The organism is Streptomyces sp. NPDC002754, assembly GCF_053592315.1.
The window spans coordinates 1-56,543 of the sequence record NZ_JBSFVM010000033.1 but is presented as its reverse complement, the minus strand read 5'-3'; the positions used below and the strand labels follow the sequence as shown (position 1 = coordinate 56,543).

Sequence of the window (56,543 nt, the reverse complement as noted above, 5' to 3'; positions counted from 1 at the left end):
GGCTGCGGGCGACCGTCCTGGCCAAGGTCGAGTACTTCAACCCCGGCGGCAGTGTGAAGGACCGCATCGCGCTGCGCATGATCGAGGCGGCCGAGCGGAGCGGGGCGCTGGAGCCCGGCGGCACCATCGTCGAGCCGACCAGCGGCAACACCGGCGTCGGCCTCGCCATGGTGGCCCAGCAGAAGGGCTACAAGTGCATCTTCGTCTGCCCGGACAAGGTCTCCACGGACAAGATCAATGTGCTGCGCGCGTACGGCGCCGAGGTGGTGGTCTGCCCGACGGCGGTGGATCCCGAGCACCCGGACTCGTACTACAACGTCTCGGACCGTCTCGTCCGTGAGACGCCCGGCGCCTGGAAGCCGGACCAGTACTCCAACCCTGACAACCCGCGCTCGCACTACGAGAGCACGGGCCCCGAGCTGTGGGACCAGACGGACGGGCGGATCACCCATTTCGTCGCGGGCGTCGGTACCGGCGGCACGATCTCCGGGACCGGCCGCTATCTGAAGGACGTCAGCGAGGGCCGGGTGAAGGTCATCGGCGCCGACCCCGAGGGGTCCGTCTACTCCGGAGGCTCCGGGCGCCCGTATCTCGTCGAGGGCGTCGGCGAGGACTTCTGGCCGACCGCCTACGACCGGGAGGTCGCCGACGAGATCATCGCGGTGTCCGACAAGGACTCCTTCCAGATGACACGACGGCTCGCCAAGGAGGAGGGCCTCCTCGTGGGCGGCTCCTGCGGCATGGCCGTGATGGCGGCACTGCGCGTCGCGGAGGGCCTCGGCCCCGACGACATCGTGGTCGTGCTGCTGCCGGACAGCGGGCGCGGGTACCTCAGCAAGATCTTCAACGACGAGTGGCTGTCCTCGTACGGGTTCTTGGAGGAGCCGACGGAGGTGGGCCGGGTTCTCGACGTGCTCAGCCAGAAGAAGGGCGCGCTTCCCGGCTTCATCCACATGCACCCGGAGGAGACGGTCGGCGAGGCCATCGATGTGCTGCGCGAGTACGGGGTCTCCCAGATGCCCGTTCTGAAGCGTTCCGCCGGTCACCCGGACGTGATGGCCGCCGAGATCGTCGGTTCCGTGGCGGAGCGGGAACTCCTCGACGCGCTGTTCACCCAACGGGCCACGCTCGGGGACCCGTTGGAGAAGCACATGTCGGCGCCGCTGCCACAGGTCGGCTCCGGGGAGCCGCTCACGGACCTGATGAACGTGCTGGGTTCGGCGGACGCCGCGATCGTGCTCGTCGAGGGCAAGCCGACAGGCGTGGTGAGTCGGCAGGACCTTCTGGCGTACATGGCACACGAGGGCAAGTGACCCGGTGACCTTCCGTGCGGCCCCAAGGACTTCGGTGATGAGGGGCCGCACGGAACGGCTACCGTGCGGATGTCTGCTTCGGGACCACCTGCAACAGGTCCGGGTCGAACGGGGCGCGCCGCGACGTCCCGGGCGGCAGTGGCAGGACGACAACGGAGTCGATCACGTCGGCGATGGCCGCGCGGCGTTCATGCAGGCTCATGGTGGGCCAGGCGTCAGGGTCCCGGGGTAGTGAGTGCGGATAGCTGGAGGCCAGGTACGAGGAGCGCGTCTCTTCGAGGCCGGAGATCCTTTCTGACAGGTCTGCGACCACGTCGGCGTGTTCCAGCGAACCGCCTGCCTGTGTGAGCACGTGGCGCTCCTGGACCAATTGGAACAACAGTGGCTCTCCCTCCCAACGGGGGCGAGGCGCATCGAGGGGTGTGCCGCGCTCCGAGAGGAGCCGGGCGACGACACCCGACAGGTGAGCGTCCACCGCATGGGCGCTGCGGGCCGTGCCTCCGCAGTCCATCGAGGCGCAGACGTACACCACGTTGTCGGGGTTCTGGGCGGTCGGTCTGGCGCAGCCGCCCATGCGTGAGCGGCAGGGCGTGCCGTGCTTGTCGGCGCCGCAGCGGAGGAAGCCGCTGAAGAGGTATTTCCGTAGCTGAGTGGGCGGTTCGGCGGGCGGTCGGCTGCCGTTGGTGAGTCGGGTGCCGCGTTGTGCGCCGTTCTGCTGGGAGATGTCCACAAGGGCGCGCCACTCCGCCGGAGTGGCGACCGTGTCCCACTTTCCGATGACGGGCAGGCCCGTGGCGGGGTCGGTGACCAACTCGCCGTTCATGAAGCGGTATCCGCACATCACGGGGTTGGTGAGCGCCTGCCGAACGGTCGCCCCGCTCCAGGTCTTTCCCGAGGCCGTGGGTACGCCGCGGTGGTTCAGGTCCCTGGCGATCGAGTTCCAGCCGTGTCCCGCCAGTGCGGCGTCGATCATTTCGCGGAGGACCGGCCACTCCCCGGGGTCCTTCCGCATGTTCATCTTGCGGCCCGATGCGCTCACTGGTCCGACGTACCTCGTCGACGCCCGTCGTGCTCGACGCCGAGCTGTCCGACGCCCGAACGTTGAAGATCGCTCCACGTTCGATGAAGAGACCTTCCTCGGTGACGGTCAGGGCCCGGCGCAGCCGGTCGAAGTCGGCGGGCAGCCGCCACACCCGCTCGTGCTCCGTGGCGACGAGCGCACGGACGGGGAATCCTTCGGGGGTGCGTCGGCAGTGCAGTGCGTGCACGGTCTGGTCGAACGACGGTCTCGCGATGCCTGGGTCGGTCGCCTTGATCCCGTTGTCCTCATGGAACTTGACGATGGCCACGCCGAACTCGTCGGCCGTCTCGCCGTTCTCCTCGTGCTGATGCCTGACTCCTGTGCCCGGAGCGCGTCCGCGGGCGAGGACGGACGACCGGGTGCTCTGGTCGGAGGTGATGCGTGCGTAGTCGATACCAGGGACCCTGCCGTCGAGCCATTGCTCAAAGGTCCGGCCTTCTTCGAGTGCTCTGACGAGCAGAGGGTTGAGGAAACTTCGCGACCATCCGGACGCGCTGGAATCCTTGCGATCGGCGTTGCTCGGCAGAGCCGACTGTGCCAATCGGGGCCTACGCGCGTAGGTGGATGGTTGACTGGACCACGCGAACGGGTGACCGGGGGAGCTCGGGTGCGGAAGGCGAAAGTCGCTGAACTGGTACGAGCACGTCACGTGCGCGCAGCACCGGCTTAACACGGGTCCGGCACATTGGTGGATGTCGGGACGGAGGGGGAGCGGCTCCCCTCTCCGGCCGGCACTGAGCGGCGTCAGGAACTCCGGAGCGGCTCCCGGACCTCCAAGGACGCCCTGGGTGTGACACCGGGCCTGACCCGGTGCGCGCCCTTCGCGGGGACCGCCGTCGTCCCGCCCCCCGTTCACGGGGGTGCGGCGGTCCCCGCGCAACTCTCTTTTCCCATAGGGGTGTTACTCGACGAAGAGGCCGCGTTCCGCCGCCCGTACGTCGAATTCCTCGAGGCGTGCCTGTGCCTGCGGCAGCCCGTCGCACATCGCCTCCAGGAGTACCCGCCCGAGCAGCATCGGCGAGCACGCCGTGTCGAAGGCGAGGCCCGTGCCGACGGCCGCGGGCAGCAGCAGGTCGGAGTGGCGGGCGACGGGGGCGAAGGCGGAGTCGGCGACGGTGACGACGGTCAGGCCCGCCTCCTTCGCGTACGCGAGGGTGTCGACGACCTCGCGCGGGTGGCGGGGGAGCGCGAAGCAGAGCAGGGTCGTGGCGCCCGCGCGGACGGCCGCGTCGATGCGGTCGGCGAGCATGGTGCCGCCCTCGTCGAGGAGGCGTACGTCGGGGTGGACCTTCGCGGCGAAGTACGCGAAGCCGAAGGCCTGGGACGCGGCCGCGCGCAGCCCGAGGACGAGCAGCGTCGGTGAGGCGGCGAGGATCCGGCCCGCACGCTCGACCGGTTCCGGGTCGGCGAGCAGTTCGGCGAGGTGTCGGAGGTTGGCGATCTCGGCTTCGACGGCCTGCTGGTACTCGTTGGCCTTGGTGGCGGAGGCCGGTTCGGCGGGGGCCGTCTCGCGCAGGTGTTTGCGCAGCGCCGGGTAGCCGTCGAAGCCGAGCGCCACCGCGAACCGGGTCACGGAGGGCTGGCTCACGCCGGCGAGCTCGGCCAGCTCGACGGACGACAGGAACGGCACCTCGGCCGCGCGCCGCACCATGCAGTGCGCGATGCGGCGCTGGGTGGGCGTGAGGCGGTGCCCCTCGAAGAGGCTCTGGAGGCGGGCGGAGGGGCCCTGTGCGCCCGCGTCGTGGTCCGTCCCGCTCCGTGTGCTGTCCGTGCGCTCGCTCATGTCTCCCGCCGGTTCATTCAACGGTCCCATTTCGTGCATGATTCTATTCAGGACGGTGCCGGGGGCGCCAGACCTCCCGGCCGATGCGGCGCCCGCGGCGCCCTGCCGTCGCGCCCGCCGTCACTGCTCCGCGAATCGCCCCAGCAGGGTCGCCGCCCGTTGTACGTCCGCCGTCAGGGGTCGGTCCGTCACGTCGTCGGGAAGCTCCTGCGATGCCAGCGCGAAGGCCCGCCCCACCGGAAGCTCCGTGTCCGGGCGCAGGTCGCGCAGCCGCAACGCCCGGACCGCCGCGACCAGTTCGCAGCCCACGACCTGGCGGAACGCCGCGCACACGCGCAGGGTCTGACGGGCCGCCAGGGAGGCGAAGCTGGCCTGCTCCTCGACGCCGCGCGAGAGCACGGCGTGGCCGAGGGACGCGGGCGCGGAGAAGGCGCGCAGGTCGGCGAGGGCGCCACCGGCCGCGTACTCCAGGATCATCACGCCGGACGACGCCGGTTCGCCGTCCGCGAGGAACGGGCGCAGGCGGGTGAAGCCCGGTTCGTTGAGGGTGGAGAGGCGGGAGGTGGAGAGCCGGGCCACCTGGCTGATGGCGAGGCGGAAGTGGTCGAGCGCCAGGGCGAGTTGGGCCATGTAGAAGCCGCCGTGGTGGTAGGCCGCCATCTCCGTGTACGAGATCAGGGGGTTCTCCGCCGCCGCGTTGATCTCGACGGTGAGGACGTCCTCCAGGGCGTCCGCCGCGTCCTGCGCCGGTCCGTGGATCTGCGGTACGCAGCGGAAGCCGTACGGGTCCTGGATCCGGCCGAGCGGGGGTGTGGGGTGGTCGTCGGCGCCGAGGATCCCGCGCATCCGGGCCGCGACGTCGAAGCTGCCCCGGTGGCGGCGCGACTCGTGGACGGGCAGGGCGTACGCCTCGTAGGAGCCGTCGACCGCGAGCAGGCTCAGGGCCGCCACCAGGTCCGTCGCCGCTAGCAGGTCGCGCAGTTCGTGCAGGGCGAGGGCGGCCTGGCCGAGGGTGAGCGCGTTGGAGGAGATCAGGGCCAGGGCGTCGTTGTTGTCGAGGGGCTGCGGCTTGGGCGGGGTGCCCTTGCCGCGCCACGGGTGTTCGCCGGCGAGGGCGAGGCCCATCTGGGACAGGGGTGCGATGTCGCCGGTGCCGACGGAGCCGTGCTCGTTGACCGCCGGGTACGCGCCCGCGTCCAGGGCCTCGCAGAGCGCCGTGACGACCGTGGGGCGCAGGCCCGCGCCGCCGGCCAGGAGCTGGTTCGCGCGGACCGCGAGCATCGCCCGCACCTCGCGCTCGGGCAGCTCGTCGCCGATCGCGCCCGCGTGGCTGCGCAGCAGGCGAAGGCCGTGGTCGGCGGCGGCCTCGGTGGGCACGTCCTCGCTGCGGTTGGCGCCGACGCCGGTGGAGCGGCCGTAGACCCTGCCCCACGCGGCGATCTCCCGCGCCGCGTTCCAGGACCGCTCCACGCGCTTCATGGCGTCGGTGCCGGGGACGGGGCGGGCGCTCGCGTGGGCGAGGCGGACCACGTCGGCGACGGGGAGGCCGTGGCCGTCGAGCACGACGACCGGGTGGGCCGAGCGGTCCGCGTGCGCCGAGCGGTCCTGGTGGGACATCACGGTCTGTTCCTCCTCGAAGAGTGGCAACGGTCTCCTATGCCCCAAAAGGGCGTCCGCGTCTCATAATCCGGTCCCGTCAAGGGGATTTACCGATGATTTACACGGAGGCATTGACAAATTATTCACGCACCGAGAACTCTGCATGACGATATGCAGGACGGGCAAGAGGACTCCAGAGGCGCTCCATGATCCAGTTCGAAGCGGTCCACAAGCGATTCCCGAACGGCACGACAGCGGTGCACGACCTCTCGCTCGACATGCCGGAGGGGGGCGTGACCGTCTTCGTCGGGTCGTCGGGCTGCGGCAAGACGACCAGCCTCCGGATGATCAACCGTATGGTCGAGCCCTCCTCGGGCACGATCCGGGTCGGTGGGCGCGATGTGCTGGAGCAGGACGCCGCTGAGCTGCGGCGCTCGATCGGGTACGTGATCCAGCAGGCGGGTCTTTTTCCGCACCGGACGGTTCTCGACAACGTCGCGACCGTGCCGCTGCTGCTCGGCTGGGGGCGGAAGAAGGCGCGGGTCGCGGCCGGTGAGCTGCTCGAGCGGGTGGGGCTCTCCGCGGAGATGGGCAAGCGGTATCCGCATCAGCTGTCCGGTGGTCAGCAGCAGCGGGTGGGGGTGGCGAGGGCGCTGGCCGCGGATCCGCCTGTGCTGTTGATGGACGAGCCGTTCGGGGCGGTCGACCCGGTCGTTCGTACGCAGCTTCAGGATGAACTGCTGCGGCTCCAGACGGAGTTGAGCAAGACGATTGTGTTCGTTACGCACGACATCGATGAGGCGGTGCGGCTCGGGGACCGGATCGCGGTGTTCCGGGAGGGTGGGCACCTCGTGCAGTGTGCTCCGCCGGAGGAGTTGTTGGCGCGGCCGGTGGACGAGTTCGTGGCGGACTTCCTCGGGGCTGAGCGGGGGCTCAAGTTGTTGTCGCTCTCGACGTTGGGGGATGTGGCGCAAGCTGCTGCGCCCGAGGGTGGGGCGTGGGAGCTGGTGCTGGACGGGGCGCGTCGGCCGGTCGCTTGGCGCGAGCGGGTTGGCGGGGCCGAAGCCCCTGTGCGGGCGCTCCGTGACGGGGACTCGTTGCTGTCCGCGTTGAACGAGTCGGTGGCGTCGCCCTCCGGGCTGGTGGTCCGCGTCGATGCGGATGGGGTGTTCACGGGTGTGTCGTCCCGGGACGACGTTCATGAGCGGTCCGGTCGAGCGCACAGTGACGCCCAGTCCGGCGCAACGCCTCGGGGCTCCGCCCCGGACCCCGCTGCTCAATCGCCGCAGGGGCTTGATTTGGCCGCACCGGTGCCTGATGGCGCCGAGAAGGCTGATGGCGCCGAGGTGGCTGATGGCGCCGCGAAGGCCGATGGCGCCGCGAAGGTCGACGGCGCCGCGAAGGCCGATGGCGCCGCGAAGGCCGATGGCGCCGCGAAGGTCGACGGCGCCGCGAAGGCCGATGGCGCCGCGAAGGTCGACGGCGCCGCGAAGGTCGATGGCGCTGAGAAGGTCGACGGTGTCGAGAAGGCCGACGAGGCTGGCGGGGCTGGTGGCGCGGAGGCGTCCGAGGGTGCTGAGGGGGTCGCGTGACCATCGACTGGTCCTGGATCGGGGAACATCAGTCCGATCTCGCCACACTCACCCTTTCTCACCTTCAAGCCGCGCTCAGTGCCGTGTTGTTCGGGCTCGTCATATCCCTGCCGCTCGCCGTGGTGGCGCATCGGGTGCGGGCGCTCCGGGGGTTTCTGCTCGGGATGTCGAACGTGCTGTTCACCATTCCGTCCATCGCCGTCTTCGTGCTGCTGCTGCCCGTCTCCGGGCTCACCCGCACCACGACCGTCATCGGGCTGACGATCTACACCCTCGTCGTCCTGCTGCGGAACACCGTCGAGGGCCTCGACTCCGTGCCCGCGAAGACCAAGGAGGCCGCGAAGGCCATGGGGACGCGGCCGATGCGGGCCCTGCTCACCGTCGAGCTGCCGCTCGCGCTGCCCGTGATCATGGCGGGCGTACGGATCGCCACCGTGATGGCCATCTCGCTCGTGTCCGTGGCGACGTACATCGGGGACGGCGGGCTCGGCCAGCTGTTCACGGACGGGTTCCAGCGGAACTTTCCGACCCCGGTCATCGTCGGCGTCGTCCTGACGCTGCTGCTCGCGCTCGTCGCGGACGCGCTGCTCGTCGGCGTCCAGCGGCTGCTCACCCCGTGGACCCGGACCCGGAAGGCCTGAACCCGCCATGTTCGAACTCTTCAAGAACCTCGGGGCCTGGCTGGTCAGCGGGGAGCAGTGGGCGGGGAGCGACGGCATCGCGACGCGCGTCGCCGAGCACCTCCAGTACTCGCTGCTCGCCACGCTCGTCGCCGCCGCCATCGCTCTGCCGGTCGGGCTGCTCATCGGTCACACCGGACGTGGCGCCTTCGTCGCCATCAACCTGTCGTCCTTCGGGCGGGCGCTGCCGACGGTCGGGCTCGTCGTGCTCGTGTTTCTCGCGAGCGGGCTCTCCATGTGGCCGGTCTATATCGCGCTCGTCGCGCTTGCCGTGCCGTCGATCGTCACCAATACGTACGCGGGCATGACCGCCGTCGATCCCGAGGTGCGGGATGCCGCGCGCGGGCAGGGCATGCGGGCCCACCAGGTGCTGTTCCAGGTCGAGTTGCCGCTCGCGCTGCCGCTGATCATGACGGGGCTGAGGCTCGCGCTCATCCAGGTCGTCGCCACCGCCACCATCGCCGCGTACGTGTCCTTCGGCGGGCTCGGCCGCTACGTCTTCGACGGGCTCGCCCAGCGGGACCTGGTGCAGGTGCTCGGCGGGGCCGTGCTCGTCGCGGTCGTCGCCATCGTCCTCGACCTGGCGCTGTCCGGCCTTCAGCGGCTCCTCTTCCGTCACCGCCCCACCACTCTCAAGTCCGCCTAGGAGCACGCCAGATGAGCAAGATGAACCGACGTACCCTCCTCGGCGGCCTGGCCGCCGCGGCTTCCGTCCCCGCGCTCGCCGCCTGCTCCAGCGGCATCACGTCGCTCGACGAGCAGGGCGGCTCGGTCTCGGGCGGCGGCTCCAGCAAGAAGGGTGTCACCATCGGCACCGCCAACTTCACCGAGAACCAGGTGCTCGGGTACTTGTACGCCGCCGCGCTCGAAGCGGAGGGCGTGAAGACGAGCGTGCGGCCCAACCTCGGCACCCGCGAGATCCTCATCCCCGCCCTCAAGAGCGGCGACATCGACCTGCTGCCCGAGTACCAGGGCGCCCTCCTGCACTACCTCGACACCAAGTCGAAGGCCACCGAGGAGGGCGAGATGCAGAACGCCCTCGCCATGGTGCTCCCGGCGGGCCTGCAGATCCTGCCGTACGGGCTCGCCGAGGACTCGGACGCGTTCGCGGTGACCCGCGAGACCGCGAAGAAGTACAAGCTCACGTCCCTCGCCGATCTCGCGAAGCACAACGGGGAGCTCGTCATCGGCGCCGCCCCGGAAGTGAAGAAGCGTCAGGTCGGCGCGGTCGGGCTCAAGGACGTGTACGGCGTCGAGTTCAAGGAGTTCAAGTCCCTTGATTCCTCAGGTCCTTTGGTGAAGGGCGCACTGAAGAAGGGCGATGTGGATGTCGCGAATCTGTTCACGACCGACACCGACATCGCCGCCAACGACTGGGTCGTCCTCACCGACCCCAAGAACCTGGTCCCCGGTCAGCACATCGTCCCGCTGATCGCCGACCGCAAGGCCGACTCGACCGTCCGCAAGGCACTGGCCCGGTTGGGCAACGTGCTGACGACCGAGGACCTCACCGAGCTCAACCGGCTCGTGGACAAGGACAAGAAGGACCCCGAGGACGTCGCGGACGACTACGCGCGCCGCCACGGGATCAGCAAGAAGTAGGGAGGCCATCGGATGGCAGCGGTAGTGGAGAAGCACTCCATCGACGTCGTGCCGGACAGCGAACGGCACGGCACGGCGTTCAACCAGTTCACCCTCTGGCTCGGCGCGAACCTCCACATCACGGCCGTCGTCACCGGCGGCCTCGCCGTCGTCTTCGGCGGCGACGTGGTCTGGTCGCTGGTCGGGCTCGTGCTCGGCAATCTGCTCGGCGGCGCCGTCATGGCACTGCACTCGGCGCAGGGGCCGAAGCTCGGGCTGCCCCAGATGATCCAGTCCAGGGCCCAGTTCGGGGTGAAGGGGGCCGTGATCCCGCTGCTCCTCGTCATCCTGATGTACATCGGATTCTTCGCGAGCGGCACCGTGCTCGCAGGTCAGGCCACCGCGCAGCTGACCCACACCAATGACACGACGGGCATCATCGTCTTCGCGCTCGTCACGGGAATCGTGGCGACGGTCGGCTACCGCGTCATCCACGTCCTCGGGCGGTTGGCGAGCGTGGTGTGCGCGCTCGCCTTCGTCTACCTGGGCATCCGGCTCTTCGACCAGACCGACGTCGGCGCGCTGCTGTCCGACGCGCACTTCTCGATGCCGATGTTCCTGCTCGCCGTCTCCCTGTCGGCCTCGTGGCAGCTCGCCTTCGGCCCGTACGTCGCCGACTACTCGCGCTATCTGCCGCGTACGACGAGCGGCAAGTCCACGTTCTGGTGGACGCTCGCGGGGTCCGCGCTGGGCTCGCAGTGGTCCATGGCGTTCGGTGTGCTGGTCGCGGCGAGCGCGGGCGAGAAGTTCATCGACAACCAGGTCGGCTACGTCGTGTCGCTCGGCGGCGCGGGCCTCGTGGCGTCCTTCTTCTACTTCGTGATCGCGCTCGGCAAGCTCACCGTCAACGTGCTCAACACGTACGGCGGCTTCATGTCGATGGTCACCGGCATCAGCGGATTCCGCGGGCAGCGGACCCTCTCGCAGGGCGCCCGGGCGCTCTACATCGGGATCATCATGGTCGCGGGCACGGTGGTCGCGCTGGTCGGCAAGGACAGCTTCCTGACCTCGTTCAAGGACTTCCTGCTGTTCCTGCTGACGTTCTTCACGCCGTGGTCGGCGATCAACCTGGTCGACTACTACCTGATCTCCCGCGAGCGCTACGACCTCCCGGCCCTCTCCGACCCGAACGGCCGCTACGGCGGCTGGCGCTGGGACGCGCTCGTGGTCTACGGCATCGGGCTGCTCGCCCAGCTGCCGTTCCTGGCCACCGCCTTCTACACGGGCCCGCTCGTCGATCCGCTGGGCGGGGCGGACGTGTCGTGGATCGTGGGGCTCGTCGTCCCGGCCGTCCTGTACTGGCTGCTCGCCCGGGGCCGGGCGGGGGACTGGCCCACTGAGAAGACGGGGGACAGCCCTACTGCGGTGGGCGCCTCGGCTCCGTAACGTCGGACGGCATGGAAGCCCGCGAACACGCACGCGACGCCGAACTCAAGAAGGAACTCGACGCCACCCTGCACGCACGCAGGGAACTGGGCGACGAGTACGAGCCGGCGCTCGTCGACTCGTTCCTCGACAAGGTCGAGCAGCGGCTCGACTCCGTCGTCGACCGCAGGGTGCGACGACAGCTGGCCGAGAACCGGATCACCGTGGCCCGTGGGGCCCGCGACTCCGGCGCCGAGAACTGGGGCGAGCGCTTCGGCTTCGCCGTGGTCTCCCTCGTCCTCGCCATCCCGCTGTCCGCGATCGCCGTGGTCAACGCCGACCTGCCCGGGCTCTTCGTGGCCTGGGGCGGGATCGTCGGCGTGAACGCGCTGCACGCGGTGCGGTGGGGACCCGTCCGCAGGCGGGAGCGCCGTGACCGCGAGGAGTCCGACTGGGAGGGCTAGTCGTGCAGGCGCCGCGCTTCATGGAGTGCGGCGCCTGCTCACGTGCTCAGACCTCCAGCTCGGCCTCGATCTTCTTCAGCTGGTGGCGGGCCATCGCCAGGTTCGCGCGGGACCTGTCCAGCACCAGGTACAGGAACAGTCCGTTGCCGCCGTGGCCCTGGAGCAGGCGGATCAGGTGGTACTGGGAGCCGAGGGTGATGAGGATGTCCTCGATGCCGTCCTTGAGTCCCAGCTGCTCCATGGTGCGCAGCTTGGAGCGGACCACGTCGGTGTTGCCGGCCGCCGCGACCTCCAGGTCGAAGCTCTTGGAGCCGCCGATGGTGCCGAGGGCCATGCCGCTCGTGTAGTCCACGAGGGCCGCGGCGGAGGCGCCCTCTATGGAGGCGAGGGCGTCCTTGAGTGCGGTGTCGATGTTGGCCATGGTGCTGGTCCTTTCGTGCTTTCTGTGGGCGTGCTTTCTGTAGGTGTGCCGGTGGTCAACGCGTGGGCTGCGGCGGCACGTTGGTGGTCGGCCGGACAGGGAGTCCGGTCTCCGTCGTCGTGGTGGGAGCCGTGCGGGCGCGGGACCGGCCGCGGGTGCGGGGGGCCGGTTCGGGCGGCGCTTCCTCCTCGGAGGGAGTGGTGAGGTCCCCGATGCGGGCGCCGGAGCGGCGCCCTTCGAGATGCAGGCGGCCGACGTTGACCCGGTCATCGGCGAGGAGCGTGAGGACGGCGGTGTCCCCGGCCGCGTAGGTCGCGATGTAGCCGTCGGCGCCGCGCACCAGGAGCTCGCGGAAGGCGCCCTGCGCGGTGGCGTCGGCTAGGCGCTGGGCGACGCCGAGCGCGGTGGCGGTGAGCGCGGCGACGCCCTCTGGTTCGACGCCCGGGGTGTCCTGGGCGAGGACCAGGCCGTCGACGCTGGCGGCGAGCGCGCCGGTGACCTGGGGCACGCGGACTCTCAACCGTTGCAGTTCGGCGAGGAGTTCGCCCTGGTCGACCGTGGGAGGTCCCATCGGAGGTCTCCTTTCGGGGGTGCGCGAGATACGCAGCAGGCGTCTCACAGGGCCTCCAGACCGGCGCGCAGCCGCCGCAGCAGGGCCACGTCCGGGTCCTCGACGACGCCGAGCCCGAGCCACTCGGGCGGAGCCGGAGCCGGGGCGGGGGCCGTGGTCACCAGGCCGCACGCGGCGAGGCGCCGCAGGTCGACGAGGGTGTGGAAGGCGGGCCTGCCCAGGGTGAGCGCGATTTGGGAGGCCGTCCGCTCGCCGTCGACCAGGTCGAGGACGCTGCGTCTGCGCGGTGGCACGCCCACCTCGCCGTGCCGGACGATCCGGGTGAGCGGCGCCGTGTCCGTGTCCGGCTCCGGCCAGATCCGCTGGAGCAGTTCGCGGCGGCGCAGCGTCTCCCGCTCGACGGCCGCCACCGGCACGGGCCGCACCTTCCCGAACCAGTGGGAGACGCCGTAGCGGAACCGGGTGGGGCCGCTGCTGGGGGCGAGCGTGAAATACGAGGCGTCGAACAGGGCGCCCAGGTGGCACAGTTCGAGCGCCCCGTCGGAGAGCCTGCCCTGCTCGACGAGGAAGCGGCCGACCCGCCGGAGCGCGCCCGCCCGGTCCACGGCCTCCGACCACCCCTCGGCCTGCACCGCACCGCCGGTGGTGAGCAGTACGTCCATGCCGGGCGTCGCGGGCGACTCCGCGTGCACGACCCGGCCGCTTTCGAGGTAGAGGGTGCCGTGCTCCCGGATCAGGGCGCCGGTGGCCTGCTCGTCGGCGAGGCGGGTCAGCATCGGCGAGACACCGGCGGCGGTCTCGGTGCTCATCCCAGGACCAGCCGGTCGGCTATGTCGGTGAGCCGCAGCCGGGCGAGCGCGAGGTTGCCCTCGGTCCGGTCCAGCCACAGATGTACGAAGACGCTGCTGTCGAAGGTGGTCCGCACGAAGCGCAGCAGGTGGTACCCGTCGCGGTTGGTGACGATGACGTCCTCCACGGGCGGCGCCTTGTCGGCAGCGCTGCCCGGGGCCCAGTCGCTGCCGGCGGCCGGGGCGAAGGCCGTGTGTTCGGCGGCGAGCCGGGCCAGTTCGGCGGTCTCGGCGGCGCTCTCCTCATGGTCCCCGTTGCGTGAGTCGCCGACCGCGCCCAGGGCGAGCCCGCTGGTCCAGTCGACGACAGAGGCACCGCGTGCTCCGGGAAGCCGCATGACCTCCAGGAGACACTCGTCGATTCCGGGCACGCCTCGAACTCCCCACCTGATCGTCGTGCATGTGTCACTGGTGCAGCTGTGACGACGAGGCTACGGACGGTGCGGAGGCCAGGTGAGGCTTATGGCATTTTCCAGTGGAACATGCGCTGGAGGACTAAAATCCGCCAACCATCCGCAGAAGGTGGCGGATTGATGTGGATCTGGCCCGGATCGTGAACGGCGGCCACGGTACGCCGATGACCACCTATTGACTAGTCCTATTCAGGGAGTCAGGATGTGAATAGAAGACTGAACAGCTGATGGATACGCACACCAGGAGGCCGCCGATGTCAGGACCCCGCCCCGTACGAGCCCCGCGCGGCACCGAGCTCAACACCCTCGGGTGGCAGCAGGAGGGCGCCCTGCGGATGCTCATGAACAACCTGGACGGCGAGGTGGCGGAGCACCCCGACAAGCTCGTCGTCTACGGCGGCACGGGCAAGGCGGCCCGGTCCTGGGAGGCGTACGACGCGATCGTGCGCACGCTGAAGACGCTGAAGTCGGACGAGACCCTCCTCGTCCAGTCCGGCAAGCCGGTCGGCGTGCTGCGCACCAGCGAGTGGGCGCCGCGCGTGCTGCTCGCCAACTCCAACCTGGTCGGCGACTGGGCCAACTGGGAGGAGTTCCGCAAGCTGGAGGCCGAGGGCCTCATGATGTACGGCCAGATGACGGCCGGCTCGTGGATCTACATCGGCTCGCAGGGCATCGTCCAGGGCACGTACGAGACCTTCGGCGCGGTCGCCCGCAAGAAGTTCGACGGCACGCTCGCCGGGACCATCACGCTCACCGCCGGTGTCGGCGGCATGGGCGGCGCCCAGCCGCTGGCCATCTCGATGAACGAGGGCGTCGCGCTCTGCGTCGACGTCGACGAGACGCGCATCGACCGCCGCATCGGCACCCGCTACCTCGACGTCAAGGCCGACAACCTCGACCATGCGCTTGAGCTGGCGGTCCAGGCCCGCGACGAGCGCCGCGCCCTGTCCATCGGCGTCGTCGGCAACGCCGCGGAGGTCTTCCCGGAGCTGCTGCGCCGCGGCGCCCCGATCGACATCGTCACCGACCAGACCTCGGCCCACGACCCGCTCGCCTACCTGCCCGTCGGCGTCTCGGTCGAGGACTGGGACAAGGAGCGCGAGGCGGACCCGGCCGGCTTCACGGAGAAGGCGCGCCAGTCGATGCGCCTGCACGTCGAGGCCATGGTCGGCTTCCTGGACGCGGGCGCCGAGGTCTTCGACTACGGCAACTCGATCCGCGACGAGGCCCGCAAGGCGGGCTACGACCGCGCCTTCGACTTCCCCGGCTTCGTCCCGGCGCACATCCGCCCGCTGTTCGAGGAGGGCCTCGGCCCGTTCCGCTGGGCGGCACTGTCCGGCGACCCCGAGGACATCGCCAAGACGGACAAGGCCATCAAGGAACTCTTCCCCGAGAACAAGCACCTGCACCGCTGGCTGGACATGGCCGCCGACCGCATCGCCTTCGAGGGTCTCCCGGCGCGCATCTGCTGGCTCGGCTACGGCGAACGCCACCTGGCGGGTCTCAAGTTCAACGAGATGGTGGCGTCCGGCGAGCTCTCCGCCCCCGTCGCGATCGGCCGCGACCACCTCGACTCGGGCTCGGTCGCGTCCCCGTACCGCGAGACCGAGTCCATGAAGGACGGCTCCGACGCGATCGCCGACTGGCCGCTCCTGAACGCCCTGGTCAACACGTCGTCCGGCGCGACCTGGGTCTCCCTTCACCACGGCGGCGGCGTCGGCATGGGCCGCTCCATCCACGCGGGCCAGGTCTGCGTCGCGGACGGCACTCCGCTCGCCGCGGAGAAGATCGAGCGCGTCCTCACGAACGACCCGGCGATGGGCGTCATCCGCCACGTCGACGCGGGCTACGACCACGCGATCGACGTCGCGGCCGAGCGCGGCGTCCGCGTCCCGATGCGGGAGGGCGAGTGACGAATCAAGCCGGTCCCGCCACTCAAGCCCCTGCGGCGTTTGAGCAGGACCGTCCGGCAGGACTTTCGGGAAGGGGCGGGGTGGGGAATCCTCCGAGCTTCCTGGAGATGTGGCGCGAGCTGCACCCCATCGGCCGCAACCCCGACTCCGGCGGCTACAGGCGCTACGCCTGGACGGCGGCCGACACCGACTGCCGCGCCTGGTTCAAGGCCCAGGCCGAATCCCGCGGCCTGACCTACGAACTGGACCGCAACGGCAACCAGTGGGCCTGGCAAGGCGACCCACAGGCCGGCGACGCCATCGTCACGGGCTCCCACCTGGACTCCGTCCCGGACGGCGGCGCCTTCGACGGCCCCCTCGGCGTCGTCTCCTCCTTCGCCGCCCTGGACGAACTCCACCGCAGGGGAGCGGAGTTCACCAAGCCCCTCGCGATCACCAACTTCGGCGACGAGGAGGGCGCCCGCTTCGGCCTCGCCTGCGTCGGCTCCCGCCTCACGTCCGGTGTCCTCACCCGCGAGGCGGCCCACCAGCTCACGGACGCCGACGGGATCACCCTCCCGCAGGCGATGGAGCGGGCGGGCCACGACCCGGACGCGATCGGCGCCGACCGCGAACGCCTGGACCGTATCGGCGCGTTCATCGAACTCCACGTGGAGCAGGGCCGCGCCCTCGACCTGTCCGGCGACGCCGTCGGCATCGCCAGCTCCATCTGGCCGCACGGCCGCTGGCGCTTCGACTTCCGCGGCGAGGCCAACCACGCGGGCACGACCCGCCTGGTCGACCGCCGCGACCCGATGCTGTCCTACGCGGAGACGGTCCTGGCTGCCCGTCGCGAAGCCCAACTGGCAGGCGCAGTAGCGACATTCGGCAAGATCTCGGTCGAGCCGAACGGCGTCAACGCGATCCCCTCCCTCGTACGCGGCTGGCTCGACTCGCGCGCCGCCGACCAGCAGTCCCTGGACGCGACGGTCACGGGGATCGAGAGGGCGGCCCGCGAATACGCCGACGCGCACGGCATCGACGTATCGCTGACCCGTGAGTCGTTCACGCCGATCGTCGAGTTCGACAACGCGCTGCGCGACGAGCTCGCCCGCATCCTGGGCACATCCGACGCCCTGCGGGTCCCCGTCCTCGGAACGGGAGCGGGACACGACGCGGGAATCCTCGCCCAGTCGATCCCCACCGCCATGCTGTTCGTACGCAACCCGACGGGCGTCTCGCACTCCCCGGCCGAGAACGCGGCCGAGGACGACTGCCTGGAAGGGGTACGCGCACTGGCCGACGTACTGGAAGGACTGGCCTGCACGTGACGCAGACGACGACGTACTGGTTGGAACACGCCTGGCTCGGCACGCATGTCGAGCCGGGCGTGGCGGTGGACGTGTCCGAGCAAGACGGGGTGGGCCGCTTCACGGCGGTCCGCACGGGGGTCGGCGCACCCACGCCCGGCGCGACCGCGCTGCGCGGCCTCACCCTCCCCGGCCTCGCCAATGCCCACAGCCACGCCTTCCACCGGGCGCTCCGATCGACCGTGCAGGTCGGCTCGGGGACGTTCTGGACGTGGCGCGAGGTCATGTACTCGGTGGCGGACCGCCTGACGCCGGACACGTACCACGCGCTGGCGCGGGCGGTCTACGCGGAGATGGCACTGGCAGGGATCACGGCGGTGGGGGAGTTCCACTATCTCCACCACGCCCCCGGCGGCACGGCGTACGCCGACCCGAACGCGATGGGCGAGGCGCTGATCGCGGCGGCCGAGGAAGCCGGCATCCGCATCACCCTCCTCGACACGGCGTACGTCTCCTCCGGCTTCGGCAAGGAACCGGACCACCACCAGCGGCGCTTCAGCGACGGCACGGCGCAGGCGTGGGCGGAGCGCGCGTCGCTGCTCAAGGACCGCGCGCACGCCCGGATCGGAGCTGCCGTCCACTCGGTACGAGCGGTCCCCGCCGCACAGCTCTCGACGGTCGCGGAATGGGCGTCGGCCCGCCGGGCCCCCCTCCACGTACACCTCTCCGAGCAGACGGCGGAGAACGACGCGTGCGAGGCGGCCCACGGCTGCACCCCCACCCAACTCCTCTCGGACAACGGCGTATTGGGCCCCCGCACGACGGGCGTCCACAACACCCACCTCACGGACGCGGACATCGCGCTGCTCGGCGGCTCGTCCACGGGCACCTGCATGTGCCCGACGACGGAACGCGACCTGGCGGACGGCATCGGCCCGGCGGTGGCACTGGAGCGGGCGGGTTCGCCCCTCTCCCTCGGCTCCGACAGCCACGCGGTGATCGACCTCTTCGAAGAGGCGCGCGCCATGGAGCTGAACGAACGCCTCCGTACCCGTACGCGCGGCCACTGGACGGCAGCGGCCCTCCTCCGCGCGGCCTCGGCCGCCGGCCACGCGTCCCTCGGCTGGGACGACGCGGGCGCGATCGAGCCGGGCGCGATCGCCGACCTGGTCACGATCCGCCTCGACTCCGTCCGCACGGCGGGCCCCGAGCCCCGCTTCGGCGCGGAGACGGCGGTGTTCGCGGCGAGCGCGGAAGACGTCTCCGACGTGGTGGTGGGCGGCCGGGTGGTGGTCCGCGACGGCACCCACGCCCGCCTCGGCAACGTCGCCGAAGCCCTGACGTCGACAATCGCAGCGCTGCACGCCTAACGCCTCGGGGCTCCGCCCCGGACCCCGCTGCTCAATCGCCGCAGGGGCTGAAAGATCGCCTCAATCGCCGGCGGGGCTTGATTATCAAGCCCCTGCGGCGATTGAGCAGGCCCGTCCGGCAGGACTTTCGGGCAGGCCCGCCTACCCACCCAGCCCGCCCGGCAGGACTTTCGGGCAGGCCCGCCCACCCAGCCCGCCCGGCGATTGAGGGCTTTCGGGAAGGGGCGGGGCGGGGAGGAGAACCCCGGCCACCACGGAGAGGAACCATGACCACCACCACGGCCATCACCAACATCGGCACCCTGGTCACGAACGACCCGACCCTCGGCGAGGGCCCCCTCGGCCAACTCCACAACGCCGCCATCGTCATCGAGAACGGCAAAATCGCCTGGACCGGCCCAACAACCAAGGCCCCCGCAGCCGACACCACCCACGACGCGGCCGGCCGCGCCGTGATCCCCGGCTTCGTCGACTCCCACTCCCACCTCGTCTTCGCCGGCGACCGCACCGCCGAGTTCAACGCCCGCATGTCGGGCCAGAGCTACTCCGCGGGCGGCATCCGCACCACAGTGGCTGCAACCCGCGCAGCCACGGACGAGTCCCTGGAAGCCAACCTCAAGCACCACCTGGCGGAGGCCCTCCGCCAGGGCACGACAACGTTCGAAACCAAGTCGGGCTACGGCCTCACGGTCCAGGACGAAGAACGCGCCCTGCGCATCGCATCGGCCCACACCGACGAGGTCACCTACCTGGGCGCCCACATCGTCTCCCCGGACTACGCCGACGACCCGGCGGCATACGTGGACCTGGTCACCGGCGACATGCTGGACGCCTGCGCCCCCCACGCCCGCTGGGTCGACGTCTTCTGCGAAAAGGGCGCCTTCGACGGCGACCAGGCCCGCGCGATCCTGGTGGCAGGCAAGGCCAAGGGCCTGCTCCCCCGCATCCACGCGAACCAGCTCAGCTACGGCCCCGGTGTCCAACTCGCAGTAGAGCTCGACGCGGCGAGCGCCGACCACTGCACCCACCTCACGGATGCGGACGTCGACGCCCTCGCGAACGGCAACACGGTGGCCACCCTCCTCCCCGGCGCCGAGTTCTCCACCCGCGCCGAGTGGCCGAACGCCCGCCGCCTCCTGGACGCGGGCGCGACGGTCGCGTTGTCGACGGACTGCAATCCGGGCTCGTCCTACACGTCCTCCGTCCCCTTCTGTATCGCCCTCGCCGTACGGGACATGGGCATGACCCCCGACGAGGCCCTCTGGTCGGCCACGGCGGGCGGCGCGAAGGCCCTCCGCCGCACGGACGTCGGCCACCTCTCCCCGGGCGCCCGCGCCGACCTGACCTTCCTGGACGCCCCGAGCCACGTCCACTTCGCGTACCGCCCGGGCGTCCCGCTGGTCTCGGAGGTGTGGCGAGCCGGAGCGCGGGCCGCCTGAGCCGCACCGCTCGCGGGCCGGAGGCATCTACTGGGCCGGCCTCAGCCATGTGGCCCGCATCCGCGATCCGGGATCATGTCCTTGGACGTCGTTGCTCAGGCGCTGGAGGAAGCCGTGACCGCTGAACGCCCCGACTGGATGATCCCGCCGAGGCCGAGTGGCTGGGAGGCGGACGACCTCGATCACCTTCCCCAGGCGCCGCGGCACACCGAACTCCTCGACGGATCCTTGATCTTCAGGATGTCGCCGCAGCGGTCCTGGCACTCCCGGCTGGTGGAGAACCTGACCTTCACCCTTCGGCAGGCCGCTCCGGCGGGGTTCGACACCGAGCGTGAGATGACCGTCCGGTTGGACAGGAAGAGCCGCCCCGAGCCCGACATCCTGGTGACCACCGCCGCGTACGACCCGGACCGTACCTGGTACGCGCCCGCGGACGTGGTGCTGGTCATCGAGGTCGTCTCGGAGGAGTCGGCCGACCGGGACCGGTCCCTGAAGCCCTTCAAGTACGCGCAGGCCCGGATCCCCCACTTCTGGCGCATCGAGGACGAGGCGGGCGCCCCCGCCGTCCACACCTACGAACTCGACACCATGACGCACACGTACGTCGCCACCGGCATCCACCGCGATCGCCTGAAGACGGCCGTCCCCTTCCCCGTCGACATCGGGCTCAGGAGCCTGGTGCCCTGACGCACGCGAGGAGGATCACCGGTCCTCCTCGCCACGCATCCGCAGCAACACGTCGGACAACGTGGATGGGGCGCCCGTCCGAGCGGGCAGCGGCTGCCAGTCGCCGAGTCCGCGAGCCGACGCCGCGTTGTCCGGATCGACGGTCCCCGTACGAACCAGGTCCTCCAGGACCCGCCGCTCGGGGATGGCGCGCGTGTGGTCATGGCCTCACGCTACGAGCACGATGCGGCGCTTGCCGAAAACGTGCGGCATCGTCACCCGGCCGAGCTCGGCGGTGTGGTCGCCAACTCCGGCCCCACCCCGGCCATTTCGGTGGACAGGTGGACGGCTTTCGTAAACTTCGCCGCAAAGTCCGCGCTACAGTAATCGCGTCATCACGCTCCGTGTGTAAACGCGGGGCGGCCCCCAGCGGTGCAGCAACACCGATCTGAGGGCCTTCACCGGCGAATGGATCAGAGGTCCACCGCGATGCTCAAGCATGCTATCCCGCCTGCCCGTTTCTTCTCTCAGGTTCCGAACGAGATCATCCGGAATCCGCGTCTGAACGGCACGGCCGTACGCCTCCTCCTCTGGGCCCTGTCCCTCCCCGAGGGCTCCCGGGAAACCGTCCAGTCCCTCGGCGAGAAGATGCCGGAAGGCCGTCTGGCCGTACGCAAGGCCAGGCGGCAGCTGGAGGAGGAGGGCTACCTCCACACCCGGCGCACGCAGGACCCGGAGACCGGTCGCTGGACCACCCAAGTCGTCGCTTCCAACGTGCCGTTGACCTCCCCCGAGGAGGTCGCCGTCGCCTTCGGGCCGAGTGTCCAGGACCCGCCCGTCGGTGACGCGACGGGGCAGGCCGTCGGCGCATGCCCCTTGGGTGAAACACCGATGGACAACACCCCCAACCGTGGGGCGGCGTTCCTGGAACGCCTCGCCGACCGCGAACCGGCGCTGCGCCTGGGCGCTCGTGACGTCGAAAGCCTCGCGCCGCTCATCGACGCCGCACTGGCGACCGGCGCCACCGAAACCGACCTCCGCCGCTGCCTGACCACGGACCTGCCACGCGCACTCCGCTCCGCTGCCGCCCTCGTCAGGTACCGCCTGGAGAACCGGCCGCCTACGGCTGCCCCGACAACTGCCGTCCAGCGCACGCAAGTTGTACCGCTCGGTGAGTGCGCCGAGTGCCGCGACCCGCTGCCGCGCGGAGTCGGGAAGGGGATCTGCCGCAGCTGCGCCGGGCTGGAGGCGAAGTCGTCGACGGTTCCGGCGGCCGCCCCCGGCCAGGGCCTGCGCGACGTGATCGCCCTCGCGAGGGCCGCGCTGCGCCCCGTCGACTAGCGATTACAGGCTCTTGCCCGCCCGCCAGCGCTGCTCGTCCCCGCCGTGGAACTTCCGTTGGCCCACCCGGAACGTGCCGTCGTCGAGCGGGGTGAGGGCTGTCGCACGGTCGGTGGCGGGGCGGATCGAGCCGTCGCCGTGGATCGAGAAGGCGAGGTTCTCGGGGTTGGCGCCGTCGGCCGCCGCGCAGCGCCAGAGGCCGATCGTGCGGTCGGTGTCGCCGCGGTTGTCCAGGCAGAAGTCGGGGTTGGCGGCGGACTGGATGACGTCGCGGGCCGCGTCCACGCGCCACTGCTGGCTGCCCGTGCGGTCGCACTTCGCGGCCACGACGTCGTCGCCGTCAGCCATGGGCGTGCGGGAGACGTCGAGGCACAGGCCGGAGGCGACGTCGATCACCTCCGCGTAGTCCTCGCCGGGCGGGAGGAAGCGCGGAGGCTTCGGCTCGTGGGTGGACGAGGACGGCTTCGGGGTCGGCTCGGCCCGCGAGGGCGGCGGCACCGTGACCGTCTCCGTGCTCCGCGCGGTCGTCGTCGCCGTGGCGGTCGTCGTGGTTGTGGTGGTGGCCGTCGTCGTCGCCGTGACCGTCACCCGGACCGGGGGTGGTGTCGAGGGCGTGGCGCCCATGCCCTGGCCCACCGCCGAGAGGTCCGGGCGGCCCTCCGTCAGCGTCAGGATCAGCAGCGGTACGAGCGCCACGCCGACCGCGGCCGAGGCGAGCGCGAAGCCCATCGGTGTCGCGCGGACGGCCGTGTGGTTCCGGGCTGCCCTTCGGCGGGCGCGGCGGGCCGGGCGGCGGTCCGCCCGCGTCGGCGGCTTCGCGCGGTGGCGGCGCGGGGCCGCTGCCGGGGGCGCGGGGGCCTCGGTCAGTAGGTAGTCCGTGCCGCCCCACGGCAGCAGGCCCTCCGCGAGGGCGCGGCGCGGGTCGTCACGGAGAGCCGTCAGTGCCAGGTACGCGGCGGTGCAGCTCGGGCAGCGGGCGAGGTGCGAGTCGAGGTCGGCGGTGCCGCGCGGCCGGCCCGGTCTGGTCGCCTCCTCGATGAGGCGCCCGTAACCGCGGCAGTGCGTGCCCTGCGCGCGGGCGACGCGCGCCGCGAGGCAGGCGTCGCGCAGTGCGTCGAGCGCCGCACCGCGCGCCTGCGCCACGTCCCGCGCGGGCACGGCGATGGCGATACCCGTGGCGGCGTCGGAATCCCCGTCCACCACGGAGTGCCACAGCAGCGTCTGGGCGTGCGGCGCCAGCGTATGGAAGGCGGAGAGCAGCGCGGGCGCCCGGTGGGCGTCGGGTCGGCCGAGGGCGCCCAGCAGGCCGGGAGCGAGGAGGGCGCGGCGCTCGTCGGCGGCCCACTCGGCCGCGGTGCGGTGGACGAGCAGCAGCGCGTGGTGCCGCCAGGAGCCGCGCGGTTCGACGCCGCGCGCGACCTCGCGTGCGGCGCGCGCGAAGGCCTGCGCGCCCAACTGCCGTGCGGAGTCCGGGTCGTTGGCGCACACCCGCGCGTAGGCGAGGAGCGCGTGCCGGTGCCTGCCGCGCAGCTCGCCGAGCGCCTGGTACGCGGCCGGTGCGTCGGCCCGCAGCAGGGCGACGAGCCGGTGGTCGGGCGCCGTGGCATGGACGCCACCGTTCGCAGACACCGTGTCTTCTCCTGTCGACGAGGCCCAGAGCCGAGGCCTGGATGGGTGCTCATAGTGGTGCAGGAGAGGTGGTACGGGTAGGTGTTCCCCGCGGTAACCGGGCGTTGATCGGCGGGAGTTGGCGCAAAAAACACCGAGGGGGCCGACCGTGGTGACGGTCGACCCCCTCGGCGTGACAGGGCGTTACAGGTGTCGCAGGTGGTGCAAGTGGTGCAAGTGGTGCAGGTGGTGCAAGTACTGCGGGGTCGAGCGATTATTCCTCGAGCGTCAGACCCTTGCGCAGGCGCACCAGCGTCCGCGACAGCAGCCGCGATACGTGCATCTGCGAGATGCCCAGTTCCTCACCGATCTCGGACTGCGTCATGTTGGCGACGAAGCGCAGCGAGAGGATCTTGCGGTCGCGCGGCGGGAGGTCGGCGATCAGCGGCTTCAGGGACTCGACGTACTCGATGCCTTCGAGTCCGTGGTCCTCGTAGCCGATGCGGTCCGCGAGCGCGCCCTCGGAGTCGTCCTCCTCCGGCTGGGCGTCGAGCGAGCTGGCGGTGTAGGCGTTGGACGCCGCCATGCCCTCGACGACCTCTTCCTTCGACAGGCCCAGGCGTTCGGCGAGCTCGCCCACCGTGGGGGCGCGATCGAGCTGCTGGGCGAGTTCGTCGCCCGCCTTGGCGAGGTCGAGACGGAGTTCCTGGAGGCGCCGGGGAACCCGCACCGACCAGGACGTGTCGCGGAAGAAGCGCTTGATCTCGCCGACGATGGTCGGCATCGCGAAGGTCGGGAACTCGACGCCGCGGCTCAGCTCGAACCGGTCGATCGCCTTGATCAGGCCGATGGTGCCGACCTGGATGATGTCCTCCATCGGTTCGCTGCGGGAGCGGAACCGGGAGGCCGCGAACTTGACCAGAGCCAGGTTCAGCTCGACCAGTGTGTTGCGGACGTACGAAAATTCGTGAGTGCCTTCTTCGAGGGACTCGAGGCGCTCGAAGAGGGTCTTGGAGAGGGCTCGGGCGTCGAGCGGCCCCACCTCGTCGAACGGAGGGATCTCCGGGAGACCTTCGAGGCCCTCAAGGGTCTCGGTCTCGACGTCGATGTGCGTTTCCGGGGGGAGTGTCGACGTCGCCAGGTCAGTACGCGATTCGTCGAGCCGGGCTGACATGATGTCCTCCATGCGTTCTCGGCATATGGCTGCCGATGCCAATGCGTGCACTGCTTCTTAGTGCGGCGCCTCCAAAGCCGGTCGTGGTCGAAAGTTGTCCTTACTAGGCCTACCCGTTTTCCACACCCGGTCGCAAGTGCGCTCTGTGCTGAAATGTCCGAATTCTAGAGGTTGTTCGGGTGCCGATGCGCAGTCGGAGGGCGTAGTGTTCGAGGGCGTCAATCGGCACGTCGAAGGCAGCGAGAGAGAGACGTCATGGACCGCGGGACAGTCGGCAGTGCGCATCGGGGCCGGCTTCTGGTCGAGGTGCGGCAAGAGGGCTCCAGTGCCGTCGTGACACCGGCCGGTGAGTTGGATCACCATACGGCCGATCTGCTGCGCGACCCCCTGGATGAATGCCTCAACAATGGACATTCCCGGCTGGTGATCGACTGTTCACGCCTCGAATTCTGCGATTCGACGGGGTTGAACGTGCTGCTCGGGGCCCGTCTCAAGGCCGAGGCGGCCGGTGGCGGAGTGCACCTCGCGGGCATGCTCCCGGTGGTTGCCAGGGTGTTCGAGATCACTGGCGCGGAGGCCGTCTTTACGGTGCACGCGTCACTCGACGACGCCCTCGCGCCGGACCCCTCCGGCGACTGACCGGAACCGGGCGACTGCGTGCTGTGGTCGACCGCAGAAGTTACGCTCCAGTTGTCGCTACGTGATCGCGGCGTTACCAGCGTCACAGGAGCCGTTCTCAACAAGTGGGTGTTTCCGTCGTTCCGTCGGGCAGGAGACCCCCGAACACGACTCCGACCCTGCGACTTCGATGACCCTCCGACCCCGATCCTCGACCCGGACTTCTTGGCCGGGCAGTGGGCACTCGGACCCTGAACCTGAATCCTGAAGCTGAATTGGTGAATCGGTGAGGTGAAGTGCTGATGAGCACCACCCGGCCTTACTCGCCGGGCGACCACGGCCCCGAGTCCGGTGAAGTGCCGGTCTTCGCGGGTCCGCGGGTCCGCAGGCTGAGCCTCAGCGGCGCGAGTGGCATCGTGCCGCTCGCCCGCGACTTCACCCGCGAGGCGCTGCATGCCTGGGGCTGGCTGCCGGCGGCGACCGCGGACCGCCGGGCCGCGGCGGAGGACGTGCTGCTCGTCGTCTCCGAACTCGTCACGAACGCGTGCCTGCACGCCGAGGGGCCCGACGAGATCATCCTGTACTTCGGCGACTCCCCGGCCAACAAGGTGCTGCGCATCGAGGTCGCGGACCGCGGGGCGGGCCAGCCGGCGCCGCGCACCCCGCACCGGGTCGGCCGGCCCGGCGGGCACGGCATGTTCATCGTCCAACGCCTCTGCCTCGACTGGGGAGTTGTCCGCACCCCGGGCGTCACGGGCAAGGTCGTGTGGGCGGAGGTCGGCGCCCCCGCGTAGCCCCCTTTCGTACGGTTTGAAGAGCACGCCGGATCGACTTCGATCCGGCGTGCTCTTTGTCTTCCCTCGACAAGGCCCCCGGCGTACCTTGAGCCACCCAGATCTGATGAACCGTCAGTAACCTTCGGTCTGAAGGGACTTCGAGGTGTCGTACCGGACGTACCAGAAACGAACCGCCGCGTTCGCGCTCAGCGCGGCTTTGGCAGGCTCGGCGGTGCTGATGGCCGCCCCCACCGCCTCGGCCACGGTGCAGAACGTCAACTACCAGTGCAAGACGCCGATCGGGAACAAGGGAGCCGTCTCCCCGATCGACATGAAGAGCGCCAAGAGCGGCAGCGGCTACAAGATCACGATGTCCTTCCAGAAGGGCGTCTCCTCCAGCCCCGTCGAGCTCGGCAAGGGTGCGATGCATCCGAGCGCGGTCATCAAGGTGGGCGGCGCCGACAGTGGCCAGTTCACGGCGACCGGGCCCGCGAACGACAAGGCGATCCCCGCCAACAGTCCGATCAAGATCAGTGACCTGACGGGGACGTACACCCCCAAGAAGAGCGGCAACGTGAACTTCACCGCCGGCGTCCTCACCATCAAGGCGCTCGGTACGAACACCACCTGTACGCCGTCCAACAGTCCCAAGCCGTCGCTCGAGATGGACGTGAAGGGGGCCGCGGGTGGCGGTGGTGCCGCGGACTCCGGGTCCTCGGCGTCCGCGCCGTCCGGGGGTGGGGAGTTGCCGCAGACCGGGCCGGAGGATTCGGCGATTGCGCTGGGGACGTTGGGTGGAACGGTGCTTCTGGCCGGGGCGGCGGGAGTGTTGTGGTTGACCCGGCGGAATCAGGCGGCGTCCCGTTAAGGGGGCGTGAGTCGTCGAGATGACGTTGCGCTCGTCGATGGGTGGTGGGGTCCCGCGGGGTTGCGGCCGCGGGGCTCTGCCCCGGACCCCGCGCCTCAATCGCCGGCGGGGCTTGAAAGGCCTGCTCAATCGCCGCAGGGGCTTGGAAGGCCTGCTCAATCGCCGCAGGGGCTTGAAATGGGGCTTCAGCCTCGTTCCCACCTTGCTCTGCGCCGTGGCGCTTGCCTTGGGCGGCCTCTCCGCTCCGGCCATCGCGGCCGGACCCGGTTGGACCGTCGCACCCTCCTCCGCCGGTGGTACGCGGCCCGCTGATGGGGATGGGCGGGCGTATGTCTATGCGGAGGGGGCGGCCGGGGCCGTGTTGGAGGACGAGGTGGCGGTCACGAATGAGAGTGGCAAGTCGCTGGAGGTCTCGTTGCGCGGGGCCGACGGCGAGGGTCGGGGTGATCGGAAGAAGGCCAAGGACACCGGGGCGTGGATTCGGTTCGCCGAGGAGTCCGTGAAGATCCCGGCGCGCACCCGCGCCGAGGTCCCCTTCACGGTCTCCGTACCCGCGGGCGCCACCCCCGGCGACCACCCGGGCGCGGTCGTGGCACGGGTCGCCGGGCGCGACGCCGCGGTCGGCGTCCACCTGCGGGTCAGCGGCCCCACGCTGTCCGCCCTCACGGTCGAGAACGTACGGGTGGACAAGGGCGCCATCGCCTACGACGTGGTCAACCGCGGCAACACGACGCTCGCGCCGCGCCTCGCGGTACGGGCCGACGGGATGCTCGGCGCCACCCTCGACAGGAGCCGGGCCCTGCCGGTGCAACTGCCGCCGGGCCGCAGGGTCAGCCTCACCGAACCATGGAAGAACGCCCCGGCGCTCGACGCCGTCGACGTGAAGGTGACGGTCACCGCGGGCGGCGGGGCGGCGGACTCGGCCACGGCGAGCGCCCGGTTCGTGCCGTGGCCGGTGGTCGGCGGGATCCTCGCCGTTCTCGCGGGCGCGGGCTGCGCCGTCTACTGGTACCTGCGCCGCAGGCGGCCCACCTGGCCCGTACCGCCGCACCTGCTCCGACTGCTCCGCCGACAAGGGAACGTAAGGAGTGCGCCATGAATCGCCGCCGCCGTAGCGCCTCGCGGCTGCTGACCGTCCTTGCCCTCCTGGGTGCCCTGCTCGCGGGGACCGCGCCCTGGGCAGGCTCCGCCTCCGCCGCCGACAAGCCGTCCGTGAGCCTCTCCAAGTCCCAGGCGGGGGCCGGGGGTTCGATCACCGTGAAGGGTGCGGACTGGCGGCCCGACACGCTGCTGATGATGCTGATCTGCGGGCAGTCGAGCCCGTCGCGCGGTGTCATCGGCGGCACCAACTCCTGTGCCAACGCCGAGGGCCGCGCGGTCACCACCGATGCCAAGGGAGCGTTCAGCAAGTCGCTTCCGGTCGCCGAGCCGCCGCAGTCGTGCCCGTGCGTCGTCCATGTCGCCACGGTGACCGGGCAGAAGGCGCAGGCGGACGCGGTGTTCCAGGTGGCGGGGCACCCCGTGAAGGCGCTGCCGAAGACGTCCGGCAGCGGGCAGCTGACCATGGTGGCCGACACCCGGCTCGAAGGCTCGGGCGGCCTGCTGACGTGGTTCGGCGCACCGCCGTCGCGGTCCTTCTCCTTCACCGTGGGCAACGTCGGTTCGAGCCCGGTCAAGAACCCCGTCTTCCAAGTCGGCACCTCCCACGGCGTGTTCGCGCCGCAATGGGAGGACCAGCAGTGGCGCGGCACGATCAAGCCGGGGCAGAAGGAGCGGATCAAGCTGCCCGTCGAGCTGTCGGCCGGCGCGCACGGCGACTATCTCGTCTCGCTCAAGTACGGCGGGAAGGTGCTGGCCGAACAGCCCTGGGGCGTGGGCCGTCCCTGGGGCGTCACCCTCTTCTGGATCCTGCTCTGCGTCGTCGTGCCGGCGGCCGTCTTCCGGATCGGCATGGCGGTCGTGGACCGCGTACGACCGCGTGATCGCCGGTCGAGGTCCAAGGGGCCGCGGTCCGGAGGTGGCGCGGGCGGGCGCACCGTACGGCTTCCGAAGGTGCGGCTGCCGCAGCAGAAACCGAAGCGGCCCGCGCCCGCCGACGCGCCCACCGCGCCGGCCGGCGCCGGCACGACACAGACCACGACTCTGCCCTGGTTCACCCCGGACACCGGTCCCTCCGGTCCGGAGCGGTCCGCGGCCGGTCAACTCTCCGCACCGTCAGAGAACAGTCCGACGACGAAAGGGAATACGTGAGCATCCAACGGAGAGTGAGCGCGGCGGGTGTCGCCCTGATGCTCGGCGGGGCGGGCCTGCTGTTCATGGGGGCGTCCCCCGCGCAGGCCGCCGACATCTCGTACAAGACGGAGTGCATACCGCCCTCGATCTCCGGGCTCGACCCGGTGCAGGGCACCACGATCACGCAGATCGCGGCGCCCGCCACGGCGAAGGTCGGCGACACGGTCAATGTGACCTGGAAGTTCATCCAGGGCGCGTCGAAGAACCCGGACGTCCTCGACCTCAGCGAGAACACCGTCCAGCCCACCGGCACGCTGAAGGCGGCCGGGGCGCAGACCGGTGACATCGACATGCAGGGGCCGCGCGAGAACCCGGCGATCCCCAAGAACAGTGCGATGAAGCTGTCCACGATGACGGGCAAGCTGAAGCTGGAGAAGGCGGGGGAGGTGAAGCTGGCCCCGGACAAGTACAACATCAACGTCAGCAAGCCGGTGTCGACGGACACCAAGTGCTCTCCGAAGGAGAGCGTGGATCCGGGCGCGGTCATCAAGGTCCTTGAGGGGGCCGCGAGTTCGGGCGGTTCGAGCAGCTCCGGTGGCGCCATCGGCGGTCTGCCGGGCACGTCGACGGGTGGCTCGTCGAGCTCCGGCGGCGACTCGGGCGGCTCCGGGGACTCCGGCGGCTCCGGCGATTCCGGTGGCTCCACGAGCGGCGGCGACGACAGCGGCGGCAAGAGCGACTTCACCGGCAAGGAGGTCAGCGTCCCCTACTCCTGCAAGACGCCCATCGGCGACAAGAGCGCCACGTCTCCGGTGCAGATCGACGCCAAGAAGGACGGCGGGAACTTCGGCATCACGGTGAAGTTCAAGAAGTCCGTGATGGACAGCCCCGCCGACATCCCGGCCGACTCGGTGAAACCGTCGATGGCGGTGAAGCTGGGCGGCTCCGACAAGGGCACGGTCCCCGTCGAGGGCCCGACCAACAAGAAGGCGTTCAAGTCCGGTGACCCGATCGAGATCCCGGACATGACCGGCACGTACAAGCCGGGCGCCGACGGCAAGTCGACGCTGTCGCCGGGCGTCCTCACGGTGAAGGCGCTGGGCACGACCACCACCTGCACGCCGAGCAAGGCTCCGGTCTCCCTGGAGCTCGACACGTCGAAGCAGGCGGGCGGCGCGGCCGGCGGCACGGGTTCGGCGGGCGGTTCGGCCGGCGGCTCGGCGGCGGGCGGCTCCGCGGCAACCGGCGGCGGCCTCGCCGAAACCGGCTCCTCCAACGACGGCGCCCTCCGCGCCCTCGGCCTGGCGGCCGGCACGGTGATCCTCCTGGGCGGCGCGGTCTTCACGTTCCTGCCGCGGGCGAGGAGGGTGGTCCGGCGGTAGCACGCGAAGGGGCCGCCGCACCGAACCGGTGCGGCGGCCCCTCAGTCGTGAACGGTCACGAGTAGTGATAGCGGGCCTTGAGGATCTTCACTTCCTTGTCGTCGGCCCGGTACACGAGCCGGTGTTCGTCATCGATGCGACGCGACCAGTAGCCCGACAGATCGCCCTTGAAGGGTTCGGGCTTGCCGATGCCCTCGAACGGGGTGCGCTGGATCTCCGCGATCAGGCGGGTGATCCGCCGCGCGGTCTTGCGGTCCGCCGACAGCCACCAGCTGAAGTCCTCCCAGGCGGCGGTGTCGAAGTGGACACTCCTCACTCCTCGCCCCCCGCGAGGTCGCGCAACTCGTCCAGCGACTTCTCGGCACCGGGATGGCCCGCGCGGTCCCGCGCCACGGCCTCCATCAGGCGCTGGGCGTTGGCGGGGGAGCGCAGCAGGTAGACCGTCTCCTGCCAGGCGTCGTAGTCGTCGGCGGACATCAGGACCGCGTCCCCGCCCCGCGACGTGATCCGTACGGGCTCGTGGTCGTCGTTGACACGCTCTATCAGCGGGAACAGGGTGGCGCGGGCCTCGCTGGCGCTGATGGACATGTCCGCTCCCTTGAGGTGGGGCCGTAGAGTCGTACGACTTCACGGTACCTACATTGTACCGAATTTCGGTACCACTGGGTGGGGCGGGACAGCCGCACGGAAAGCGCCGCCGCACCTGTGACGGGTACGGCGGCGCTTTCTCTGCGGCTGCTGCGGAGCGGAAGCGTGTTAGTTGACGCTGCCCATGAGCCCCTTGACCTTCTTGCGGTACATCCAGAACGCGATGCCCGCGAGGATCGCGAGGCCGGCCTCGGCGACGACCGCGCCCGAGGTGTTCAGGTCGACCCCGGCGGTCGAGAGCAGACCGGTGACGGAGTCGCCCGCGGTGACCGCGAGGAACCAGACACCCATCATCTGCGAGCCGTACTTCGCCGGAGCCATCTTGGTCGTGACCGAGAGGCCGACCGGGGAGAGGCAGAGCTCACCGATGGTCTGGATGAAGTAGATCGCCACCAGCCACATCGGGGAGACACGACCACCGTTGTTGGCGGTGTCGATCAGCGGCATGAGGAAGACGACGAAGGAGATGCCGATCAGGACCAGGCCCGAACCGAACTTGACCGCGGTGCTCGGCTCCTTGCCGCGCTTGTTCAGCCACAGCCAGGCGGAGGCGACCAGCGGGGCGAACGCCATGATGAAGATCGGGTTCAGCGACTGGTACCAGGAGGTCGGGAAGTCGAAGCCCAGCAGGTGGTTCGTCGTCGAGTTCTCGCCGAAGATCGAAAGCGTCGAACCGTTCTGGTCGTAGATCATCCAGAAGATGGCCGCGACGACGAAGAACCAGATGTAGCCGGAGAGCTTGGACTGCTCGTCGTTCGACAGCTCCTTGTCGCGCTTCATCTTGACCAGGACGGCGACCGGGATGATCAGGCCGATCAGCGTCAGCGGCACGAGCACCCAGTTGAGGGTGTAGGTGCCGGTCGCGACCACGATCACGTAGAAGACGGCGGCGACAACGGCCCAGATCAGCGACGTGCGCAGCGACTTGGCCTTCTCCTGCGCGCTGGCGGGCTTGACGACGACGTCGCTCTCGCTGCTCAGGTGACGCGTGCCGAACATGAACTGGGCCAGACCCAGGGCCATGCCGATCGCGGCGAGCCCGAAGCCGAAGTGCCAGCTGACGTTCTCACCGACGGTGCCGATGGTCAGCGGCGCCAGGAAGGCACCCAGGTTGATGCCGATGTAGAAGATGGTGAAGCCACTGTCGCGGCGCGGGTCCTGCGGGCCGTCGTAGAGGTGGCCGACCATCGTGGAGATGTTGGCCTTCAGCAGACCCGAGCCGAGCGCCACGAGCGCCAGGCCGACGAAGAACGTGCCCGAACCGGGCAGCGCCAGCGTGATGTGGCCGAGGATCACGATGCTCGCGCCGTAGGCCACCGTCTTGCGGGGGCCCCAGAAACGGTCTGCGAACCAGCCGCCGGGCTGGGCGAGCAGGTAGACCATGGACATGTAGACCGAGTAGATCGCCGTGGCGGTGGCGGGGTTCATGTGAAGCCCGCCGGGAGCGATCAGGTACAGCGGGAGCAGTGCCTTCATGCCGTAGAAGCTGAAACGCTCCCACATCTCGGTCATGAAGAGTGTGGCCAGTCCGCGGGGGTGGCCGAAGAAGGTCTTCTGCGAGCCGGGGGTACCGGCCGAGTCCTTCGTCAGGCTGGACGCCATGGTCGATCCTTGTGGGGTGTCGGGACGCGCCGCGGTGAAGCGGATACGCGCCCGGTGGGGCGGCCGGCACCGGAGTCCTGCCGCCCTTCCCACGCCCAGAGGGATGTGCCCGACGAGGTCTTCGTGCGGGACGAGGCACGGCGGACCCGAGATCCACACCCCGGCGCTTCATTACACGCGGGGCCCGGCCACAGGTCATTCCTAAAAACACTGACGGAAGTCAGCTCACACAAGAAAGGGACCTTGGGTGCGCAGTGCGCTCCAAAGGTCCCCCAGTAGTGCATCAGGCGTTGAATCACCTTACGAACGACTCAACGCCATATGGAAGGACTTGAGAGATGGATCACAGGCCTTCACGGAACCCCCCGCACTGTTTCAAAGGTCATCCCCACGATGACACCCGGACACCGCAGGGCGCGAACCCGGAAGCAAAAATTCCGTTCGCCGCGCGAGGCCGCTGTATCCGATCACCCCACGGGCGTCGTCCGCCGCGGACTACCATCACCCCATGACCCGTGTACTGCTCGCCGAGGACGACGCGTCCATCTCGGAGCCGCTGGCCCGTGCCCTGCGCCGCGAGGGTTACGAGGTGGAAGTGCGCGAGGACGGTCCCACCGCCCTCGACGCCGGACTGCAGGGAAGCATCGACCTCGTCGTGCTCGACCTCGGACTGCCGGGGATGGACGGCCTCGAGGTGGCCCGCAGAATGCGCGCCGAGGGGCACACGGTGCCGGTGCTCATCCTCACCGCCCGCGCGGACGAGGTGGACACGGTCGTCGGCCTCGACGCCGGCGCCGACGACTACGTGACCAAGCCCTTCCGCCTCGCCGAGCTCCTCGCCCGCGTCCGGGCCCTGCTCCGCCGCGGCGCCACCGAGCCGGTGCAGGCCCCGGCCACGCACGGCGTCCGTATCGACGTCGAATCGCACCGCGCGTGGATGGGCGAGGAGGAACTCCAGCTCACGGCCAAGGAGTTCGACCTCCTGCGGGTCCTCGTACGGGACGCGGGCCGCGTGGTCACCCGTGACCAGCTGATGCGCGAGGTCTGGGACACGACGTGGTGGTCGTCGACCAAGACCCTCGACATGCACATCTCCTGGCTCCGCAAGAAGCTCGGCGACGACGCGGCGAATCCGCGGTACATCGCGACGGTGCGGGGTGTGGGCTTCAGGTTCGAGAAGAGCTGAGGCCACCCGCCTCGGGGCTCCGCCCCGGACCCCGCGCCTCAAACGCCGGCGGGGCTGTTATTAAGCCCTTGCGGCGATTGAGCAGCGGGGTCCGGGGCGGAGCCCCGTGTCCGTAACCACGTTGCCGCCGACGCATCCGGGACACTAGGACATATGCGTCGCCGACTGATCAACTCCACCCTCGCCGTGGTCCTGGTAGTGATCGCCGTCTTCGGCGTCTCCCTGGTCATCGTGGAGACCCGAACCATCACCAACAGCGCCCAGGAACGCGTGGAGTCGGAGGCCGTCCGCCTCGCCTCCATCGTGGACAGCAGAATCCTCGGCGAGGAACAGATCACCGGCGGCATCCTCCAGGACCAGGTCGCGGGGGACCGCTACGCCGAGATCGACATGCCCGGCCGCCACCCGCTCACCATCGGCACGCAGCCCGTCGGCGACGTCATCTCGTACACGGCCAAGGGCGAGCAGGGCGAGAAGGTCACCGTCGAGGAGGCCCGCTCGGCCGTCACCACGGAGGTCGGCCGCACGCTCCTGATCATCGCGGGCGTGGCCCTGCTCGCGATCGTCGCCGCCGTCCTGCTCGCCGTACGCCAGGCGAACCGCCTCGCCTCCCCGCTCACCGACCTCGCCTCCACGGCGGAGCGCCTCGGCTCCGGCGACCCGCGGCCCCGGCACAAGCGCTACGGCGTCCCGGAGCTCGACCGCGTCGCGGACGTCCTCGACGGTTCGGCGGAGCGCATCGCCCGCATGCTGACGGCCGAGCGGCGCCTCGCGGCCGACGCCTCGCACCAGCTGCGTACGCCCCTCACGGCGCTGTCCATGCGCCTGGAGGAGATCACCATGACCGACGACCTGAACGAGGTGAAGGAGGAGGCGACCATCGCGCTCGCGCAGGTCGAGCGGCTCACCGACGTCGTCGAGCGGTTGCTCACCAACTCCCGTGACCCGCGCACCGGATCGGCCGTCCCCTTCGACCTGGACGAGGTGATCAAGCAACAGCTGGAGGAGTGGCGGCCCGCCTACCGCAGCGCCGGACGCGCGATCGTCTCCTCCGGCAAGCGCCACCTCACGGCGGTCGGCACCCCGGGCGCGGTCGCCCAGGTGCTCGCCGCGCTGATCGAGAACTCGCTGATGCACGGCGGCGGCACGGTCGCCCTGCGTACCCGCGTCACCGGCAGCCAGGCCATCGTCGAGGTCACGGACGAGGGTCCCGGCGTCCCGCCGGAGCTGGGCTCGCGGATCTTCGAGCGGACCATCAGCGGCCGCAATTCGACGGGCATCGGCCTCGCCGTCGCCCGCGACCTGGCGGAGGCCGACGGGGGCCGCCTCGAAATGCTCCAGAGCAGCCCGCCGGTCTTCGGCCTGTTCCTCTCCCGTACGCCGCTGAAGAAGACGGCGGACGGGGACGAGGAGCAGATGATCAGGTGACCCGGCCCGCGCCTCAGCGGGTCCGTGCCGCCGGGGCCGATTCGTCGAGGAACGATTCCGCGCTGGCCACGGCCTCCCTCGCGGGCAGCGTCTTGAACACCCATGTCCGGTACGACCAGAACCGGAACAGGGTCGCGAGGCCCATGCCGAGGAACTTGAAGATGTTGCTCTGCAACGAGCTGTTCCAGCCGAACCCGTACGTCGCCGCGTACAGGACACCGTTCTCGATGATCAGGCCCGCCACGCTGAACAGCAGGAACAGCGTGAGTTCCTTGGTGCGGCCGCTCTTGTCGCGGTCGCGGTACGTGAAGTAGCGGAACCCTACGTAGTTGAAGGCAATGGCGACGACCGTCGCGATCACGCTGGCCCGCACCACCTGGAGGTCCGTGCTGTGCCGCATGAGATTGAAGACGGCGAAGTTCACGAGGACGCCCAGGGCGCCGACGACACCGAACTTCGCGACCTCGCGGGCCATGCCCGTGAGCCGCTGTCGCAGTGCGCCGATGCGGCCGGTACGTCCCGTGATGCCCATGATGGTCGCCTCAGCCCCCGTGATGTCCGTCGTGGTGTCCGTCGTGCCTGTCGTCCCCGTCGTGTCGGATCCGGTCGTGACCGACCCAGCCATGCTAACCACGCGCCTTCGTTCTGTGCCTGTGGTCTGTAGGACGCGGTGCGGGTACCGGACACCTGGCCGATACCCTGTGGGTGTGACGTTCCCCGTAGTCGGCATGGTCGGCGGTGGACAGCTCGCTCGTATGACACACGAGGCAGGCATCCCGCTCGGCATCAGGTTCAAGCTCCTCAGTGACACCCCGCAGGATTCCGCGGCGCAGGTCGTCGGCGATGTCGTGGTCGGCGACTATCGCGACCTGGACACGCTGCGCGAGTTCGCGCGGGGCTGCGACGTGATCACCTTCGATCACGAGCACGTCCCGACAGAGCATCTACGGGCCCTGGAGGCGGACGGCATCCCCGTCCGCCCCGGGCCCGACGCGCTGCTGTACGCCCAGGACAAGGGCGAGATGCGCGCGAAGCTCACGTCGCTGGACGTGCCGTGCCCGCGCCACCGCATCGTGACGGACCCGTCCGACGTGGTCGCGTTCGCCGAGGAGGGCGACGGCTTCCCCGTCATCCTCAAGACGGTGCGCGGCGGCTACGACGGCAAGGGCGTGTGGTTCGTACGCTCCGCGGCCGACGCCTCGGACCCGTTCAAGGCGGGCGTTCCGGTCCTCGCCGAGGAGAAGGTCGACTTCGTACGGGAGCTGGCGGCCAACGTCGTCCGCTCCCCGCACGGGCAGGCGGTCGCGTACCCGGTCGTCGAGTCCCAGCAGGTCGACGGCGTCTGCGACACGGTGATCGCCCCGGCCCCCGGGCTCGGCGAGGCCCTGGCGGGCGAGGCGCAGGAGCTGGCGCTGCGCGTCGCGCAGGAGCTCGAGGTGGTCGGCCACCTCGCGGTCGAACTCTTCGAGACCCGCGACGGCCGCATCCTGGTCAACGAGCTGGCGATGCGCCCGCACAACTCCGGCCACTGGACGCAGGACGGGGCGGTCACGTCCCAGTTCGCGAACCACGTCCGTGCGGTCCTCGACCTGCCGCTCGGCGACCCGCGCCCGCGCGCGCCGTGGACGGTCATGTGCAATGTCCTGGGCGGCGACTACCCGGACATGTACAGCGCGTATCTGCACTGCATGGCCCGCGACCCGCAGCTCAAGATCCACATGTACGGCAAGGACGTGAAGCCCGGTCGCAAGATCGGCCACGTCAACACCTACGGCGACGACCTGGACGCCGTCCTTGACCGCGCCCGTCACGCAGCCGGCTACCTCCGAGGAACGATCACCGAATGAGTTCTGCAGTGCGCCCCGTGGTGGGCATCGTCATGGGCTCGGACTCCGACTGGCCCGTCATGGAGGCCGCGGCGAAGGCGCTCGACGAGTTCGAGATTCCCTACGAGGTCGACGTCGTCTCCGCGCACCGGATGCCGCACGAGATGATCTCGTACGGGGAGCAGGCCGCCGAGCGTGGCCTCAAGGCGATCATCGCGGGTGCGGGCGGCGCGGCCCACCTGCCCGGCATGCTGGCGTCGGTGACGCCGCTGCCGGTGGTCGGCGTGCCGGTCCCGCTGAAGTACCTCGACGGTATGGACAGCCTGCTGTCCATCGTGCAGATGCCGGCCGGCGTGCCGGTCGCGACGGTGTCGGTGGGCGGCGCGCGCAACGCGGGCCTGCTCGCGGCGCGCATGCTGGCCGCGCACGACGACGAACTCCTCGGCCGGATGAAGGACTTCCAGCAGGAGCTGAACGACCAGGCGACCGAGAAGGGCAAGCGGCTGCGGGCCAAGGTCGCGGGCGGCGGCGCCGGCTTCGGGTTCGGTTCGGTTTCCGGTTCGGGGAAGTGACGCGCGTGAGTACCTCTGCCGGACTTGAGGAAGCCCGTTCGCTCCTCGCCGAGTTCCCGGTCGTCGACGGTCACAACGACCTGCCGTGGGCGCTGCGCGAGCAGGTCACGTACGACATCGACGCGCGCGACATCGCCACCGACCAGAGCGCCCATCTGCACACGGACCTGGCGCGGTTGAGGGCGGGCGGCGTCGGCGCGCAGTTCTGGTCGGTGTACGTCCGTACGGATCTGTCGGGTGACGCGGCGGTGTCCGCCACCCTCGAACAGATCGACTGCGTCGACCAGTTGATCGCCCGGTACGCGGGTGAGCTGCGCGAGGCGCGGACGGCGGCGGACATGGAGGCGGCGCGGTCGGAAGGCCGCATCGCCTCCCTCAAGGGCGCCGAGGGCGGCCACTCCATCAACAACTCCCTTGCTACGTTGCGGGCGTTGTACGCACTCGGCGTCCGCTACATGACGCTCACGCACAACGACAACATCGCGTGGGCGGACTCGGCGACGGACGAGCCCGGCGTTGGCGGCCTCTCCGCGTTCGGCCGCGAGGTCGTCCGGGAGATGAACCGCGAGGGCATGCTGGTCGACCTCTCGCACGTGGCGGCGACGACGATGCGCGCGGCGCTGGATGTTTCGGTTGCGCCGGTCATCTTCTCCCATTCCTCCTCCCGCGCGGTGTGCGACCACCCGCGCAACATCCCGGACGACGTGCTGGAGCGCCTGCCGGGGAACGGGGGAGTGGCCATGGCCACCTTCGTCCCGAAGTTCGTGCTCCAGGCGGCGGTCGACTGGACCGCGGCCGCGGACGACAACCTGCGTTCGCACGGCTTCCACCACCTGGATACGTCTCCGGAGGCGATGAAGCTGCACCGCGCCTTCGAGGAGGCCCGGCCGCGCCCGATCGCGACGGTCTCGACGGTGGCCGACCACCTCGACCACATGCGCGAGGTCGCCGGCGTCGATCACATCGGCATCGGCGGGGACTACGACGGCACGGCGTTCACGCCGGACGGCCTCTCCGACGTCTCCGGCTACCCGAACCTCATCGCCGAACTGGTCGACCGTGGCTGGTCCCGGTCGGACCTCTCCAAGCTGACGTGGCGCAACACGGTCCGCGTCCTGGGCGACGCGGAATCAACCGCGGCCGACCTCCAGTCGCAGCGCGGCCCGTCGAACGCGACGCTGTCCCAGCTGGACGGTTAGGACGGCACGCCGGGACCGTGGACGGCCAGGCCAAGCCCCCACCCCACCCCTCCCCGAAAGTCCTGCCGGACGGGCCTGCTCAATCGCCGCAGGGGCTCCAAATGGAGCCCCTGCGGCGATTGAGCCCTGGGGCCGGGTGGGCACGTCAGCCTGTGCGGTGATCGAGGGTTCTCGGGGCGCCGGTCCCGGCACATCAAGCCTGTGCGGTGATCGAGGGTTCTCGGGGCGCCGGCCCCGGCACATCAAGCCTGTGCGGTGATCGAGGGTTCTCGGGGCGCCGGCCCCGGCACATCAAGCCTGTGCGGTGATTGACGGTTCTCAGGGCGCCGACCCTGGCATATCAAGCCCCTGCGGCGATTGAGCAGCGGGGTCCGGGGCAGAGCCCCGTGACGTGGGAACGGTCCACCGCAGCGATGTCGACCGGCGCCGCCCCCGGCCCCCCGGCCCCCCGGCCCCCCGGCCCCCCGGCCCCGCGCAACCACACCCCCGCCCACCCGAACGGCACCGCTCGCCGAGACCCCGCCCGCCCCGCATGCCACGGTGGTTCGAACGACTGTCCCCCTGACGTCCGGAGCCCTGCCATGGCAGACCTACAGGACGAGCTCAACGCTCCCGCCGAAGCGGGCGACCTGGAACCCGCCAGGCCCGCCAACGCGGGCACCGCGGCCCCCACACCCGCGCCTCCCACCGCCCCCCACGACCTCCTCGCCCGCCACCCCGTGGCCGACGGCTACTGCGGCCTCCCACAGGTCCTGCGTACCCTCCCCTGGTACGACCTGGAGCTGGGCGAGAGCGCCGTGGAGGCCGACCTGCCGAGGCTGCGCGCGGGTGGCACCGGCGCGCAGCTGTGGGCACCCCACGTAGACCCGGACGCCCCGGTCACCACGACGCTGGAACAGATCGACCTGATCAACGACGTCGTCGCCCGCCACCCGGAGGACCTCCGCCTCGTCCGTTCCGCCTCGGACATGGCCGACGCCCGCGCCCACGGCCGTATCTCCGTGCTCATCGGCCCGGTCCCGGCCACCGCGGCGGCGGACTCACTCGGCACGCTGCGCTCCCTGCACGCCCTCGGCCTGCGCGCCCTCACGCTGAGCGGCACCTCATGGGCGTCGGAGAGCGGCCTGCCCCTGTTCGGCGAAGAGGTCGTACGGGAGATGAACCGGCTCGGCATGCTCATCGACCTCACCGGCGCCTCGGCCGCGACCGCCACCCGCGTCCTCGCCGTGTCCAAGGCCCCGGTCGCCCTGACCCGCTCCGGCGCCCGCGCCCTGAACCACCACCCGGACAACGTGCCGGACGAGCTTCTCGCCGCACTCGGTGAGAGCCGGGGGCTGTGCCTGGTGCCGTGCTCCGCGGACCGCACGGGCCCCGCCCTGCGCGACGTGGCCGATCACCTCGACCACGTGCGCCGTCTCGCGGGCCCCGAGTCGGTGGGCCTGTCGGGCACGTACGACACCGGGGACGCGCACCCCGAGGGCCTCGGCGACGTCGCCGGCTACCCGGCCCTGGTCGCGGAGCTCCAGGCCCGCGACTGGACCGACACCGAACTCGCCCTCCTCACCTGGGGCAACGTCCAACGGGTGCTGCGCAGCACGGAGTTCGTCTCCCGTGCCGCGCAGCGCCGCCGGGACCCCAGCCGCTAGCCGGCGTCCGGACGGATCAAGCAGAACGGATGCCCCGCCGGGTCCGCGTACACCCGGAAGTCGCGGGCGCCGCCCTCGTCGTCCAGGTCGAGCGGCACCGCGCCGAGGGCGAGGATCTTCTCCTGCGCGGCCTCGATGTCCGCCACGTCCAGGTCGAGGTGGAGCTGCTGCGAGTCGTGGTCGGCGGCGGGCCACCGCGGCGGCTTGTGGTCCGGCACGCGCTGGAAGGAGAGCCGCTGGCCGTCCGGCGCGTACAGGTCGTACCAGTCGCCCTTGCCCTGGTAGTTCTCGATCCGCCCGCCGAGCACGGCCGCGTAGAACTCGGCGAGTGCGACGGGGTCGGGGCAGTCGTAGGCGACGGTGCCGATTTTCGCGAAGGCCATGTCGGCTCCCTTGGTCGGAAGGATCAGCAGGCGCAGAGGCAGAACGGGTGCCCCGCGGGGTCCGCGTAAACCCGCCAGCTGCGCGAACGGTCCGCCGCGTCGAGCACCGTGGCCCCCAGCGCGAGCACCTCCTTCTCCGCCGCGTCCAGGTCCTCGGCGGTCAGATCGAGGTGGAACTGCTGGGACGCGTCCGGCGCGGGCCAGGCGGGCGCCACGTGATCCGGCGCCTGCTGGAACGCGAGGCTGTGGCCGCCCGGCGCCGTCACGTCGACCCAGCCGTCCTCCTCGCCGGTGATGCTGCCGCCGAGCACGGCGGCGTAGAACTCCGCCAGTTCACGCGGCCGCGGACAGTCCAGGACGACGACTCCGAGTTGTGCGATGGGCATGATGCCTCCTCGTGTTACCCCTATACGGGGTTAACAGGTAACTTCGGCGTTACTGCATACTGCCGCACTGGGGGTAACGTCGCAACCATGAATGCCCGCCAGACCGCACCCGGTGGCCTCGCCCTGATCGAGGCCCTGGTGAACACGCTGCTCGACATCACGACGGGCGAGGACGCGCTGGAGCGGGCCGAGGTGCGCGAGCGCTTCGGCATCGCGGCGGGCGGGCTCGACGAGGCGCGCGAACTGCGCGAGTCGCTGCGCGCGGCATGCCTGGCCCACGCGGGCCATCCGCCGCACGACGCCGTGACCCCGCTGGGCGAACTGCTCGCGCGGGCACCGCTGCGGGTGGCGGTCGACGAGCGGGACGGCACGGCGAGCCTCGTCCCGGTGCACGGCGGGTCCCTGGCCGGACGCGTGGCGGCCGCCATCGCCGAGGCGCGCGGGGACGGCACCTGGGCGCGGCTCAAGGCCTGCGAGGCCGCCGACTGCCACTGGGCGTATTACGACCGGAGCCCCGCGGGCCGCGGTCGCTGGTGCGACATGGCGGTCTGCGGGGCCCGGGCGAAGATGCGGCGCTACCGCGCCAAGTAGTTATGCGGATCCAAGTAGTTACGTGGATCCAAGTAGTTACGCGGAGGGGCGTCCCATCGCCCGGTACGTCCACCCGGCCGCCCGCCACAGCGCACTGTCCAGCGCGTTGCGCCCGTCCAGGAGCACCGGGTTCGCGGCGACCTTGGCCAGCTCCGCCGGGTCGAGCTCGCGGAACTCGCGCCACTCGGTGAGGTGCAGCACGATGTCCGCCCCGCGCACCGCCTCGAGGGCCGAGTCCGCGTAGCCGAGCGTCGGGAACACGCGCCGCGCGTTGTCCATGCCCTTCGGGTCGTAGACCGTGACCTGGCCGCCCTGGAGGTGGATCTGACCGGCCACGTTGAGGGCGGGGGAGTCGCGTACGTCGTCGGAGTCCGGTTTGAAGGAGGCACCGAGCACGGCGACCCGCTTGCCGAGGAACGCCCCGCCGCCGAGCGCCTCGCGGGCCATCTCGACCATCGCGCCGCGCCGCCGCATGTTGATCGAGTCGATCTCGCGCAGGAAGGTGAGCGCCTGATCGGCACCCAGCTCACCGGCGCGCGCCATGAACGCCCGGATGTCCTTGGGCAGGCAGCCGCCGCCGAAGCCGATCCCGGCCCGCAGGAACTTGTGCCCGATCCGCTCGTCGTAGCCGATGGCCTCGGCGAGCTTCGCGACGTCGCCACCGCCCGCCTCGCAGACCTCGGCCATGGCGTTGATGAAGGAGATCTTGGTCGCCAGGAACGAATTCGCCGACGTCTTCACCAGCTCCGCCGTCGGGTAGTCCGTCACGACGAACGGGGTGCCCTCGGCGAGCGGCTTCGCGTACACCTCGCGCAGCAGCTGCTCGGCCCGCTCGCTGTTCACGCCGACAACGATCCGGTCCGGGTGCAGCGTGTCGTTCACGGCGAAGCCCTCGCGCAGGAACTCCGGGTTCCACGCCAACTCCGCGTGCCGCGGCAGCAGTTCGGTGAGGCGGGTCGCCGAGCCGACCGGCACGGTCGACTTGCCGACGACGAGCGCGCCCTCCTTCAGGTGCGGCGCGAGCGAGGCGAAGGCGGAGTCGACGTAGCTCATGTCACAGGCGTACTCGCCGTGCTTCTGCGGGGTGTTCACGCACACGAAGTGCACATCGCCGAACTCGCCGGCCTCCGCGAAGTCCATCGTGAAGCGCAGCCGCCCGCTCGAACCCTCGAACCCCGAGACGTGCTTGCGGAGCAGCTCCTCGAGGCCGGGCTCGTACATCGGGACCTCGCCCCGCGTGAGCATGTCGATCTTCTCGGGCACGACGTCCAGGCCGAGCACCTCGAAGCCGAGCTCGGCCATGGCCGCGGCGTGTGTCGCGCCGAGGTAGCCGGTGCCGATCACGGTGATCTTGAGGGCCATATCGGGGGGCTCCAGAGGTGTGGGTGCTACAGGGCGCTGCCGAGCATAGCTGTGGCATGTGCAGGCGCCTCACCGGGCAACTTTCCCTCTGTCGCACAGCTCACGTATCCGCACGGGGAGCGGCGGCCTAAGATTCAGGTTACTTAACGGTAATTAGCATCAGTAAAAGCGTGTCTTGGAGTGTGAGAGACCTTGGCCGGATCGGCTGACTTCGACCTGTACCGCCCGTCCGAGGAGCACGACATGCTCCGCGACACGATCCGTGCGCTGGCCGAGGCGAAGATCGCCCCGCACGCCGCCGCGGTGGACGAGGAGGCGCGCTTCCCGCGCGAGGCCCTCGACGCGCTCACCGCCTCGGACCTGCACGCCGTGCACGTACCCGAGGAGTACGGCGGCGCGGGCGCGGACGCGCTCGCCACGGTCATCGTGATCGAGGAGGTGGCGCGCGTCTGCTGCTCGTCCTCCCTGATCCCGGCGGTGAACAAGCTCGGCTCCCTCCCCGTGATCCTCTCCGGCTCGGAGGAGCTGAAGAAGAAGTACCTGGGCCCGCTGGCCAAGGGCGACGGCATGTTCTCGTACTGCCTGAGCGAGCCGGACGCGGGCTCCGACGCGGCGGGCATGAAGACCCGCGCGGTACGCGACGGCGACTCCTGGGTCCTCAACGGCGTGAAGCGCTGGATCACCAACGCCGGCGAGTCCGAGTACTACACGGTGATGGCGGTCACGGACCCGGAGAAGCGCTCGAAGGGCATCTCGGCTTTCGTCGTCGAGAAGTCGGATCCGGGCGTCTCCTTCGGCGCCCCGGAGAAGAAGCTCGGCATCAAGGGCTCGCCGACCCGCGAGGTCTACCTCGACAACGTGCGGATCCCCGCCGACCGCATGATCGGCGCCGAGGGCACCGGCTTCGCGACCGCGATGAAGACCCTCGACCACACCCGCATCACGATCGCCGCCCAGGCGCTCGGTGTCGCGCAGGGCGCCCTCGACTACGCCAAGGGCTACGTCCAGGAGCGCAAGCAGTTCGGCAAGCCGATCGGCGACTTCCAGGGCGTCCAGTTCATGCTCGCGGACATGGCCATGAAGATCGAGGCCGCCCGCCAACTGACGTACGCGGCCGCCGCCAAGTCGGAACGCGGCGACAAGGACCTGACCTTCGCGGGCGCCGCGGCCAAGTGCTTCGCCTCGGACGTCGCCATGGAGGTCACCACGGACGCCGTCCAACTCCTCGGCGGCTACGGCTACACCCGCGACTACCCGGTCGAGCGCATGATGCGCGACGCCAAGATCACCCAGATCTACGAGGGCACGAACCAGGTCCAGCGCATCGTCATGGCCCGCAACCTGCCGTAACGCCCGCCACACGCCGAAGGCCCCTGATACCCCGCACGGATCAGGGGCCTTCGTGCGTCCGGCGCCGGTGTGCCCTGGTCTCCGGGAGTGCCGCCAGGTAGCCGCCGTCCACGGGCAGGCAGATGCCGTTGACGTACGAAGAGGTGGGGCCGGCCAGGAAGGCGATGGCGTCGGCGATCTCTTCGGGCGAGCAGAGGCGGCCGAGCGGGTAGTCGGCCTCGACGCGGGCGCGGGCCGCGGGGTCGCGCCAGCGGTGGGCGTTGCGTTCGACGGGTACGAAGCCGGGCTTGACGACGTTGGTGCGCACCCCCAGTGGTCCCCACTCGGTGGCCGCCGCGCGGGCGAGGGCGCCGAGGCCCGCCTTGGCGACCGCGTACGGGGCGCAGTCGGGCGCGGCGCCGTGCGCGTGCACCGAGCCGACGAGGACCACGGACGCGGGCCCCTCGCCCTTGCACCGCACCAGCTCGGCGGCGGCCTGCCAGGCGGAGACCAGCCCGACGTCGAAGACCTTGTGCCACTGCGAAGGGGTCAACTCACCCAGTGGTACGCGTAGTTCGTGCAGGAGTGAGTGCACGAGGACGGAGGGGGGCTCGGGGGCGGCGTCGAAGGCCCGCCGGATGAGGGCCGGTTCGGTGGCGTCGCCGACCAATGCTGCGTGTACGGAAGGGAGTTGGCGCACCGTCGGGTCCCGGTCGACCGCGACGACATGCGTACCGCCGGTGGCGAGCCGGGCGACGATCGCCCGGCCGACCCCACCGGCGGCACCGAGAACGAGAGCGGACGTCATGACGACATCCTGGCCTCAGAGCCTGTGTCGTATCCCCGGTCGGGCGCGCGGCGTCTGGCACGCACGCTCGCCGCGTTGCCAAAAAGCCCTGGTAGCTCCGCTACAAGGACTTTCCGGCGCCTTGCGATCGCACGCACCAGACGCCGCGCGCTGATCCGACCGGGGATACGACACAGGCTCTCAGTCGCTGGAGACCGTGACCTTCTCGTCGTTGTTGAACTGGTCGACGAGCTGCTTGACCTTGGCCTTGTCCCACAGCAGGTTGCCGCCGACGCTGCCGCTCGTCGGCATGTTCATGGACTTGCCGTCACCGCCGTTGGCCGCCTTCATCGCCAGGAACATCTTGCCCAGCGACCACAGGCTCATGTCCTTGTCGACGGTGAGCGAGTCCAGGCCCGCACCCATCGTCGGGTACAGCGTGAACGGGTTCAGGACGGTGCCGGGCGAGGACACCTTCTGCGCGAGCGCCCCGAGGAACTGCTGCTGGTTCTTGGTGCGCTGCAGGTCGGACTGGGCGAAGGCGTGCCGCGTACGGACGAAGGCGAGGGCCTGCTGGCCGTCCAGGGTCTGCTCGCCCTTCTGGAAGTCGGCCCCGGACCACTTGTCCTTGAAGCCCTCCTTCAGGTTCATGTCGACGCCGCCGACCGCGTCCACGATGCTCGCGAAGCCACCGAAGCCGATCTCCGCGTAGTGGTCGATGTGCAGCCCGGTGTTGGACTCGACGGTGCGCACGAGCAGCGTCGGGCCGTCCTCCGCGTAGGCGGCGTTCAGCTTCGTCTGACGCCCGGTGGCCGGGTACGTCTTGCCGGACTCGGCGCCCTTGTACGAAGGGATCTCGACGTTCGAGTCACGCGGCAGCGAGACGAGGGTGTCCCCGTTGGAGCCGACGTGCAGGATCATCATCGTGTCCGTGCGCTTGCCCTCGGCGGAGCCGGTGTGCAGCTTCTTCTTGTCCTCGGACGTCATGCCCTCGCGGCTGTCGGTGCCGACGATCAGGTAGTTCGTGCCGTCGCCCGCCTCCGGCCGGTCGATGACCTTCGACAGGTCGACGTCGCGGTGCAGCTTCGAATCGGCCCAGAAGTACGTGCCGACGCTCGCGACGACCACCACGACGACCACGGCCAGGACGGTCCGCTTGATGCGCTTGCCCCAGTTGGGGGGCCGCACCGGGCGGCCGGTCGGCGGACCGTAGTCGCCACCGTCGTCGAAGCCGGGGCCCCGGCCGCGGCCGCCGGGCTGGCCGTAGACCTGTCCCGTGTTGTACCCGTCGTCGTACGACGGGTTGTAGCCGCCACCGTCGTACGGGGGCGGCGGCTGCTGCTGCGGCACGGGGCGCTGCACGTGCGGCATGGCACGGACGCCTTCCGGGCGCGTGCTGCCGCTGCCGCGGCCGTATCCGCCGCGGCCCGCGCCGCCCTGCCTGTCGCTCCGCCCGTCGGGCCAATCATTCATAGGGCTCAGTGTGCCGTGCTCGAATACGTGCCTTACAAGCCCTGAAGTGAAATCGCACCAGTGCTGTTGCAGAGCTAACACATTCGGCGCGCGCATAAGGTTGGTGCCATGACAGACCTGGCCCACGGCCCGGAATCGGATATTCCGGGCAAGCCGACTTCCTCTTCCCGCACGACGTTGTCGCACATCATGACGCACAACGACACCAATCTCCTCGGCACGGTGCACGGTGGCGTGATCATGAAACTGGTCGACGACGCGGCGGGTGCCGTGGCCGGCCGGCACTCGGGCGGACCCGCGGTGACGGCCTCCATGGACGAGATGGCGTTCCTCGAGCCGGTGCGCGTGGGCGACCTGGTGCACGTGAAGGCGCAGGTGAACTGGACGGGGCGCACGTCGATGGAGGTCGGCGTGCGGGTCCTCGCCGAGCGCTGGAACGAATCGACGCCCGCGCAGCAGGTCGGCTCGGCCTACCTGGTCTTCGCCGCGGTCGACGCGGACGGCAAGCCCCGCACGGTCCCCCCGGTCGAACCCGAAACCGACCGCGACCGCCGCCGCTACCAGGAAGCCCAAATTCGCCGCCAACACCGCCTGGCCCGCCGCCGCGCCATCAAGGAACTGAGGGCGCAATCAGGCGAGGATTGAGCAGGCTTTCCAAGCCCGTGCGGCGCTTGAGCACGTCTTTCAAGCCCGTGCGGCGCTTGAGCACGTCCTTTCAAGCCCCTGCGGCGATTGAGCAGCGGGGTCCGGGGCAGCGCCCCGATCTTTTCAGCCACGGCTCCGTGGCTGCGGTCGCGGGGCTCCGCCCCGGCCCCGCGCCTCAATCGCCGGCGGGGCTTGATCTGCTCACCCGCACACCACCTGGTCCCCGGTAACCGCCCCGAACGACCCAGCGTCGGCGTCCTGCGCCCGCACCGCCCGCACACCCTCGTAGTCCGCCCCGGCCACCACCTTCAACACCGGCCCGAGCCCATCCACCGCCTTCATCTCCGCCCCCGGCAAAGCCGCCGCAAGCGACTTCGCCGACCGGTCCCACCCGGGGTCGTACAGCACAGTCGTCCGCCCCACCGTGAGGTCATCCGCGTTGACGGGCGCCCCCGACGTCCGGAACCCCGTCCGCTTCAGCGCCGAGTCCACCTTCTTGCCGAGCCCCGAGGACTTCGTCCCGTTCTCGACCTGGACACGGATCTCCTTCGGCGAGACGTCGACCACCGCCGCCTTCTTCGCCTTCGGCCGGTGCTCGGCGAGCGGCTTGTCCTCGCGCAGCGACTTGAACAGCGTCGCCGACTTCTTGTCGTCCCACTTCACCGTGGAGCCGATGTTCGGCACGGAGTAGCTCATGTTCCCGATCGGCACGGTCGTGAACTCCGAGGACGACGGCGAGAAGTTCCGCATGGCCCGCGCCAGGTCCACCATCTCGTCCGCCCCGAACCCCTTGTCGGCCCGGACCGAGTTGAGCAGCGTAGAGGCGACACCGCGGAACCGGACCGGATTGAGCAGCACGCCCGACGACGTCGCCTTCGAGATCAGCGCCGCCATGAACCGCTGCTGGCGCTGCATCCGGCCGAGGTCGCCCGCACTGTCCATGTGCCGGGCCCGCACGTACTGGAGGGCCTCCCCGCCGTTCAGCTTGTGGGTGCCGGCGTCCAGATCGAGGCCGGTGTAGGAGTCCTTGAGCGGGGAGTCCGTGCAGATGTCGACGCCGCCGAGCTCGTCGACCGTCTTCATGAAGCTGGTGAAGTCGACCTCCAGGTAGTGGTCGAGCTTCACCTTCGTCATGTGCTCGACCGTGCGCAGCGTCAGGGCGGGCCCGCCCTCCGCGTACGCCGCGTTCAGCTTCACGGGGTGCTGGTGGTGCTTCTCGCCGCTGTTGATGTCGGTGTGCGCCGGGATCTCCGCGTACGAGTCGCGGGGGAGGGAGACGACGGAGGCGCGCTCGTGGTTCGCCGAGATGTGCACGATCATCACGGTGTCCGTGCAGTGGCAGGGCGCGCCGCCGAGCTTGTACTTCTGGCGCTCCTCTTCGCTGATCTTGTCGCGGCCGTCGGTGCCGACGAGCAGCACGTTCATGCCGCTGCCCGCCGCCGGCCGGTTCTTCATGTCCTTGAAGGGGTCGATCCGGTGCAGCCCGCCGTCGATACCGGTGACGAGCGCGTGCCCGACACCGGCCGCGGCGAGCACCGTCACCGAGACCGCCGTCGCTACCCGCATGGCCCACCGCGACTTCTTCCTGAGCGGCGGCCGGCCGGGCCCGCGGGCCTGCCCCTGGGAACGGGAAGGCCGCTGCGGACGGTCGGGGGAGCGGGGCGGCGTGGGCACCGGGGGACACCTCCGCGACGGTGGGCGTGGGACGCGAGCACAGTAGGCCCATACGATCTGCTGACCACGGCAGCGACTCGGTGGCGCGCGCCCGTGTCCCCCATTAGCGGTAACGTGACCCGCGATGAACGCAACCGCCAGCTCTGTCACGCAGCTCCCGGCCGTCTCCGTGATCATGCCCATCCTCAATGAGGAGCGGCATCTGAAGGAGGCCGTCGAGGCGATCCTGACGCAGGAGTACGACGGCGAGATGGAGGTCGTGCTCGCCCTCGGCCCCTCCACCGACCGTACGGACGAGGTCGCCGCGCGGCTCGTCGCCGAACACCCGAAGGTGTCCACGGTGGCGAACCCGACGGGCCGCACCCCCGCCGCCCTGAACGCCGCGATCAAGGCCTCCCGCCACCCGATCGTCGTCCGCGTCGACGGCCACGCCGCGCTCTCGCCCGGCTACATCGCCACCGCCGTGCGCCTCATGGAGGAGACCGGCGCGATGAACGTCGGTGGCATCATGCACGCCCAGGGCACCAACGCCTGGGAGCAGGCCGTCGCCGCCGCGATGACCTCGAAGATCGGTGTCGGCAACGCCGCGTTCCACACGGGCGGCGAGGCGCAGCAGGCCGAGACGGTCTATCTGGGCGTCTTCCGGCGCGAGGTGCTCGAGAAACTCGACGGTTACAACGAGGAGTTCATCCGCGCCCAGGACTGGGAGCTGAACTTCCGGATCCGCGAGTCGGGCGGCCTCATCTGGTTCTCGCCCGATCTGCTGGTCGACTACCGGCCCCGGCCGAGTGTCAGGGAACTCGCCAAGCAGTACCGGAACTACGGCCGTTGGCGGCACGTCGTCGCCCGCTTCCACTCCGGTTCGATCAACCTGCGCTACCTCGCCCCGCCGACCGCCGTGTGCGCGATCGCGGCGGGCGTCGTGGTCGGCGCCGCCCTCACGCCGTGGGGCTTCGTGATCCCCGGCGGGTATATCGCGGCGATCGTCGCGGGCTCGATCCCGGCGGGCAAGGGGCTGCCGCTGAAGGCGCGCGCCCAGATTCCCGTCGCGCTCGCCACGATGCACATGACGTGGGGCTGGGGCTTCCTGACCAGCCCGAAGTCCCTCGCGAAGAAGGTCATCGCCTCGCGCCGTCCTGCCGTGCCGCAGGAGCCCGCGGTCAACTGACCGTCAACTTCCTTACGGGGCGCGGGAGTTCGACTCCCGCGCCCCGTTCTCGTTGGAGCGTTGGGGCGTAGGAGCTACCAGGTGTAGCCCTGCTCCACCTTCATGCACGTGGAGTCGTCCGCGCCGTTCTGCGTCTGCTCCTTGTCCAGGGCCTTGCTCGCGTCCTCGTCGTCCGTGGACTCCGTGGACTTCGGGTAGGCGGTGCCCGTCTTCCAGTCGGCGCCGACGATCAGCGTCACCCCGGACACCTCCGTCGACTCCTGCACCGAACTCAGCGGAATCCCCAGGGACTTGGCGACCGCCTGCGCGTCGCCCTCCAGGTCGGCCGAGGGGTAACGGATCACCGTCTTGTCCTCGACGAGGGACTGCGCCTGGTCCGGGACCGCCTGCGTGAAGCCGTCGGCGGTGAGGGCCTGTGCCACCTGCGCGGCCCGTCCGGGCGCCGCGGGCGTCGTCGCCGTCCGCGTGCCGTTGCGCACCTGTACCGCGATCTTGTCGTCGGCCGCGGCCGGATCGTCGGACTTCTCGTCCTTCGCCTTCTCCTTGTCGCTCTTGGTGTCCTTGTCCCTGCCGTCGAGCGCGATGTCGTCACGGAGCAGCCGCCACAGCGCGTCGGCGTCCTTCGCCTTCGGCGCCACGCGCGCACCCTCGTACACGAACGGCATCGTCGTCATCGTGATCCGCTTCGGTGCGGGCCGCTTCAGCTCGTTGCTCAGGTCGTACAGCTTCTTGACCGTGTCGAGGCCGTCGTCGACGCCGAGCGCGTCCGTCGCCTTCTCGGCGAGCGTGCGCAGCTTGCCCGGGTGGCTGAACGTCGCGTTCTCGCGCAGCTCGCGCACCATCGAGCTCATGTACATGTGCTGCGCCTTGGCGCGCGCGATGTCGCTGCCGTCCTCGAAGCCGTGCCGCGTCCGCAGCCACTGCAGGGCCTGCTCGCCCTTGACGGACGTCGTGCCCTTCTTCAGCTTCAGTCCGGAGCCTTCACCCGAGCTGTTTCTGGAGTAGACGTTGGCGTTGACGCAGACCGGTACGCCGCCGATCGCGTCGGCCATCGACACGACGCCGGAGAAGTCGACCATCATGTAGTGGTCGATGTGGATGCCGGTCATCTGCTCCCAGGTGGCGACCGTGCAGCCGGCGCCGCCGCGGGCCAGCGAGGTGTTCACCATCTGCCGGGAGACCGTCGCCTCGTACACCTTGCCGGTCTTCGGGTCGGTGCACTGCGGCAGCCGGGTCAGGGTGTCGCGGGGCATGCTCACCACGGACATGTTGCTGCGGTCGGCCGACAGGTGCAGCAGCATCTGTACGTCGGCCAGCGGGGCGGAGCCGACGCTCTGCTTGTGCCCGCCGAGCTTCAGGTTCTCCTTGGTGTTCCGGCTGTCGGAGCCGATCAGCAGGATGTTCAGCGGCCGCTGGCCCGCCGCGTTCGGCGTCGGCTCGGGGACCTTGTGCTCGCCGAGATTGAGCTTGCCCGTGTCGAGGTTGCCGTTCAGATGCCGGTAGTAGAGGTATCCGGCGCCGGCCGTGCCGATGATCAGGAACGCGAGGATGCTCGCGGTCCAGCGAAGTATTCGTCGTCTGCGGCGGCGCGGCCGGACGCCCGCGCGCTGCCTGCTGCGAGTGGTGCGGCCGCGGCTGTCCGCGTCCCCACCCGGGGCGTCGCCGCCCGGTGCCTCCTCGTACAGGCTGTCGTCCCACCCCAGGTCGGACGCCTGATCCGGTGGTTCGCCCCGCCCGGCAGGCCGCCGTGTGCGCTCCCCACGCACAGTGCCTCGCCCCATGTCGTACCCCGCCCTCCCCGCCCGGTGACAGCGACTCGGCCGCCCACTGTCACTTACTTAGACAGTCAACAGGCGGCCGAGGTTGGTCACTTGGCGCACACAGCCTTGTCCGCTGTTGTCTTGTCGACCTCCGGCGCCTTCGCCGAGGCTCCGTCGACGGGTGTCCCCGCACCCTTGAAGTCGCCGCCGAGGATGAGGGTCATCGCCGGCAGCCCCTGGTCGTTCTTCTCGCTCTTGCCTTCCTTCAGCGCGGACGCCGGAAGGCCCATGATGTCCGCGAGCCGCCGGGCCTGAGAGGCCTGGTTCGGCGCGTATTCGAGGCTCGTCTTCGCCTGATTCGGCTTGTTGCCCATCTGGCTCGACTTCAGTACGCCCTCAGTGTTCTGCAACTCCGTGAGAGTTTCCTGAGCGGCGCCCGTCCTGCCGCTGCCGTTGTAGATGTTGACGCGGACCGCGGAGGCGGCGGACTTGGAGCCCTTGAGCTTCGCGTCCTGCTTCTCCTTCTGCTTCTTCTTCGTCTCCGTGAGGGAGACGTCGTTCTTGATCGCGTTGAAGACCGGGGGCCCCGCCGTCGGGTTCACGACGACGGTCACCGGGGTGTCCTCCGCCGGGTTGTCGATCACGGGAACCGTGGTGAACGACAGGTTCTTCGGCGGCACCTTCCTGATTTCCAGGGCCAGGTCCTTGAGGCTGTTCAGGCTGCCGATGCCCTTGTCGACGGTGAGCGCCTTGGTCGCGGCCTCGGCGAGGCTGGTCAGCTTGCGGGGATTGGTGAGCGTGTCGCTCGAACTCATCTTGCGGGCGAGCGAACCGAGGAACTGCTGCTGCACCTTGATCCGGTCCAGGTCGCCCTGATTGCCGAAGCTGTGCCGGGTGCGCAGGAAGGCCAGCGCCTGCTCGCCCTGCAGATTGTGGGTGCCCGCGGTCAACTTGAGGTGCGAGTCCGGGTCGTTGACGTCCTTGGCGACACAGACGTTGACCCCGCCCACGGCACTGGACAGCGTCTTCACCGCGTTGAAGTCCGCCATCATGAAGTGGTCGACGGTGATGCCCGTGACCGCCTTGACGGTCTTCATGACGCAGCCCGCGTCGCGGTCGGACTGCCCGAGGCTCGTGTTGAAGCGGCTGTTCGGCGTGCCCTTGATGGTCTCGAGCGTGCCGTCCTTCTGCTTCACCTGACAGTCCGGCACATCCACGACGAGGTCGCGCGGAATGCTCAACGCGGTCGCGTTCGTACGGTCCTTGGAGACGTGCAGCAGCACGTTCGTGTCGGCGTGGCCGACGCTGCCCTTGTCCCCGTAGCCCTCGTTGCCCTTGCCGGTGCGCTTGTCGGTGCCCATGACGAGGACGTTGATCGCCTCGTCCTTGGCGAAGCCGTTCTTGGCGCCGACGACGTCCTGCGAGGTGATGTTGCCGTTGAGGTGCTCCCAATACCAGTAGCCGACTCCGGCGCCCACCAGGACGACCATGGCCATGCCGCCGGCCGTCCACAGCATGATCTTCTTGGCCTTCGACTTCTTCTTCGGCCGCGAACGCCGCCGGCCGGGTCCCTGCTCCTGCGTCGCCGGAGCCTCGCGGCGCCTGCGCTGCGGGGGAACGTCACGACGGCCTCCGCCGCCCTGCGGGTTGCCACGGCGCGGGCCGTCACCGCGCGGCGCGTCTCCGCGCGGAGCGGTGCGGCGGGGGCTCGGTACTGCCGACTGCCCAGCGGAGGGGGTCAGTCGCAGTTCGTAGTCACCGGTGTGGGGGTTGAGCACCCACTGATCTGCCGGGTCGATGTTCTCGGCCCGCCCACGGCCTTGCGCGTCCACGGTTGTCTGTGTCCTCCGTCGGGGCCACGCGGCGCCCCACCCCCCTTAAAAGCGGGCGCCCGGTCAAGTCGGTCAGTAGTGCGCGACCGGCTCGCAAGCATGGCCGGGTGCACCGGATCGCTCACACTATCCGCCCAGTTCAGCGTCAAGCGAGGACGGTGACAAATTCCACTCCCCTACAACTGGGCATTCCGGGCCATTTCTTGAACCTGTGAGTCGGCTGATGACTTCCGCTTTACCCAGGGGCCGTTGAGGCGGCGCCCGGCCGCCCGAATTCAGCCGCAGGAGTCCTGCCCGGCGGTGTTGCCGCGGAAAGTGGGGGCGGGGGAGACGCCGGACTTCCCGTCGCTGCCTTCCTCGCCGCCGGATGTGCCGTATTCATCGGACCCGTCGGATCCGGTGGAGTATCCATCCGATTCGACGTCTGTGCCGGATTCGTCCTGCGCGCCGTACTCCTCGTCCGCGGGCGCCTGTTCGGCCACCTTCACGGGCGTGTCCTTGCGCAGCTGGTCGAACAGCCGGTCGGCCGCGGGCTGGACGAGCTGATCGCGGTTGGCGTTGTAGGTGTACGACTCGCGGGGCACCGTCAGGAACCGGATGCGCTCGGCCGGGATGCCGCGCATGCCGCGCACCAGGTCGTAGAGCCCGCGCAGGCTGGCGAGGCCGGGGTCGGTGGTCAGCGAGGAGGTGGCGGCGTCGAGCACGGGATAGAGCCGGGTCGGGTTCAGCAGCACGCCGTTGCTCTGCACCTTCTTGGCGAGCGCGCCGAGGAACCGCTGCTGACGGTCCATCCGGTCGGTGTCGCTGCCGTTGCCGAGGCTCTTGCGGGCGCGTACGTAGCCCAGGGCCTGCTCGCCGTTCAGGTGGTGGGTGCCCGCGGCCAGCCGCACATGCGCGTCGTCGTCGTCCATCGGCCGGTCCAGGCACACGCTGACCCCGCCCACGGCGTTCACCATGTCCTTGAACCCGTCGAAGTCCACGACCATGTGGTGGTCGACCCGGACCCCCGTCATCTTCTCGACCGTGCGGATCGTGCAGGCCGAACCGCCCACCTCGAAGGCGTAGTTGAACATCGCGAACATCGCGTCGTGCTTCTGGCCGTCCGGCTCCCGGCAGGCCGGCACGTCGGTCATCAGGTCACGCGGGAACGAGACGGCCGTCGCGCTCTTCCGGTCCGCCGCGACGTGCAGCAGGATCGTGGTGTCGGAGCGCTGGGTGCCGTCGTTGCGGCCGTACTTCCCGTTCCTGCCCGCCCGCGAGTCGGAGCCGATGAGCAGCAGGTTCTGCGCGCCCTCGGCGAGCACGGTGGGCCGTTCCTTCTCGTAGCGCGCGAGCTCGGTGGCGGCGTCCGTGTCCTCGGTGATGTTCCCGTTGAGCCTGTCGTACGCGACCCAGCCGACGCCGCCCGCCACGAGCACCAGGACCGCCGCGCAGACCGCCGAGTACCGCAGCCATCTCCTGCGCCGCCGCACACGCCCCGCGCCGGTGGGCGAGGAGCCGTGGGCCGGCCCGGGTTCCGGGGGCGTGGCAGTGGAGTCGGTCACGTACAGGTCCCCCTCATGGAAACGTAGGCGTACCTACGACCATGAACCCCGCCGCGCGGGCGGGCCGGGGGAGCTGAGCCGAACGGGCTAGCTTGTCTGCCGCACGGGTTCAGCGGGCGGTCGCGGTGACGCGCTCACTCTCCACGCGCTTGGCGAGGGCCTCTTCCTCGAGCTGGTCGAGGTTGCGGCACAGCACGACGGAACCGCCGGTGGCCAGCGGCGCGTAGAGGCCCGCGGCGAGCCCCCGCCAACTGTCGTATGCAAGCCCGGACAGCAGCCGCGAACCGGGTCCGGTGAGGCCGAGCCCGGTGGCGTCGGCCGCGGCCTTCTCCACCACCTCGGCGCCCGTCCACTCGGCGCCGGCCACGACGAGCGCGGGCTCGTCCGCGTCGACGGGTGCGAAGGGGGCGAACCGGTCGCCCTGCCCCGGCACTTCCACGGCGTAGTCGACGAAGCCCTCGGGGGGCTGCGGGAACCGTCCGCCGAGCGGCCGCAGCGCGAGCGCGACCCGCTCCCCGGAACAGGCACGCGCGGCATCCAGCGTGTCAGGCCCGCTCACCACAAGATCCGCACCGCTCGGATCCCCACCCACATCGGCAACGACGCCGACGGACGAACAGGCCAACAGCCACACCGCGCTCTGCCAGTGGGCGGGCAGCAGGAGCGCGAGCCGGTCACCGGGCTCGGCATTCAGCTCGCCCTGCAGCAGATTGGCGGTCTTGGCCACCCAGTTCGCGAACGTGGCCACGGACAACTCCACGCGCTCCCCGGTCGCGTCGTCGTAGAAGGTGACGAGCGGCCGCCCCGGATCGACATCGAGAGCGGCTTGAAGCAGAGCAGCGGGAGTACGCGGTACGACATTCACACGCCCAGCGTACGTGCCGAGCCCGGCCCCCTGCCCGGGACGGCCGACGCCCCCGCCTTGGGCAATCCGCCTCCCCACCCGTTGCGGGGGACCGCGCCGCCGCCTTGGGCAATCTGCCGCCTTACCACGGAGGCGCCCACGCCGTGCAGACCGCCGGAGGCCGCGTATGCGCCGCCTCCGAACTTGCCGC

At 70.2% G+C, this 56,543-nt stretch carries 52 protein-coding genes and 1 pseudogene (1 of these 53 running past the window's edge); 29 read left to right on the top strand and 24 right to left on the bottom strand.

Annotation, left to right across the window (positions count from 1 at the left end):
• Positions 1–1,313: the 3' portion of a cystathionine beta-synthase gene (locus ACWD2L_RS35720; protein ID WP_351338849.1), read on the top strand. 73 nt of this gene lie to the left of the window's left edge; the window shows 1,313 of its 1,386 coding nt (coding positions 74–1,386); its start codon lies off the left edge, out of view; the stop codon is at positions 1,311–1,313.
• 58 nt (positions 1,314–1,371) lie between these two features.
• Here the strand turns inward: ACWD2L_RS35720 and ACWD2L_RS35715 are convergent, their stop codons facing one another.
• The 3 genes from ACWD2L_RS35715 to ACWD2L_RS35705 form a co-directional block, all read right to left on the bottom strand.
• Positions 1,372–2,352, bottom strand: a complete 981-nt coding sequence (locus ACWD2L_RS35715) for a recombinase family protein (protein ID WP_351338852.1) — start codon at positions 2,350–2,352, stop codon at positions 1,372–1,374.
• Positions 2,353–3,295: 943 nt separating this feature from the next.
• Positions 3,296–4,177, bottom strand: coding sequence for a MurR/RpiR family transcriptional regulator (locus ACWD2L_RS35710; RefSeq protein WP_351338856.1), 882 nt, complete (start codon positions 4,175–4,177; stop codon positions 3,296–3,298).
• 120 nt (positions 4,178–4,297) lie between these two features.
• On the bottom strand, positions 4,298–5,794 hold the full coding sequence (locus tag ACWD2L_RS35705) for an aromatic amino acid ammonia-lyase (protein WP_351338918.1): 1,497 nt from the start codon (positions 5,792–5,794) through the stop codon (positions 4,298–4,300).
• A 188-nt stretch (positions 5,795–5,982) separates the two neighbouring features.
• On the opposite strand from ACWD2L_RS35705, the pseudogene ACWD2L_RS35700 reads away from it, so the two are divergent.
• From ACWD2L_RS35700 to ACWD2L_RS35675, 6 genes and pseudogenes are all read left to right on the top strand, one after another.
• Positions 5,983–7,020, top strand: a pseudogene (locus ACWD2L_RS35700) (ABC transporter ATP-binding protein); the annotation flags it as partial.
• A gap of 344 nt (positions 7,021–7,364) precedes the next feature.
• A complete protein-coding gene (locus ACWD2L_RS35695) occupies positions 7,365–8,009 on the top strand; it encodes an ABC transporter permease (protein ID WP_351338859.1) in 645 nt (214 codons plus the stop codon).
• A gap of 7 nt (positions 8,010–8,016) precedes the next feature.
• Positions 8,017–8,694: an ABC transporter permease gene (locus tag ACWD2L_RS35690; RefSeq protein ID WP_351338862.1), complete on the top strand. Its 678-nt coding sequence runs from the start codon at positions 8,017–8,019 to the stop codon at positions 8,692–8,694.
• Between the two features lie 20 nt (positions 8,695–8,714).
• Positions 8,715–9,650 carry an ABC transporter substrate-binding protein gene (locus ACWD2L_RS35685; RefSeq protein WP_351338920.1) on the top strand — a complete coding sequence of 312 codons (936 nt, stop codon included), beginning with the start codon at positions 8,715–8,717 and terminating at the stop codon, positions 9,648–9,650.
• A 12-nt stretch (positions 9,651–9,662) separates the two neighbouring features.
• The gene (locus ACWD2L_RS35680) at positions 9,663–11,075 is read left to right on the top strand and encodes a purine-cytosine permease family protein (protein WP_351338865.1); all 1,413 of its coding nucleotides are present in this window, start codon (positions 9,663–9,665) and stop codon (positions 11,073–11,075) included.
• Between the two features lie 11 nt (positions 11,076–11,086).
• Positions 11,087–11,518 (top strand): hypothetical protein, encoded by a 432-nt coding sequence (locus ACWD2L_RS35675; protein ID WP_351338867.1) that lies wholly within the window; start codon positions 11,087–11,089, stop codon positions 11,516–11,518.
• Between the two features lie 46 nt (positions 11,519–11,564).
• On the opposite strand, the gene ACWD2L_RS35670 is transcribed toward ACWD2L_RS35675, so the two are convergent.
• From ACWD2L_RS35670 to ACWD2L_RS35655, 4 genes are read right to left on the bottom strand one after another with little or no spacing between them, the layout of a single operon-like run.
• Positions 11,565–11,939 carry a roadblock/LC7 domain-containing protein gene (locus ACWD2L_RS35670; protein ID WP_351338870.1) on the bottom strand — a complete coding sequence of 125 codons (375 nt, stop codon included), beginning with the start codon at positions 11,937–11,939 and terminating at the stop codon, positions 11,565–11,567.
• A gap of 55 nt (positions 11,940–11,994) precedes the next feature.
• Positions 11,995–12,510, bottom strand: a complete 516-nt coding sequence (locus tag ACWD2L_RS35665; RefSeq protein WP_351338872.1) for a roadblock/LC7 domain-containing protein — start codon at positions 12,508–12,510, stop codon at positions 11,995–11,997.
• 44 nt (positions 12,511–12,554) lie between these two features.
• Positions 12,555–13,319: a transcriptional regulator gene (locus tag ACWD2L_RS35660; RefSeq protein ID WP_351338875.1), complete on the bottom strand. Its 765-nt coding sequence runs from the start codon at positions 13,317–13,319 to the stop codon at positions 12,555–12,557.
• Positions 13,316–13,729, bottom strand: coding sequence for a hypothetical protein (locus ACWD2L_RS35655; protein WP_451193171.1), 414 nt, complete (start codon positions 13,727–13,729; stop codon positions 13,316–13,318). The genes ACWD2L_RS35660 and ACWD2L_RS35655 overlap by 4 nt, the downstream gene beginning before the upstream one ends.
• Positions 13,730–14,025: 296 nt before the next feature.
• Between ACWD2L_RS35655 and hutU the strand changes: the two genes are divergently transcribed.
• The 6 genes from hutU to ACWD2L_RS35625 all read left to right on the top strand — a co-directional run bounded on the left by hutU (position 14,026) and on the right by ACWD2L_RS35625 (position 21,789).
• Positions 14,026–15,684 (top strand): urocanate hydratase, encoded by a 1,659-nt coding sequence (gene hutU / locus ACWD2L_RS35650; RefSeq protein ID WP_351338879.1) that lies wholly within the window; start codon positions 14,026–14,028, stop codon positions 15,682–15,684.
• Positions 15,685–15,791: 107 nt separating this feature from the next.
• Positions 15,792–16,994 carry an allantoate amidohydrolase gene (locus ACWD2L_RS35645; RefSeq protein WP_351338922.1) on the top strand — a complete coding sequence of 401 codons (1,203 nt, stop codon included), beginning with the start codon at positions 15,792–15,794 and terminating at the stop codon, positions 16,992–16,994.
• Positions 16,991–18,343, top strand: a complete 1,353-nt coding sequence (locus tag ACWD2L_RS35640; protein ID WP_451193168.1) for a formimidoylglutamate deiminase — start codon at positions 16,991–16,993, stop codon at positions 18,341–18,343. The genes ACWD2L_RS35645 and ACWD2L_RS35640 overlap by 4 nt, the downstream gene beginning before the upstream one ends.
• Positions 18,344–18,609: 266 nt before the next feature.
• Positions 18,610–19,782, top strand: coding sequence for an imidazolonepropionase (gene hutI / locus ACWD2L_RS35635; RefSeq protein WP_351338882.1), 1,173 nt, complete (start codon positions 18,610–18,612; stop codon positions 19,780–19,782).
• Positions 19,783–19,857: 75 nt separating this feature from the next.
• Positions 19,858–20,469 (top strand): Uma2 family endonuclease, encoded by a 612-nt coding sequence (locus ACWD2L_RS35630; RefSeq protein ID WP_451193165.1) that lies wholly within the window; start codon positions 19,858–19,860, stop codon positions 20,467–20,469.
• Between the two features lie 468 nt (positions 20,470–20,937).
• Positions 20,938–21,789 (top strand): hypothetical protein, encoded by an 852-nt coding sequence (locus ACWD2L_RS35625; RefSeq protein WP_351338886.1) that lies wholly within the window; start codon positions 20,938–20,940, stop codon positions 21,787–21,789.
• Between the two features lie 3 nt (positions 21,790–21,792).
• Here the strand turns inward: ACWD2L_RS35625 and ACWD2L_RS35620 are convergent, their stop codons facing one another.
• Positions 21,793–23,418, bottom strand: coding sequence for an RICIN domain-containing protein (locus tag ACWD2L_RS35620; protein WP_351338888.1), 1,626 nt, complete (start codon positions 23,416–23,418; stop codon positions 21,793–21,795).
• A 253-nt stretch (positions 23,419–23,671) separates the two neighbouring features.
• Positions 23,672–24,583 carry an RNA polymerase sigma factor SigF gene (locus ACWD2L_RS35615; protein WP_351338891.1) on the bottom strand — a complete coding sequence of 304 codons (912 nt, stop codon included), beginning with the start codon at positions 24,581–24,583 and terminating at the stop codon, positions 23,672–23,674.
• A 243-nt stretch (positions 24,584–24,826) separates the two neighbouring features.
• On the opposite strand from ACWD2L_RS35615, the gene ACWD2L_RS35610 reads away from it, so the two are divergent.
• From ACWD2L_RS35610 to ACWD2L_RS35585, 6 genes are all read left to right on the top strand, one after another.
• Entirely contained in the window at positions 24,827–25,210 is a 384-nt protein-coding gene (locus ACWD2L_RS35610) for an STAS domain-containing protein (protein WP_351338893.1), read from the top strand.
• Between the two features lie 281 nt (positions 25,211–25,491).
• Complete coding sequence (locus tag ACWD2L_RS35605) at positions 25,492–25,983, top strand: ATP-binding protein (protein WP_351338896.1); 492 nt, start codon at positions 25,492–25,494, stop codon at positions 25,981–25,983.
• Between the two features lie 145 nt (positions 25,984–26,128).
• Positions 26,129–26,833: an LPXTG cell wall anchor domain-containing protein gene (locus tag ACWD2L_RS35600; RefSeq protein WP_351338899.1), complete on the top strand. Its 705-nt coding sequence runs from the start codon at positions 26,129–26,131 to the stop codon at positions 26,831–26,833.
• Between the two features lie 373 nt (positions 26,834–27,206).
• Complete coding sequence (locus ACWD2L_RS35595; RefSeq protein WP_351338901.1) at positions 27,207–27,932, top strand: COG1470 family protein; 726 nt, start codon at positions 27,207–27,209, stop codon at positions 27,930–27,932.
• Positions 27,929–29,083 carry a hypothetical protein gene (locus tag ACWD2L_RS35590; RefSeq protein ID WP_351338903.1) on the top strand — a complete coding sequence of 385 codons (1,155 nt, stop codon included), beginning with the start codon at positions 27,929–27,931 and terminating at the stop codon, positions 29,081–29,083. The genes ACWD2L_RS35595 and ACWD2L_RS35590 overlap by 4 nt, the downstream gene beginning before the upstream one ends.
• A gap of 38 nt (positions 29,084–29,121) precedes the next feature.
• Positions 29,122–30,447 (top strand): hypothetical protein, encoded by a 1,326-nt coding sequence (locus ACWD2L_RS35585; RefSeq protein WP_351338928.1) that lies wholly within the window; start codon positions 29,122–29,124, stop codon positions 30,445–30,447.
• Between the two features lie 55 nt (positions 30,448–30,502).
• Here the strand turns inward: ACWD2L_RS35585 and ACWD2L_RS35580 are convergent, their stop codons facing one another.
• The 3 genes from ACWD2L_RS35580 to ACWD2L_RS35570 form a co-directional block, all read right to left on the bottom strand.
• Positions 30,503–30,763 carry a Txe/YoeB family addiction module toxin gene (locus ACWD2L_RS35580; RefSeq protein ID WP_351338906.1) on the bottom strand — a complete coding sequence of 87 codons (261 nt, stop codon included), beginning with the start codon at positions 30,761–30,763 and terminating at the stop codon, positions 30,503–30,505.
• Positions 30,760–31,035, bottom strand: coding sequence for a type II toxin-antitoxin system Phd/YefM family antitoxin (locus ACWD2L_RS35575; protein ID WP_351338908.1), 276 nt, complete (start codon positions 31,033–31,035; stop codon positions 30,760–30,762). The genes ACWD2L_RS35580 and ACWD2L_RS35575 overlap by 4 nt, the downstream gene beginning before the upstream one ends.
• Before the next feature lie 168 nt (positions 31,036–31,203).
• Positions 31,204–32,697 carry a peptide MFS transporter gene (locus tag ACWD2L_RS35570; RefSeq protein ID WP_351338910.1) on the bottom strand — a complete coding sequence of 498 codons (1,494 nt, stop codon included), beginning with the start codon at positions 32,695–32,697 and terminating at the stop codon, positions 31,204–31,206.
• A gap of 508 nt (positions 32,698–33,205) precedes the next feature.
• On the opposite strand from ACWD2L_RS35570, the gene ACWD2L_RS35565 reads away from it, so the two are divergent.
• On the top strand, positions 33,206–33,883 hold the full coding sequence (locus tag ACWD2L_RS35565) for a response regulator transcription factor (RefSeq protein WP_266710971.1): 678 nt from the start codon (positions 33,206–33,208) through the stop codon (positions 33,881–33,883).
• A gap of 153 nt (positions 33,884–34,036) precedes the next feature.
• Positions 34,037–35,311 carry an ATP-binding protein gene (locus ACWD2L_RS35560; protein WP_351342897.1) on the top strand — a complete coding sequence of 425 codons (1,275 nt, stop codon included), beginning with the start codon at positions 34,037–34,039 and terminating at the stop codon, positions 35,309–35,311.
• A 13-nt stretch (positions 35,312–35,324) separates the two neighbouring features.
• Here ACWD2L_RS35560 and ACWD2L_RS35555 read toward each other — a convergent pair whose 3' ends face one another.
• Positions 35,325–35,843 carry a GtrA family protein gene (locus ACWD2L_RS35555; protein ID WP_351342933.1) on the bottom strand — a complete coding sequence of 173 codons (519 nt, stop codon included), beginning with the start codon at positions 35,841–35,843 and terminating at the stop codon, positions 35,325–35,327.
• Positions 35,844–36,039: 196 nt separating this feature from the next.
• On the opposite strand from ACWD2L_RS35555, the gene ACWD2L_RS35550 reads away from it, so the two are divergent.
• From ACWD2L_RS35550 to ACWD2L_RS35535, 4 genes are all read left to right on the top strand, one after another.
• On the top strand, positions 36,040–37,158 hold the full coding sequence (locus tag ACWD2L_RS35550) for a 5-(carboxyamino)imidazole ribonucleotide synthase (RefSeq protein WP_451193185.1): 1,119 nt from the start codon (positions 36,040–36,042) through the stop codon (positions 37,156–37,158).
• Entirely contained in the window at positions 37,155–37,709 is a 555-nt protein-coding gene (gene purE / locus ACWD2L_RS35545; RefSeq protein WP_351342901.1) for a 5-(carboxyamino)imidazole ribonucleotide mutase, read from the top strand. Before ACWD2L_RS35550 ends, purE begins: the two co-directional genes overlap by 4 nt.
• A gap of 5 nt (positions 37,710–37,714) precedes the next feature.
• Complete coding sequence (locus ACWD2L_RS35540; protein WP_351342903.1) at positions 37,715–38,908, top strand: dipeptidase; 1,194 nt, start codon at positions 37,715–37,717, stop codon at positions 38,906–38,908.
• A gap of 581 nt (positions 38,909–39,489) precedes the next feature.
• Positions 39,490–40,554: a dipeptidase gene (locus ACWD2L_RS35535; protein ID WP_351342905.1), complete on the top strand. Its 1,065-nt coding sequence runs from the start codon at positions 39,490–39,492 to the stop codon at positions 40,552–40,554.
• Here the strand turns inward: ACWD2L_RS35535 and ACWD2L_RS35530 are convergent.
• Together ACWD2L_RS35530 and ACWD2L_RS35525 are read right to left on the bottom strand one after the other, a co-directional pair.
• Positions 40,551–40,937 (bottom strand): VOC family protein, encoded by a 387-nt coding sequence (locus ACWD2L_RS35530; protein WP_351342906.1) that lies wholly within the window; start codon positions 40,935–40,937, stop codon positions 40,551–40,553. The two genes, ACWD2L_RS35535 and ACWD2L_RS35530, sit on opposite strands and share 4 nt — an antisense overlap.
• Positions 40,938–40,960: 23 nt before the next feature.
• Positions 40,961–41,323 (bottom strand): VOC family protein, encoded by a 363-nt coding sequence (locus ACWD2L_RS35525; protein ID WP_351342908.1) that lies wholly within the window; start codon positions 41,321–41,323, stop codon positions 40,961–40,963.
• Positions 41,324–41,410: 87 nt separating this feature from the next.
• On the opposite strand from ACWD2L_RS35525, the gene ACWD2L_RS35520 reads away from it, so the two are divergent.
• Positions 41,411–41,914: a CGNR zinc finger domain-containing protein gene (locus ACWD2L_RS35520; RefSeq protein ID WP_351342910.1), complete on the top strand. Its 504-nt coding sequence runs from the start codon at positions 41,411–41,413 to the stop codon at positions 41,912–41,914.
• A gap of 36 nt (positions 41,915–41,950) precedes the next feature.
• Here ACWD2L_RS35520 and ACWD2L_RS35515 read toward each other — a convergent pair whose 3' ends face one another.
• The gene (locus ACWD2L_RS35515) at positions 41,951–43,276 is read right to left on the bottom strand and encodes a UDP-glucose dehydrogenase family protein (protein WP_351342912.1); all 1,326 of its coding nucleotides are present in this window, start codon (positions 43,274–43,276) and stop codon (positions 41,951–41,953) included.
• Between the two features lie 192 nt (positions 43,277–43,468).
• Here ACWD2L_RS35515 and ACWD2L_RS35510 point away from each other — a divergent pair, with 192 nt between their 5' ends.
• Entirely contained in the window at positions 43,469–44,626 is a 1,158-nt protein-coding gene (locus ACWD2L_RS35510) for an acyl-CoA dehydrogenase (protein WP_351342914.1), read from the top strand.
• 40 nt (positions 44,627–44,666) lie between these two features.
• Here ACWD2L_RS35510 and ACWD2L_RS35505 read toward each other — a convergent pair whose 3' ends face one another.
• Together ACWD2L_RS35505 and ACWD2L_RS35500 are read right to left on the bottom strand one after the other, a co-directional pair.
• Positions 44,667–45,413, bottom strand: a complete 747-nt coding sequence (locus tag ACWD2L_RS35505) for an SDR family NAD(P)-dependent oxidoreductase (protein ID WP_351342916.1) — start codon at positions 45,411–45,413, stop codon at positions 44,667–44,669.
• A gap of 180 nt (positions 45,414–45,593) precedes the next feature.
• Entirely contained in the window at positions 45,594–46,865 is a 1,272-nt protein-coding gene (locus ACWD2L_RS35500) for an LCP family protein (protein WP_351342918.1), read from the bottom strand.
• A 108-nt stretch (positions 46,866–46,973) separates the two neighbouring features.
• Here ACWD2L_RS35500 and ACWD2L_RS35495 point away from each other — a divergent pair, with 108 nt between their 5' ends.
• A complete protein-coding gene (locus ACWD2L_RS35495) occupies positions 46,974–47,510 on the top strand; it encodes an acyl-CoA thioesterase (protein ID WP_351342920.1) in 537 nt (178 codons plus the stop codon).
• Positions 47,511–47,711: 201 nt separating this feature from the next.
• Here ACWD2L_RS35495 and ACWD2L_RS35490 read toward each other — a convergent pair whose 3' ends face one another.
• Positions 47,712–49,184 (bottom strand): LCP family protein, encoded by a 1,473-nt coding sequence (locus ACWD2L_RS35490; protein WP_451193156.1) that lies wholly within the window; start codon positions 49,182–49,184, stop codon positions 47,712–47,714.
• A 124-nt stretch (positions 49,185–49,308) separates the two neighbouring features.
• On the opposite strand from ACWD2L_RS35490, the gene ACWD2L_RS35485 reads away from it, so the two are divergent.
• Positions 49,309–50,352 carry a glycosyltransferase family 2 protein gene (locus ACWD2L_RS35485; RefSeq protein ID WP_351342924.1) on the top strand — a complete coding sequence of 348 codons (1,044 nt, stop codon included), beginning with the start codon at positions 49,309–49,311 and terminating at the stop codon, positions 50,350–50,352.
• Positions 50,353–50,426: 74 nt separating this feature from the next.
• Here the strand turns inward: ACWD2L_RS35485 and ACWD2L_RS35480 are convergent, their stop codons facing one another.
• The 5 genes from ACWD2L_RS35480 to ACWD2L_RS35460 form a co-directional block, all read right to left on the bottom strand.
• Positions 50,427–52,133: an LCP family protein gene (locus ACWD2L_RS35480; RefSeq protein WP_451193153.1), complete on the bottom strand. Its 1,707-nt coding sequence runs from the start codon at positions 52,131–52,133 to the stop codon at positions 50,427–50,429.
• A gap of 86 nt (positions 52,134–52,219) precedes the next feature.
• Positions 52,220–53,944 carry an LCP family protein gene (locus ACWD2L_RS35475; RefSeq protein ID WP_351342927.1) on the bottom strand — a complete coding sequence of 575 codons (1,725 nt, stop codon included), beginning with the start codon at positions 53,942–53,944 and terminating at the stop codon, positions 52,220–52,222.
• 275 nt (positions 53,945–54,219) lie between these two features.
• On the bottom strand, positions 54,220–55,488 hold the full coding sequence (locus tag ACWD2L_RS35470) for an LCP family protein (protein ID WP_351342929.1): 1,269 nt from the start codon (positions 55,486–55,488) through the stop codon (positions 54,220–54,222).
• 109 nt (positions 55,489–55,597) lie between these two features.
• A complete protein-coding gene (locus ACWD2L_RS35465; protein ID WP_351342931.1) occupies positions 55,598–56,353 on the bottom strand; it encodes a TIGR03089 family protein in 756 nt (251 codons plus the stop codon).
• A partial coding sequence (locus tag ACWD2L_RS35460; protein WP_451193189.1) for a hypothetical protein occupies positions 56,350–56,543 on the bottom strand: 194 nt, incomplete at its 5' end. The genes ACWD2L_RS35460 and ACWD2L_RS35465, both read right to left, overlap by 4 nt.

Coding starts and splice junctions, on each gene's coding strand:
- ACWD2L_RS35525 (WP_351342908.1), bottom strand. CDS start 41,323: ATGCCCATCGCACAACTCGGAGTCGTCGTCCTGGACTGTCCGCGGCCG.
- ACWD2L_RS35485 (WP_351342924.1), top strand. CDS start 49,309: ATGAACGCAACCGCCAGCTCTGTCACGCAGCTCCCGGCCGTCTCCGTG.
- ACWD2L_RS35710 (WP_351338856.1), bottom strand. CDS start 4,177: ATGAGCGAGCGCACGGACAGCACACGGAGCGGGACGGACCACGACGCG.
- ACWD2L_RS35590 (WP_351338903.1), top strand. CDS start 27,929: ATGAATCGCCGCCGCCGTAGCGCCTCGCGGCTGCTGACCGTCCTTGCC.
- ACWD2L_RS35570 (WP_351338910.1), bottom strand. CDS start 32,697: ATGGCGTCCAGCCTGACGAAGGACTCGGCCGGTACCCCCGGCTCGCAG.
- ACWD2L_RS35670 (WP_351338870.1), bottom strand. CDS start 11,939: ATGGCCAACATCGACACCGCACTCAAGGACGCCCTCGCCTCCATAGAG.
- ACWD2L_RS35690 (WP_351338862.1), top strand. CDS start 8,017: ATGTTCGAACTCTTCAAGAACCTCGGGGCCTGGCTGGTCAGCGGGGAG.
- ACWD2L_RS35565 (WP_266710971.1), top strand. CDS start 33,206: ATGACCCGTGTACTGCTCGCCGAGGACGACGCGTCCATCTCGGAGCCG.
- ACWD2L_RS35495 (WP_351342920.1), top strand. CDS start 46,974: ATGACAGACCTGGCCCACGGCCCGGAATCGGATATTCCGGGCAAGCCG.
- ACWD2L_RS35560 (WP_351342897.1), top strand. CDS start 34,037: ATGCGTCGCCGACTGATCAACTCCACCCTCGCCGTGGTCCTGGTAGTG.
- ACWD2L_RS35630 (WP_451193165.1), top strand. CDS start 19,858: ATGTCCTTGGACGTCGTTGCTCAGGCGCTGGAGGAAGCCGTGACCGCT.
- ACWD2L_RS35665 (WP_351338872.1), bottom strand. CDS start 12,510: ATGGGACCTCCCACGGTCGACCAGGGCGAACTCCTCGCCGAACTGCAA.
- ACWD2L_RS35520 (WP_351342910.1), top strand. CDS start 41,411: ATGAATGCCCGCCAGACCGCACCCGGTGGCCTCGCCCTGATCGAGGCC.
- purE (WP_351342901.1), top strand. CDS start 37,155: ATGAGTTCTGCAGTGCGCCCCGTGGTGGGCATCGTCATGGGCTCGGAC.
- ACWD2L_RS35585 (WP_351338928.1), top strand. CDS start 29,122: ATGCTCGGCGGGGCGGGCCTGCTGTTCATGGGGGCGTCCCCCGCGCAG.
- ACWD2L_RS35515 (WP_351342912.1), bottom strand. CDS start 43,276: ATGGCCCTCAAGATCACCGTGATCGGCACCGGCTACCTCGGCGCGACA.
- ACWD2L_RS35555 (WP_351342933.1), bottom strand. CDS start 35,843: ATGGGCATCACGGGACGTACCGGCCGCATCGGCGCACTGCGACAGCGG.
- ACWD2L_RS35505 (WP_351342916.1), bottom strand. CDS start 45,413: ATGACGTCCGCTCTCGTTCTCGGTGCCGCCGGTGGGGTCGGCCGGGCG.
- ACWD2L_RS35550 (WP_451193185.1), top strand. CDS start 36,040: ATGGTCGGCGGTGGACAGCTCGCTCGTATGACACACGAGGCAGGCATC.
- ACWD2L_RS35625 (WP_351338886.1), top strand. CDS start 20,938: ATGCTCAAGCATGCTATCCCGCCTGCCCGTTTCTTCTCTCAGGTTCCG.
- ACWD2L_RS35685 (WP_351338920.1), top strand. CDS start 8,715: ATGAACCGACGTACCCTCCTCGGCGGCCTGGCCGCCGCGGCTTCCGTC.
- ACWD2L_RS35705 (WP_351338918.1), bottom strand. CDS start 5,794: ATGTCCCACCAGGACCGCTCGGCGCACGCGGACCGCTCGGCCCACCCG.
- hutI (WP_351338882.1), top strand. CDS start 18,610: ATGACCACCACCACGGCCATCACCAACATCGGCACCCTGGTCACGAAC.
- ACWD2L_RS35575 (WP_351338908.1), bottom strand. CDS start 31,035: ATGTCCATCAGCGCCAGCGAGGCCCGCGCCACCCTGTTCCCGCTGATA.
- ACWD2L_RS35500 (WP_351342918.1), bottom strand. CDS start 46,865: ATGAATGATTGGCCCGACGGGCGGAGCGACAGGCAGGGCGGCGCGGGC.
- ACWD2L_RS35535 (WP_351342905.1), top strand. CDS start 39,490: ATGGCAGACCTACAGGACGAGCTCAACGCTCCCGCCGAAGCGGGCGAC.
- ACWD2L_RS35660 (WP_351338875.1), bottom strand. CDS start 13,319: ATGAGCACCGAGACCGCCGCCGGTGTCTCGCCGATGCTGACCCGCCTC.
- ACWD2L_RS35680 (WP_351338865.1), top strand. CDS start 9,663: ATGGCAGCGGTAGTGGAGAAGCACTCCATCGACGTCGTGCCGGACAGC.
- ACWD2L_RS35530 (WP_351342906.1), bottom strand. CDS start 40,937: ATGGCCTTCGCGAAAATCGGCACCGTCGCCTACGACTGCCCCGACCCC.
- ACWD2L_RS35645 (WP_351338922.1), top strand. CDS start 15,792: ATGTGGCGCGAGCTGCACCCCATCGGCCGCAACCCCGACTCCGGCGGC.
- ACWD2L_RS35675 (WP_351338867.1), top strand. CDS start 11,087: ATGGAAGCCCGCGAACACGCACGCGACGCCGAACTCAAGAAGGAACTC.
- ACWD2L_RS35605 (WP_351338896.1), top strand. CDS start 25,492: ATGAGCACCACCCGGCCTTACTCGCCGGGCGACCACGGCCCCGAGTCC.
- ACWD2L_RS35480 (WP_451193153.1), bottom strand. CDS start 52,133: ATGGGGCGAGGCACTGTGCGTGGGGAGCGCACACGGCGGCCTGCCGGG.
- hutU (WP_351338879.1), top strand. CDS start 14,026: ATGTCAGGACCCCGCCCCGTACGAGCCCCGCGCGGCACCGAGCTCAAC.
- ACWD2L_RS35610 (WP_351338893.1), top strand. CDS start 24,827: ATGGACCGCGGGACAGTCGGCAGTGCGCATCGGGGCCGGCTTCTGGTC.
- ACWD2L_RS35615 (WP_351338891.1), bottom strand. CDS start 24,583: ATGGAGGACATCATGTCAGCCCGGCTCGACGAATCGCGTACTGACCTG.